Annotated in this window: 48 protein-coding genes, 1 tRNA gene and 1 pseudogene (2 of these 50 running past the window's edge); 32 read left to right on the top strand and 18 right to left on the bottom strand. The window is 72.9% G+C overall.

Annotated elements, in window-relative coordinates:
• The 7 genes in view from HD593_RS43475 to HD593_RS43445 are tightly spaced (at most 4 nt apart) and all read left to right on the top strand, a layout consistent with a single transcriptional unit that may run on beyond the window.
• Positions 1–851: the 3' portion of an ABC transporter permease gene (locus tag HD593_RS43475; RefSeq protein WP_185108505.1), read on the top strand. The gene continues 118 nt to the left of window position 1, outside the view; the window shows 851 of its 969 coding nt (coding positions 119–969); its start codon lies beyond the left edge, outside the window; it ends in the stop codon at positions 849–851.
• A complete protein-coding gene (locus tag HD593_RS43470; protein ID WP_185108503.1) occupies positions 848–1,666 on the top strand; it encodes an ABC transporter permease in 819 nt (272 codons plus the stop codon). The genes HD593_RS43475 and HD593_RS43470 overlap by 4 nt, the downstream gene beginning before the upstream one ends.
• Positions 1,663–2,619, top strand: coding sequence for an ABC transporter ATP-binding protein (locus HD593_RS43465; RefSeq protein WP_185108501.1), 957 nt, complete (start codon positions 1,663–1,665; stop codon positions 2,617–2,619). The genes HD593_RS43470 and HD593_RS43465 overlap by 4 nt, the downstream gene beginning before the upstream one ends.
• Positions 2,619–3,353: an ABC transporter ATP-binding protein gene (locus tag HD593_RS43460; protein ID WP_185108499.1), complete on the top strand. Its 735-nt coding sequence runs from the start codon at positions 2,619–2,621 to the stop codon at positions 3,351–3,353. The genes HD593_RS43465 and HD593_RS43460 overlap by 1 nt, the downstream gene beginning before the upstream one ends.
• Positions 3,350–4,330, top strand: coding sequence for a P1 family peptidase (locus HD593_RS43455; RefSeq protein WP_185108497.1), 981 nt, complete (start codon positions 3,350–3,352; stop codon positions 4,328–4,330). The genes HD593_RS43460 and HD593_RS43455 overlap by 4 nt, the downstream gene beginning before the upstream one ends.
• A 4-nt stretch (positions 4,331–4,334) precedes the next feature.
• A complete protein-coding gene (locus tag HD593_RS43450) occupies positions 4,335–4,919 on the top strand; it encodes an FMN-binding negative transcriptional regulator (RefSeq protein ID WP_185108495.1) in 585 nt (194 codons plus the stop codon).
• A complete protein-coding gene (locus HD593_RS43445) occupies positions 4,916–5,980 on the top strand; it encodes a C45 family autoproteolytic acyltransferase/hydrolase (RefSeq protein WP_185108493.1) in 1,065 nt (354 codons plus the stop codon). The genes HD593_RS43450 and HD593_RS43445 overlap by 4 nt, the downstream gene beginning before the upstream one ends.
• 3 nt (positions 5,981–5,983) lie before the next feature.
• Here HD593_RS43445 and HD593_RS43440 read toward each other — a convergent pair whose 3' ends face one another.
• Positions 5,984–7,147, bottom strand: a complete 1,164-nt coding sequence (locus tag HD593_RS43440; protein ID WP_185108491.1) for an acyl-CoA dehydrogenase family protein — start codon at positions 7,145–7,147, stop codon at positions 5,984–5,986.
• Between the two features lie 65 nt (positions 7,148–7,212).
• On the opposite strand from HD593_RS43440, the gene HD593_RS43435 reads away from it, so the two are divergent.
• Genes HD593_RS43435 through HD593_RS43420 form a run of 4 tightly spaced genes read left to right on the top strand, consistent with a single transcriptional unit; the run spans position 7,213 to position 11,075 of the window.
• Positions 7,213–8,646: an aldehyde dehydrogenase family protein gene (locus tag HD593_RS43435; protein ID WP_221525287.1), complete on the top strand. Its 1,434-nt coding sequence runs from the start codon at positions 7,213–7,215 to the stop codon at positions 8,644–8,646.
• Entirely contained in the window at positions 8,643–9,806 is a 1,164-nt protein-coding gene (locus HD593_RS43430; RefSeq protein WP_185108487.1) for a CaiB/BaiF CoA transferase family protein, read from the top strand. The genes HD593_RS43435 and HD593_RS43430 overlap by 4 nt, the downstream gene beginning before the upstream one ends.
• Positions 9,803–10,465: a GntR family transcriptional regulator gene (locus HD593_RS43425; RefSeq protein ID WP_185108486.1), complete on the top strand. Its 663-nt coding sequence runs from the start codon at positions 9,803–9,805 to the stop codon at positions 10,463–10,465. Before HD593_RS43430 ends, HD593_RS43425 begins: the two co-directional genes overlap by 4 nt.
• Positions 10,458–11,075 (top strand): TetR/AcrR family transcriptional regulator, encoded by a 618-nt coding sequence (locus HD593_RS43420; protein WP_185108484.1) that lies wholly within the window; start codon positions 10,458–10,460, stop codon positions 11,073–11,075. Before HD593_RS43425 ends, HD593_RS43420 begins: the two co-directional genes overlap by 8 nt.
• Here HD593_RS43420 and HD593_RS43415 read toward each other — a convergent pair.
• Together HD593_RS43415 and HD593_RS43410 are read right to left on the bottom strand one after the other, a co-directional pair.
• Positions 11,072–11,659: a hypothetical protein gene (locus tag HD593_RS43415; RefSeq protein WP_185108482.1), complete on the bottom strand. Its 588-nt coding sequence runs from the start codon at positions 11,657–11,659 to the stop codon at positions 11,072–11,074. The two genes, HD593_RS43420 and HD593_RS43415, sit on opposite strands and share 4 nt — an antisense overlap.
• Before the next feature lie 26 nt (positions 11,660–11,685).
• Positions 11,686–11,991, bottom strand: coding sequence for a hypothetical protein (locus tag HD593_RS43410; protein WP_185108480.1), 306 nt, complete (start codon positions 11,989–11,991; stop codon positions 11,686–11,688).
• Between HD593_RS43410 and HD593_RS43405 the strand changes: the two genes are divergently transcribed.
• Positions 11,990–12,703, top strand: a complete 714-nt coding sequence (locus HD593_RS43405) for an MFS transporter (protein WP_185108478.1) — start codon at positions 11,990–11,992, stop codon at positions 12,701–12,703. The genes HD593_RS43410 and HD593_RS43405 overlap by 2 nt on opposite strands.
• The gene (locus HD593_RS43400) at positions 12,700–13,422 is read left to right on the top strand and encodes a thioesterase II family protein (RefSeq protein WP_185108476.1); all 723 of its coding nucleotides are present in this window, start codon (positions 12,700–12,702) and stop codon (positions 13,420–13,422) included. Before HD593_RS43405 ends, HD593_RS43400 begins: the two co-directional genes overlap by 4 nt.
• On the opposite strand, the gene HD593_RS43395 is transcribed toward HD593_RS43400, so the two are convergent.
• Complete coding sequence (locus HD593_RS43395; RefSeq protein WP_312904138.1) at positions 13,419–14,291, bottom strand: MurR/RpiR family transcriptional regulator; 873 nt, start codon at positions 14,289–14,291, stop codon at positions 13,419–13,421. The two genes, HD593_RS43400 and HD593_RS43395, sit on opposite strands and share 4 nt — an antisense overlap.
• A 147-nt stretch (positions 14,292–14,438) precedes the next feature.
• Here HD593_RS43395 and HD593_RS43390 point away from each other — a divergent pair, with 147 nt between their 5' ends.
• The 4 genes from HD593_RS43390 to HD593_RS43375 all read left to right on the top strand — a co-directional run bounded on the left by HD593_RS43390 (position 14,439) and on the right by HD593_RS43375 (position 18,382).
• A complete protein-coding gene (locus HD593_RS43390) occupies positions 14,439–15,815 on the top strand; it encodes an MFS transporter (protein WP_185108472.1) in 1,377 nt (458 codons plus the stop codon).
• A complete protein-coding gene (locus tag HD593_RS43385; protein ID WP_185108470.1) occupies positions 15,812–16,234 on the top strand; it encodes a GAF domain-containing protein in 423 nt (140 codons plus the stop codon). Before HD593_RS43390 ends, HD593_RS43385 begins: the two co-directional genes overlap by 4 nt.
• Positions 16,231–17,436, top strand: a complete 1,206-nt coding sequence (locus HD593_RS43380) for a metal-dependent hydrolase family protein (RefSeq protein WP_185108468.1) — start codon at positions 16,231–16,233, stop codon at positions 17,434–17,436. Before HD593_RS43385 ends, HD593_RS43380 begins: the two co-directional genes overlap by 4 nt.
• Positions 17,437–17,584: 148 nt before the next feature.
• A complete protein-coding gene (locus HD593_RS43375) occupies positions 17,585–18,382 on the top strand; it encodes an alpha/beta hydrolase (protein WP_185108466.1) in 798 nt (265 codons plus the stop codon).
• A 15-nt stretch (positions 18,383–18,397) separates the two neighbouring features.
• Here HD593_RS43375 and HD593_RS43370 read toward each other — a convergent pair whose 3' ends face one another.
• Positions 18,398–18,886, bottom strand: a complete 489-nt coding sequence (locus HD593_RS43370) for a pyridoxamine 5'-phosphate oxidase family protein (protein WP_246547028.1) — start codon at positions 18,884–18,886, stop codon at positions 18,398–18,400.
• A 91-nt stretch (positions 18,887–18,977) separates the two neighbouring features.
• Positions 18,978–19,550: a hypothetical protein gene (locus tag HD593_RS43365; RefSeq protein ID WP_221525286.1), complete on the bottom strand. Its 573-nt coding sequence runs from the start codon at positions 19,548–19,550 to the stop codon at positions 18,978–18,980.
• Positions 19,551–19,633: 83 nt separating this feature from the next.
• Here HD593_RS43365 and HD593_RS43360 point away from each other — a divergent pair, with 83 nt between their 5' ends.
• The 9 genes from HD593_RS43360 to nrfD all read left to right on the top strand — a co-directional run bounded on the left by HD593_RS43360 (position 19,634) and on the right by nrfD (position 28,317).
• A complete protein-coding gene (locus HD593_RS43360) occupies positions 19,634–19,954 on the top strand; it encodes a hypothetical protein (protein WP_185108462.1) in 321 nt (106 codons plus the stop codon).
• Between the two features lie 57 nt (positions 19,955–20,011).
• A tRNA-Sec gene (locus HD593_RS43355) sits at positions 20,012–20,105 on the top strand.
• Positions 20,093–21,988, top strand: coding sequence for a selenocysteine-specific translation elongation factor (gene selB, locus HD593_RS43350; RefSeq protein ID WP_312904136.1), 1,896 nt, complete (start codon positions 20,093–20,095; stop codon positions 21,986–21,988). Before HD593_RS43355 ends, selB begins: the two co-directional genes overlap by 13 nt.
• The gene (locus HD593_RS43345) at positions 21,985–22,650 is read left to right on the top strand and encodes a hypothetical protein (protein ID WP_185108460.1); all 666 of its coding nucleotides are present in this window, start codon (positions 21,985–21,987) and stop codon (positions 22,648–22,650) included. Before selB ends, HD593_RS43345 begins: the two co-directional genes overlap by 4 nt.
• Positions 22,651–22,721: 71 nt before the next feature.
• The gene (locus HD593_RS43340; RefSeq protein ID WP_185108458.1) at positions 22,722–23,297 is read left to right on the top strand and encodes a hypothetical protein; all 576 of its coding nucleotides are present in this window, start codon (positions 22,722–22,724) and stop codon (positions 23,295–23,297) included.
• Positions 23,298–23,309: 12 nt separating this feature from the next.
• On the top strand, positions 23,310–25,733 hold the full coding sequence (fdnG, locus tag HD593_RS43335) for a formate dehydrogenase-N subunit alpha (protein WP_185108456.1): 2,424 nt from the start codon (positions 23,310–23,312) through the stop codon (positions 25,731–25,733).
• Positions 25,733–26,602 (top strand): formate dehydrogenase accessory protein FdhE domain-containing protein, encoded by an 870-nt coding sequence (locus HD593_RS43330; RefSeq protein ID WP_185108454.1) that lies wholly within the window; start codon positions 25,733–25,735, stop codon positions 26,600–26,602. The genes fdnG and HD593_RS43330 overlap by 1 nt, the downstream gene beginning before the upstream one ends.
• Before the next feature lies 1 nt (position 26,603).
• Positions 26,604–27,422, top strand: coding sequence for a 4Fe-4S dicluster domain-containing protein (locus tag HD593_RS43325; protein WP_185108452.1), 819 nt, complete (start codon positions 26,604–26,606; stop codon positions 27,420–27,422).
• Positions 27,415–28,317, top strand: a complete 903-nt coding sequence (gene nrfD, locus HD593_RS43320) for an NrfD/PsrC family molybdoenzyme membrane anchor subunit (RefSeq protein WP_185108450.1) — start codon at positions 27,415–27,417, stop codon at positions 28,315–28,317. Before HD593_RS43325 ends, nrfD begins: the two co-directional genes overlap by 8 nt.
• On the opposite strand, the gene HD593_RS43315 is transcribed toward nrfD, so the two are convergent.
• A complete protein-coding gene (locus tag HD593_RS43315) occupies positions 28,318–28,968 on the bottom strand; it encodes a response regulator (protein WP_185108448.1) in 651 nt (216 codons plus the stop codon).
• Entirely contained in the window at positions 28,965–30,011 is a 1,047-nt protein-coding gene (locus HD593_RS43310) for a sensor histidine kinase (RefSeq protein ID WP_185108446.1), read from the bottom strand. The genes HD593_RS43315 and HD593_RS43310 overlap by 4 nt, the downstream gene beginning before the upstream one ends.
• Before the next feature lie 165 nt (positions 30,012–30,176).
• Here HD593_RS43310 and HD593_RS43305 point away from each other — a divergent pair, with 165 nt between their 5' ends.
• The 3 genes from HD593_RS43305 (at position 30,177) to HD593_RS43295 (ending at position 32,909) form a co-directional block, all read left to right on the top strand.
• Complete coding sequence (locus HD593_RS43305) at positions 30,177–30,635, top strand: CBS domain-containing protein (protein ID WP_185108444.1); 459 nt, start codon at positions 30,177–30,179, stop codon at positions 30,633–30,635.
• A gap of 198 nt (positions 30,636–30,833) precedes the next feature.
• Entirely contained in the window at positions 30,834–32,120 is a 1,287-nt protein-coding gene (locus HD593_RS43300; protein WP_185108442.1) for an ArsB/NhaD family transporter, read from the top strand.
• A gap of 90 nt (positions 32,121–32,210) precedes the next feature.
• A complete protein-coding gene (locus tag HD593_RS43295; RefSeq protein WP_185108440.1) occupies positions 32,211–32,909 on the top strand; it encodes a hypothetical protein in 699 nt (232 codons plus the stop codon).
• Between the two features lie 29 nt (positions 32,910–32,938).
• On the opposite strand, the gene HD593_RS43290 is transcribed toward HD593_RS43295, so the two are convergent.
• The 5 genes from HD593_RS43290 to HD593_RS43270 are packed head-to-tail and all read right to left on the bottom strand — an operon-like array spanning position 32,939 to position 41,481.
• The gene (locus HD593_RS43290; RefSeq protein WP_185108438.1) at positions 32,939–34,393 is read right to left on the bottom strand and encodes a glycoside hydrolase family 28 protein; all 1,455 of its coding nucleotides are present in this window, start codon (positions 34,391–34,393) and stop codon (positions 32,939–32,941) included.
• A 29-nt stretch (positions 34,394–34,422) separates the two neighbouring features.
• Positions 34,423–35,415, bottom strand: a complete 993-nt coding sequence (locus HD593_RS43285; RefSeq protein ID WP_185108436.1) for a glycoside hydrolase family protein — start codon at positions 35,413–35,415, stop codon at positions 34,423–34,425.
• Positions 35,412–37,955 carry a family 78 glycoside hydrolase catalytic domain gene (locus tag HD593_RS43280; RefSeq protein WP_185108434.1) on the bottom strand — a complete coding sequence of 848 codons (2,544 nt, stop codon included), beginning with the start codon at positions 37,953–37,955 and terminating at the stop codon, positions 35,412–35,414. Before HD593_RS43280 ends, HD593_RS43285 begins: the two co-directional genes overlap by 4 nt.
• Entirely contained in the window at positions 37,949–39,454 is a 1,506-nt protein-coding gene (locus HD593_RS43275) for an alpha-L-fucosidase (protein WP_185108432.1), read from the bottom strand. Before HD593_RS43275 ends, HD593_RS43280 begins: the two co-directional genes overlap by 7 nt.
• Positions 39,451–41,481 (bottom strand): beta-galactosidase, encoded by a 2,031-nt coding sequence (locus tag HD593_RS43270; RefSeq protein ID WP_221525285.1) that lies wholly within the window; start codon positions 41,479–41,481, stop codon positions 39,451–39,453. Before HD593_RS43270 ends, HD593_RS43275 begins: the two co-directional genes overlap by 4 nt.
• 146 nt (positions 41,482–41,627) lie before the next feature.
• On the opposite strand from HD593_RS43270, the gene HD593_RS43265 reads away from it, so the two are divergent.
• Together HD593_RS43265 and HD593_RS65410 are read left to right on the top strand one after the other, a co-directional pair.
• The gene (locus HD593_RS43265; protein ID WP_185108430.1) at positions 41,628–44,684 is read left to right on the top strand and encodes a glycoside hydrolase family 2 TIM barrel-domain containing protein; all 3,057 of its coding nucleotides are present in this window, start codon (positions 41,628–41,630) and stop codon (positions 44,682–44,684) included.
• Positions 44,685–45,084: 400 nt separating this feature from the next.
• A pseudogene (locus HD593_RS65410) lies at positions 45,085–45,249 on the top strand (DapH/DapD/GlmU-related protein); the annotation flags it as partial.
• Between the two features lie 1,103 nt (positions 45,250–46,352).
• On the opposite strand, the gene HD593_RS43255 reads toward HD593_RS65410, so the two are convergent.
• The 3 genes from HD593_RS43255 to HD593_RS43245 are packed head-to-tail and all read right to left on the bottom strand — an operon-like array spanning position 46,353 to position 51,879.
• A complete protein-coding gene (locus HD593_RS43255) occupies positions 46,353–47,480 on the bottom strand; it encodes a GDSL-type esterase/lipase family protein (RefSeq protein ID WP_185108426.1) in 1,128 nt (375 codons plus the stop codon).
• Positions 47,481–47,500: 20 nt separating this feature from the next.
• Positions 47,501–50,191 (bottom strand): alpha-L-rhamnosidase, encoded by a 2,691-nt coding sequence (locus tag HD593_RS43250; RefSeq protein ID WP_221525284.1) that lies wholly within the window; start codon positions 50,189–50,191, stop codon positions 47,501–47,503.
• On the bottom strand, positions 50,185–51,879 hold the full coding sequence (locus HD593_RS43245; RefSeq protein ID WP_185108424.1) for a glycoside hydrolase family 127 protein: 1,695 nt from the start codon (positions 51,877–51,879) through the stop codon (positions 50,185–50,187). The genes HD593_RS43250 and HD593_RS43245 overlap by 7 nt, the downstream gene beginning before the upstream one ends.
• Before the next feature lie 133 nt (positions 51,880–52,012).
• Here HD593_RS43245 and HD593_RS43240 point away from each other — a divergent pair, with 133 nt between their 5' ends.
• Positions 52,013–54,019: a glycoside hydrolase family 127 protein gene (locus HD593_RS43240; protein ID WP_185108422.1), complete on the top strand. Its 2,007-nt coding sequence runs from the start codon at positions 52,013–52,015 to the stop codon at positions 54,017–54,019.
• Between the two features lie 25 nt (positions 54,020–54,044).
• Here HD593_RS43240 and HD593_RS43235 read toward each other — a convergent pair whose 3' ends face one another.
• Both HD593_RS43235 and HD593_RS64770 read right to left on the bottom strand, forming a co-directional pair.
• Positions 54,045–55,640 carry an ATP-binding protein gene (locus HD593_RS43235; RefSeq protein WP_221525283.1) on the bottom strand — a complete coding sequence of 532 codons (1,596 nt, stop codon included), beginning with the start codon at positions 55,638–55,640 and terminating at the stop codon, positions 54,045–54,047.
• A 43-nt stretch (positions 55,641–55,683) separates the two neighbouring features.
• Positions 55,684–56,504, bottom strand: the 3' portion of a protein-coding gene (locus HD593_RS64770) for a glycoside hydrolase family 28 protein (protein WP_185108420.1). 475 nt of this gene lie beyond the right edge of the window; 821 of the gene's 1,296 nt are visible here — the last part of the coding sequence; the start codon falls outside the window, past its right edge; it ends in the stop codon at positions 55,684–55,686.

Below are 56,504 nucleotides of genomic sequence, written 5' to 3'. Positions count from 1 at the left end.
TGCTCGGGCCGTTCGCCACCGCCGAGCAGAAGGCGGAGCTGGCCGCCCGCTACGGGCTCGACCAGCCGGTCTTCATGCAGTACGGGCACTGGCTGGGCGCCGTCGCCGGCGGCGACTTCGGCATCTCGATGATCAGCCGCCAGCCGGTCGGCGCGGAGCTGCTGGCCCGCCTGCCGGTGACGGCCGAGCTGACCGTGCTGGCGGTGGCCGCGAGCGTGCTGCTCGGGGTCCCGCTGGGCGTGCTGACCGCCGTCCGCGCCCGCCCGACCGGCGGCGGGGGCCTCGGCCGGCTGGTCAGCGGCCTGGGCGTCAGCGTGCCGGAGTTCGTGCTGGGCAGCCTGGTCGTGTTCGTCTTCTCCCGGTACACGCTCGGCCTGGAGGTCGGCTCCTGGATACCGCTCACCCAGGACCCCGCCGCGAACCTGGCCACGATGATCCTGCCCGCCGCCGTCCTGTCGGTCTTCTCCATCTCGGTGACCGCCAGGACCACCCGCGACGCCGTCATGGGCGTGCTGGTCGAGCCGTACGTCACGGCCGCCGTCGGGCGCGGCGAGTCGCCGTGGTTCATCGTCAGGCACCACGTGCTGCGCAACGCCGCCACCCCCGTGGTCACGCTCGTCGGCACGACCACCGCGTACCTGCTGGGCGGCGCGCTGATCGTGGAGCACGTGTTCAACCTGCCGGGCGTCGGCTCCTACCTCGTGCAGGCCGTCGGCCGCCGCGACTACGCGGTCGTGCAGGCCGGGGTGCTGCTGGCCGCCGGGGTGTTCATCGTCATGAACGTGCTGATCGACCTGCTCGTCGGAGCCATCGACCCCCGGCTGGGAGTCATGGCGGGGAGGCGCTCGTGAGGAAGCTGGACCGGCTGTCCATCGGCGGGCTCGCCTGCCTGGCGGTCCTGGTGCTGTTCGCGCTCGGGTCGCTCGCCGGCGCCGGGGGAGACCCGGACGCCATCGTCGGCCCGCGCCTGCAGCCGCCGGGGCCCGGCTGGTGGCTGGGCACCGACAACCTGGGGCGCTCGGTGCTGCCCCGCGTCATGGAGGGCGTCGGCACCACGCTGCTGCTCTCGTCGATCGCCGTGCTGGTCACGGCGGTGCTGAGCGCCGCGTTCGGCATCCTCGCCGGATACCGTGGCGGTTACCTGAACGAGCTGGTGATGCGCCTGGTGGAAGTGCTCTACTCCTTCCCGGCCATCGTGCTGGCCATCCTGGTCGCGGCCGTGCTCGGCCCCGGGCAGACGGCGGCGCTGGCGGGCATCGTGCTGGTGACGATCCCGCTGATGACCCGGCTGGTCCGGGCCGCCGCCGTGGCCGTCTCGCAGCGTGACTACGTCACCTCCGCCGTGATCAGCGGCGCCCGGCTGCCGCGCGTGCTGCTGCGCCACGTGCTGCCGAACGTGGCGGGCACGATCGCCGTGCAGGGCACGTACGCGCTGTCGGTCGGCATCGCGGTCGAGGGCGGGCTGAGCTTCCTCGGCTTCGGGGTGCAGCCGCCGCAGGCGTCGCTCGGGGTGCTCATCCAGCAGGGCGGCACGTACATGATCGCCGCGCCCTGGCTGATCCTCGGCCCCGGCGTGGTGCTGGTGGCCGCCATCCTGGCCATCAACGTGGTCGGCGACGGGCTGCGCGACCGGCTCGAACCCCGAGAGACGAGGTCACTGACATGAGCCTGCTCTCCGTACGGAACCTGGTGATCGACTACGACCGCACCCGCGCGCTCGACGGCGCCTCCCTGGAGGTGGCGCAGGGCGAGACGGTCGGGCTGGTCGGCGAGAGCGGGTCCGGCAAGTCCACGCTCGGCTCCGCCGCCGGCCGCCTGCTGCCGCGGGCCGCGCGGCGCACCGAGGGCGAGGTGCTGGTTGCGGGGGAGCCCGTGTTCGACCTGCCGGACGGCAGGCTGCGGCACCTGCGCAGGCGGCATCTCGGGTTCGTCTTCCAGGACCCGATCGGCTCGCTCGACCCGACCATGCGCGTCGGCGCCCAGCTCCGCCTGGTGCTCGGGCGGGGCGGTGACGTGCGCTTCCACCTGGGGCGGGTCAGGCTGGACGACCCGCGCGTGCTGCGCGCGTACCCGCACCAGCTCTCCGGCGGCATGGCGCAGCGGGTGGCGATCGCGATGGCCATGGCCACCTCGCCCGACCTGCTCGTCGCCGACGAGCCGACCGCCGCGCTGGACAGCCAGGTGCGCGAGGAGGTGTCGAACATGATCTTCTCGCTGGCCGCCGAGGCGGGCACGAGCATCCTGTGGCTCAGCCACGACCTGCCCGCCGTGGCCCGCCGCTGCGACCGGGTGGCCGTCATGTACGGGGGCCGCGTGGTCGAGTCGGGGCCGGCCCGCGAGGTGCTGGGCAACCCCGCCCACCCCTACACGGCGGCGCTGGCCGGGTCGGCGCCCGCCGCCGCGGCCCACGGGGTGCGCCTGGAGCCGGTGCCCGGCCGCCCGCCCGTTCTCACGGGGCCGTCCCCCGGCTGCGCCTTCGCGCCGCGCTGCGCGTTCGCCGAGGAACGGTGCGAGCACGAGCGACCGGCTCCGGTGCGCGTCCGCGACCAGGACGTGCTGTGCCACCGCGCCGCGGGCCTGCGGCTCGGGCCCTCCCAGCAGGAGGAGGTGAAGGCCTGATGCTCGAACTCGACGACGTCACCGTCACCTTTGCCGCCGGGCCCCCGTTCCGTCGCATCCGCCTCGACGCGATGCGGCACGTCTCGCTGTCGGTCGGCGAGGGCGAGACGCTCGGGCTGGTCGGCGAGTCGGGCTCCGGCAAGACGACCACCAGCCGGGTGGCGCTCGGCCTGCAACGTCCCACCGCGGGCACCGTCAGGTTCGACGGCCGGCCGTTCCCCAGGCGCAGGCGCGAGCTGGCCGGCCGCATGCAGGCGGTGCTCCAGCACCCGCACTGGTCTCTGAACCCGCGCATGCGGGTCGGCCAGAGCGTCGCCGAGCCGCTCGACGTGCTGGGCCGTACGGACGGGAACGCCGTCACCGAGATGCTGGAGCACGTCGGCCTGAGCGCGGACTTCGCCGGCCGGTACCCGCACGAGCTGTCCGGCGGCCAGCGCCAGCGCGTCTCCATCGCCCGCGCCCTGGTCACCAGGCCGGGGTTCCTCGTCTTCGACGAGGCCGTCAGCGCGCTGGACGTCTCCGTACAGGTGCAGATCCTCAACCTGATCAAGGACCTGCAGGCGGAGTACGGCTTCAGCGCCCTGTTCATCTCCCACGACCTCGGCGCCGTCCGCTACGTCGCCGACCGGATCGCCGTCATGCGCGCGGGCGAGGTCGTGGAGACCGCCGACACCCGCACCTTCTACACCGCACCCGCACACGAGTACTCGAAGCAACTGCTGGAGGCCCTATGACCACCGAGCACCGGCTCGCGACGCCGTCTGCGTTCGCGCCCGGCGTCCCGCGCAACGCGGACCTGCCGCTCACCCCGCAGCCCAGCCCGGGACGCGGCTCGGTCGCGTTCGACCTGCCCGGCGTGTACGTCGGCACCGCCGAGTACGGCGAGGGCCCCACCGGCTGCACCGTGATCCACCTCCCGCAGGGCGCCCGCACGGCCGTGGACGCGCGCGGCGGCGCGGTCGGCATGAGCGGCGGCTACGACTACAACCACGCCATCTGCCTGGCGGGCGGCTCGGTGTACGGGCTGGCCGCGGCGGCGGGGGTGAGCGACGAGCTGCTGTCCCGCAGGGACAACCTCACCAAGTGGGACGAGCTGCAACTGGTGTCCGGGGCGGTGATCTACGACTTCTCCTGCCGCGACACCGCCGTCTACCCGGACGCCGAGCTGGGCAGGGCCGCGGTGCGGTGGGCGAGGGAGGGCGAGTTCCCGGTGGGCCGGTGCGGCGCGGGGCGTACGGCCAGCGCGGGCAAGGTGGACTTCGGCCGGGCCGAGTTCGCCGGGCAGGGCGCCGCGTTCGGCACGTTCGGCGAGATCAAGGTGCTGGTCGCGACGGTGGTCAACTCGGTGGGCGCGGTGATCGACAGGCAGGGCCGGGTGGTGCGCGGCAACTACCACGCCGAGCTGGGCGAGCGCCGCCACCCGAGCGCCGACTACGCCGAGCTGACCGGGGCCCCCGCCGTCATGGGCAACACGACGCTGACCGTGATGATCACCAACGTGAAGCTGACGGACGTCGAGCTGCTGCAGGTGGGCCGCCAGGTGCACAGCTCGATGCACCGCGGCATCCAGCCGTTCCACACGCTGACCGACGGTGACACGATGTTCGCGATGACGACCGACGAGGTCGAGCTGTCCGGCGTCAAGCCCACGGGCCTGGGCACGCTGGCCTCCGAGGTCGCGTGGGACGCCATCCTGAGCGCGGCGGAGTAGCGGCATGTGGACGTCCCCGCGTTACGCGGCCAAGGACCCCGCCCACGAGGACGAGCTGATCAGGCGGAACCCGTTCGCCCTGGTCGTCAGCACGGTGGACGGGGTGCCCGTGGCCACGCACACGCCCGTCCTGCTGGGCGAGGCGGGCACGCTGGTCGGGCACCTGGCCAGGGCGAACCCGCAGTGGCGCGCGTTCGAGTCCGCGCCCGAGGTGCTGGTGGTGTTCTCCGGGCCGCACGGTTACGTCTCGCCCACCGTGTACGGCACCGATCCGGCCGTGCCGACCTGGGACTACGCGGCCGTGCACGTGACCGGCAGGGTGGAGCTGATCGACGACGCGCTGGAGGTGGTGGAGCGCACGGTGGCGGCGGCGGAGTCGCTGCGCTCGCCGTCCTGGGAGCCGACGCCCGCCTCCAGGGAGAGGTTCCGCGCGCTGCTGCCCGGGGTAGTGGCCTTTCGCGTGCATGTTCGTACGCGGCAGAGCGTGTTCAAGCTGAGCCAGGACATTGACGCCGACCGGTACGCTCGCGTGCGCGCCTCCGCCGGCGCCGACAACCCGAGGCTCGCCGAGTTGATGGACAGGTCATGACATTTCCCACGTTCACCTCCAGCCAGACCGACCCCCGCGCCCGTGGCAAGGAGTTCGGCACGCACCTGCGCAAGCGGATCGCCGCCAACCTCGCCGGCTACACCGACCTCTTCAGGGCCGCCGGGGCGGGTGACGCGCAGGTGCGCGCGTGGGGCGAGCGGGCGCTGGACGCCTGCGCCGCCTGGGCGCCGCCCCTGGCAGAGGAGATCGCCGGCATCGCGGCGGGCGCGGGGCTGGAGCCGTGGCAGGTCGGCGTGATCAACGCCCGCACCGAGATCCTGGCCGCCATCGACATGGTCGGGCACGGCGAGTGCTCGACCTCCGTGGTGCTGCCGCAGGACGGCCCGCCGCGCACGGTGCAGACGTGGGACTGGCACGACCACCTGCGCGACGCGCCGGTGTTGTGGGAGTACGAGCAGGACTCGGGCCGCGTCGTGCGCACGTTCACCGAGGCGGGCACGCTGGCCAAGATCGGCGTCACCACGGCGGGCCTCGGCGTGCACTTCAACATCCTGCGCCACGACTCCGACACCCCGGAGACGGGAGTGCCGGTGCATCTGATCGCCCGCCGCATCCTCGACGAGGCGTCCTCCGTGGAGGAGGCGGTGGACCTCGCCCGCTCGGCCCGGGTCTCGGCCTCCACGGTCATCACGGTGGTGACCGGGACCGGAGCCGCCTCGATCGAGATCTCCCCGGCGGGGGTGGCCGCCATCCCGCCGGGCCCCGACGGCGTCCTGCTGCACTGCAACCACTTCCTCGACGCCGGCCTGGCGGCGGGGGAGCGGCACGCCACCGAGCGGCCGGGCACCTACGACCGCATGCGGCACCTGGAGGACAACGTCGAAGGGCTGAGCGGCGCCGAGCTGAACGGCCGGGCGCTGACCATGCTCAGCCACGCCCCCGAGGGCGCGCCCGTCTGCGCCCACCCCGACCTCACCCAGCCGATCAACCAGCGCTGGGAGACCGTGGCGACGATCGGCCTCGACCTGCCGGCCGGGCGGCTCCGGGTGCACCGGGGCGGGCCCTGCCAGGTCACCGAGGCGACCTGGCAGACGTTCTGAGTGCTACTTGAAGGCGGCGATCCCGGTCAGCGCCTTGCCGATGACCAGCGAGTGGATTTCGGAGGTCCCCTCGTAGGTCAGCACCGACTCCAGGTTCACGGAGTGCCTGATCACCGGGTACTCGAGGGTGATGCCGCTCGCGCCGAGCAGCGTGCGGCACTTCCTGGCGATCTCCAGCGCCTCGCGCACGTTGTTCAGCTTGCCCGCGCTCACCTGCTCGGGGGTGAGCGTGCCGGCCTCCTTCAGCCGGCCCAGGTGCACGGCCAGCAGCAGGCCCTTGCCCAGCTCCAGCGCCATGTCCGCGAGCTTCTCCTGGGTGAGCTGGTACGACGACAGCGGCCTGGCGAACACCTCGCGGTCGGCCGCGTACGCGATGGCCGTCTCCAGGCAGTCGAGCGCGGCCCCCATCGCGCCGAACACGATCCCGAACCTGGCCTCGTTCAGGCAGCCGAGCGGCCCGGACAGGCCCCTGGCGCCGGGCAGCATGGCCTCGGCCGGCAGGCGCACGCCGTCGAGCACCAGCTCGCTGGTCACGCTCGCGCGCAGGGAGATCTTGTGCTTGACGTCGTTGACGGTGAAGCCCCTGGTGCCGGCCGGCACCAGGAAGCCCCTGATGCCCTCGTCCGTACGCGCCCAGACGACCGCGACGTCCGACACCGAGCCGTTGGTGATCCACAGCTTGGTGCCGTTCAGCACCCAGTCGCCGCCCTCGCGCTTGGCCGTGGTGCGCATGCCGCCCGGGTCGGAGCCGAAGTCGGGCTCGGTCAGGCCGAAGCAGCCGATGCGCTCGCCGGCCGCCATCGCGGGCAGCCACTCCTGCTTCTGCTCCTCGCTGCCGTACATCCAGATCGCGTACATGGCCAGGGAACCCTGCACCGAGACGAGGCTGCGCAGGCCGGAGTCGGCCGCCTCCAGCTCCAGGCAGACCAGGCCGTACGAGACGGCGCCCATCCCGGCGCAGCCGTACCCGTCGAGGTGCATGCCGAGCACGCCGATCGAGCCGAGCGTGCGGGCCAGCTCGCGGGCGGGCAGCTCGCCCGCCTCGAACCAGCCGGCGACGTGCGGCCGGATCTCCCGGTCGCACACGCGCCTGACCGTGCTCCTGATCTCGCGTTCCTCCTCGGTCAGCAGCGTGTCCAGGGCGAACAGGGCGGTGGGTGCGATCATCGACCTCTCCGTATTTTGGATCCAATATTGAAAATCCAATATGGCACAGTTAGGGTGCGTTGACCATGGACGTTCTGAATCTCATCGGTGGCCGCTGGGCCGAGGGGGAGGGCGAGGAGTTCGCCGACACCAACCCCGCGCGGCCCGCCGAGGTCGTGGCGCGCGGGCGGTTCGCCTCCGCGGGCGAGGTGGAGCGGGCGATCGGCGCGGCCCGCGAGGCCGCGCCCGGCTGGGCCGCGACCCCGCACCACGCCCGCGCCGCCGTGCTGACGGGAGCCGCCGACCTCGTGGACGCGAGCGCCGGGGAGTGGGGCGCGGAGCTGGCCCGCGAGGAGGGCAAGACGCTGGCCGAGGCCGTCGCCGAGGTCAGGGGCGCGGCCCGCATCCTGCGCTACTACGCGAGCGAGGCCGACCGGGAGAGCGGCGAGGTCTTCGCCTCCCCGCGCCCCGGCGAGAACGTGCTGGTCGTGCGCAAGCCGATCGGCGTCGCCGGGCTGATCACCCCGTTCAACTTCCCGATCGCCATCCCCGCCTGGAAGCTCGGCCCCGCGCTGACCTACGGCAACACCGTGGTGTGGAAGCCGTCCTCGCTGGTGCCGCTGCTGGCCTACCGCCTGGCGAAGGCGCTGGTGGAGGCCGGCCTGCCGGACGGGGTGCTCAACCTCGTGTACGGCGAGGCCGAGGCGGGCTCGGCCATCGTCGGCCACCCGGGCGTGGACGCCGTGTCGTTCACCGGGTCCACGGACGTCGGGCGGGCCGTCATCGCGCGCTGCGGCGAGCTGGGCAAGCCGGTGCAGACCGAGATGGGCGGCAAGAACGCCTCCGTCGTGCTCGCCGACGCCGACCTCGGCCACGCCGCCGAGCAGGTCTGCCTGGGGGCGTTCCGGTCCACCGGGCAGAAGTGCACGGCCACCTCGCGGCTCATCGTGGCCTCGCAGGTCGCCGACGAGCTGCTGGAGCGGGTGGCCGAGCGGGCCGCGCGGCTCGTCGTGGGCGACCCGCTGTCGCCGGAGGTGGAGATGGGCCCGCTGGTGAGCTCGGCCGCGCGGGAACGCGTGTCGGCCGGGGTGCGGCTGGCCGTGGGCGAGGGCGCCAAGCCGCTGGCCGGCGCCTCGCCGCTGGAGCGCGAGGGCTGGTTCGTGCCGCCGACCGTGCTGGACCTGCCGGGGACCGGGGTGGACTTCTGGCGTACCGAGCTGTTCGGGCCCGTGGTCGGCGCCGTGCGCGCGTCGAGCACGGAGGAGGCGTTCGGGCTGGCCAACCTCAGCGACCACGGCCTGTCGGCGGCCGTCTTCACCCGCGACCTCGGGGTGGCGCTGTCGGCGGTGGAGCGGCTGGAGGTGGGCGTGCTGCACGTCAACTCCGAATCGGCGGGGACGTTCCCGTACGTGCCGTTCGGCGGGGCCAAGCAGAGCGGGTTCGGGCCCAAGGAGCAGGGGCGGGCGGCCAGGGAGTTCTACACCCGGACGGTCACCGTCTACCTGGGGGCGCCGGCGTGAGCGGAGCGCTCTCCGGGCTGCTGGTGGCCGACTTCAGCCGGGTGCTGGCCGGGCCCTACTGCACGATGTTGCTCGCCGATCTCGGGGCCGAGGTGGTCAAGGTCGAGCGGCCGGGGAGCGGGGACGACACCCGCGCCTGGGGGCCGCCGTACGCCTCCTCCGGGGAGGCCACCTACTTCCTCGGCGTGAACCGCAACAAGCGCTCGATCGCCCTCGACCTGCGGGCCGACACCGAGGTGGCGCGGGCACTGGCGGCGCGGGCGGACGTGCTCGTCGAGAACTTCAAGCCCGGCACGATGGAGCGGCTCGGGCTCGGGTACGACGCGCTGCGCGAGCTCAACCCCGGGCTGGTGTACTGCTCGATCACCGGGTTCGGGTCGGGGGCCGGGGCCGGGCTGCCCGGGTACGACCTGATCGCGCAGGCGGTCGGCGGGCTCATGAGCGTCACCGGCGAGCCCGGCGGGCCCGGCACGAAGGCGGGCGTGGCGCTGGTGGACGTGATCACCGGCCTGCACGCCGCCCTCGGCATCATGGCCGCCCTGCGCCACCGCGACGGTACGGGCGAGGGCAGCCAGGTCGGCGGCGGCCCGCAGTCGTCCGGCGTCGGTCAGCGTGTGGAGGTGTCGCTGCTGTCGTCCCTGTTGTCCGCGCTCACCAACCACTCCTCCGCCTACGCCGCCGCCGGCGTCGTGCCCAGGGCCATGGGCAACCGGCATCCGAGCATCGTTCCCTACGAGGTGTTCCAGGCCGCCGACCGCCCGATCGTGATCGCGGCCGGGAACGACCGCCAGTTCCAGGCCCTGTGCGCGGCCCTCGACCGGCCGGACCTCGCCGGGGACCCCCGCTACGCCACCAACGCCGGGCGGGTGGCCGCCCGCGAGAGCCTGGTCCCCGAGCTGAACGCGGCCCTCGCCGGACGCACCGCGGACGAGTGGTTCGAACGGCTCACGGCTGCCGGGGTGCCGTGCGGGCCGATCAACGACCTGGCCGCCGCCTTCGCGCTCGCCCAGGACCTCGGCCTGGAACCGGCCGTCGAGCTCGGCGGCGCCGGCCAGGTCGCCAACCCCATCCGCCTCAGCGCCACCCCGCCCTCCTACCACCGCCCGCCGCCCGCGCTCGGGCAGGACGACTCGTGGCTCCGTGAGATATTGGACCCGTGAGTCCGGACGAGGCACGACGCAGGCCGCCCACGGCCCAGCAGTTCGTGCTGGGTGAGCTGCGCCGTGCCATCACCACCGGCCGGCTGCGCCCAGGCACCCCCATCAGGCAGGACGCGCTGGCCGAGGAGCTGCAGGTCAGCCGGGTCCCGCTGCGGGAGGCGCTGAAGACGCTCGAAGGCGAGGGGCTGGTCACGTACAAGCCGCACAAGGGCTACTGCGTCGCCATGCTCTCCCTCGACGACCTGCGCGAGGTCTACCGCATCCGCGAGCTGCTGGAGGAGGAGGCCGTGCGCGCGGCGGTGGCCAGGCTCACCGACGACGACCTCCGCCGGATCGAGGCGGCGCAGGAGGAGGTCGAGCGGGCCGCCGCGGCGGGTGACGTGGCCGCCATGGCGACGGCCAACCGGACCTTCCACATGACGCTGTTCGAGTGCGCCGCGATGCCACGCCTGGCCCGGCTGATCAGGACCTTGTGGGACACGACCGACGCCTACCGGTCGATGTACTACGGCGACGCGGGCAACAGGGAGCGGGTCGTCAAGGAGCACCGCGCCGCGCTCGACGCGCTGCGCCGCCGCTCCGCCGACGAGGCCGTGACCACGCTCAACGTCCACCGCGACCACGCCGTCGCCGAGCTGGAGCCGCTCCTGGATGCCTAAGATCGTCGATCATCAGGCACGGCGGCTGCTGATCGCCGACGCCGTGCACCGGATCATCGACGCCAAGGGCATGGACAGCGTCAGCCTGCGCGAGGTCGCGGCCGAGGCCGGGATGTCCATGGGGGCCGTGCAGTACTACTTCGCCACCAAGGACGAGATGCTCCTGGTGGCGCTGCAACACCTCAACGCGCGGATCAGCCTCCGCGTGGCCGCCGCCGACCAGAGCGACCCGCTGCACCTCCTGCGGGCCGGGATCCTGGAGATCCTGCCGCTGGACGAGACCCGGCGCTTCGAGGCCCGCGTCGGGCTGGCGTACCTGGCCAGGTCGGTCGTCTCCGCCGAGCTCGGAGAGGCGATGCGGGCGGGGCTGCCGCTGGTCCTGGAGTTCTACGCCGGCCAGATCCGGGCCGCGCAGGCCCGGGGACAACTGGCCGCCGGCCTCGACGCCGACCAGGAGGCGAGCGCGCTGCTCGCGCTCGCGCAGGGGCTGGGACAGCCGGCGCTGATCGGCCTCTACCCGCCCGAGGCGGTGGTGGCGCTCGTGGACCGGCACCTCGCCCGCCTCGCACCCGGCGACCAGGGCAGAGCTCCCCTCACGCCCGGCGACTAGGTGTACGTGGGCAGGGGCAGGGCTGAGAGGTGCTCGCCGCGGTGGCCGAGCAGGTCCACCTCGGCCCCCGTACGGCCGGCCTGCCACGCCAGCGCCTGCAGGCCGTGCTCGGGGACCATGATGTCCCGCTCCCCGAGCCGCACCGCCCCCACCTCGGCCGACAGCCGCACGATCCCGTAGCCGACCCACCGGTACGGCCGGCGCAGCCACGGCACCGGGCTGGCGTTGAAGCGGGCGCTCTCCCCGGCGTGGGCGTGCCCGTCGAGCACGGTGCACCCCGGGCGCGGCCGCAGGACGCTCTCGTCGGACGGGTCCGCCGCGGCGGTGCCGCCCGCACGCAGGCTCCACCGGCCGCCGCGCCTCGGGGACAGCAGCCACACGTCCAGCCAGAACAGCCCCACCCCGTCGAGCCGGGCGAAGGCCGCGGCCGCCAGGCGGTCGCCGACGTACAGGGAGAGCGGGGTGAAGCGGTGCCGGCCGCCGAGCGTCTCCGGCAGCTCCTTCGGCAGGCCGTGCGCGATGAGGCGGCGGCTCTCGGTGTCGGGTGTGTACCCCAGGTACTCGGCACGATCCACAGGTCTCATCGGGCCTCCTGGCTCACGACCGGATCCTACGTGGGTGCGAGCCCCGCCGCGATGCCGTCGAGGACGAGCTTCAGCTTACGGTCGAACCACGTCGCGGCCGGATCCGCGAGCGCCTGCCGCATGACCGGCGCCACCTCCGGCCCCACCGCCTCGGCCCACGCCTGCGCCGTGCTGTCGCGGACGTTGCTCCCGCCCACCGCGGCGTCCAGCTGCCTGCCCCTGCTGAACACGTCGATGGCCAGGTCGAAGACCGTGTCCACGGCCAGGAACGCGTTCTCGACGGAGAAGCCGTAGCCGATCAGGGCGCCCACGGTCGCGGTGCTGGACGTCATGCGGGCTCTGCAGGGCGTGGGCGGGGCGTTCGCGTTCGCGCCGTCCATGGCGATCATCGCGGCCTCGTACGGCGACGCGGCCAGGACCAGGGCCATCGCGATCTTCGGCGCCACCACGACCGGAGCCGGAGCGCTCGGCCCGCTGGCCGGCGGGGTGCTGGTGGAGTCGGTGAGCTGGCGCAGCATGTTCATCATCAACGTGCCACTCGGCCTGCTGCTCTGCTGGCCGGCCGCGCGGCGGCTGCCCGCCGACGCCGCCCGGCGCGGGCCCGCGCACGTGGACGTGGCCGGGGTGATCACGCTGGCCGCCTGGGTGTCGGCGGTCACGCTGGCGCTGCTGCGCGGCGAGGCGCAGGGCTGGACCAGCTTCGCCACGTTGGCCCAGGCCGGGGTGGGGGTGCTGGGGCTCGGCGCGTTCCTGGTGACGCAGGCACGGGGACGGCGGCCGCTGCTCGACCTGTCGCTGTTCCGGATCAGGTCCTTCACCGGGGCCGCGCTCGTGTCCGCCAGGGCGGCGGCCAAGGTGCCGCTCGGAGCGCTGGCCGCGGCCGGGTTCCTCGTCTCCGCGGCCGGGCTGGGCGCGCTGCTGCTGGCCGACGCCGGGGCCTCGTGGGTGCGGGTGCTGCCTGGGCTGGTGCTGCTCGGGCTGGGGCGTGGGCTGGTTCAGAATGGCGGGACGAGGAGCCGCCGGCCGCCCGAGGAGATCGTATGACCTGGTTCCACTCGCTCGACCCCCGCCCGCACGCCGCCATGCGGCTGTTCTGCTTCCCGCACGCCGGCGGCGCCGCCGCGGCCTACCGGGACTGGCACCGGGCGGTCCCGCCGAGCGTGGAGGTGCGGGCCGTGCAGTACCCGGGCCGCGCCGACCGCGCAAGCGAGGCGCCCCTCCACGACGCGCACGCGCTGGCCGACCTGATCGCCGAGGCCATGCGCCCGCTGCTGGACCGCCCGGCCGTGCTGTTCGGGCACAGCCTGGGCTCGTTGATCGCGTACGAGACGGCGCTGCGCGTGAGCCCCGCCCACCTGGTCGTCTCGGGCCGCCGGGCCGCGAACCTGCCCCGCCCCGGCACCGTGCACCTGGGCACCGAGGAGGAACTGACGGCCGAGCTGCGGCGGCTCGGCGGCACCGAGCCCGAGCTGCTGGACGACCCGGACGTGCGCGCGTACATCCTGCCGATCGTGCGCGCCGACTACCGCCTGGCCGAGACCTACCGCAGCCGCCACGCCGAGCCGCTGGACTGCCCCATCACGGCCATCATCGGCGACAGCGACCCCGAGGTGGACACCACGAACGCCGCCGGCTGGGCCGAGCTGACCCGTGCCGGCTTCAAGCTGCACGTCCTGCCCGGCGGCCACTTCTACCTGGCCCCGCGCCGTACCGAGGTGATCGACCTGATCCTCGACGCGGTGAGCCCGGGGAACGCGTACTAGGAGGCGGGGCGGCGGTGCAGGAGGCCGAACCTGGCCCACATCGCCTCCGCCGCCTCGATCGAGGCGCCCGTGCGCGCCGGGTCCATGGCGGCGAGCTGGGTGACCAGCGCCTGGGCGACGGCGATGCCGGCCGTCAGCGAGGGGAAGAACGCCTCGCCCTCCGCCGGCACCATCACGACCTCCTCCGCGGCGGCGGCCAGCGCCGGGCTGGCGGCGTCCGTGACGGCGAACACGCGGACCCCGCGCGAGCGGGCCTCGTTGGCGGCCAGCACGGTGCTCTCGTACAGCCGCCAGAAGCTGATCGCGATCAGCACGTCCCCCTCGCCGATCGCGGCCATCACGTTCGCCAGCTCCGCGTCGCCGCCCGTCACGGCCTGCACCGGGTAGCCGGCCAGCCGGGCGTTGTGGGCGAGCGCGATCCCGACGGCCGCGTAACTGCCGTCGGCGACGATCGCCGTACGCCGGGCCCGCGCGATGGCCTCGGCGATCGTGAGCAGCACGCCCTCGTCCAGGCGGCGGTTGAGCAGGGCCAGGCTGTCGAGGTCGCGGCGCAGCGAGCGTGAGGAGGGCGAGCCGGTGCCCCGGTGCTCGGCCGCGACCTGGCCGGCGCTGAGCGAGGACAGGTAGCGGGCGCGCAGCTCCTGTTGCAGGGCGGGCCAGCCGGAGAAGCCGAGTGCCTGTGCCGTACGGGTGACGGTGGCGACGTTGACGCCCGCGAGCTGGGCCAGCTCCCCGGCCGACCCGAACGCGGCCCGGCGCGGCTGTGAGAGCAGCAGCTCCAGCACCGCGGCGGCCTTGCCGCGCAGCCCGCGCTCCGGCAGCCGCTCGCGCAACCAGTCCTGGAAGCTGTCGGTGGCCCGCTCCGTCACGTGATCCCTTCCCGAGGTCGGACGTCGCCATGGTACGCGCTCGCCGCCCACCAAACTTGCAAAGACCATTGCAATTTTGCCAATTTGCACTATATGTTGCTGCGCAATCGACTTGCAGGGCCATGACCTGGTGAAAGGTGTGCTTCGATGACCTTGTTGGCCCGTCTGGACCGGCTCCCGCTGAGCCGTCCGCACTACGTCCTGCTCCTGATAGGCGGCCTCGGCTACACCTTCGACGGCATGGACTCGGCCGTCGTCGCCTTCCTGCTGCCGAGCGCGCAGGAGGCCTGGGGCCTGTCCAACGGCCAGCTCGGCTTCATCGGGTCCGCGACGCCGTTCGGGTTCCTGTTCGGCGCGACCGTGGCGGGCCTGCTCGGCGACCGCATCGGCCGCAAGAAGGTGATGATGTACGCGCTCGCCTTCTACGCCGTCTTCTCCGTGGTGGCCGCGTTCGCGCCGAACTACGAGGTGTTCCTCGGCGCCCGCGTGCTCGCCGGGGCCGGCGCGGGGGCGGAGAGCGCGATCATCGCGCCGTTCCTGTCGGAGTTCGTGCCCGCCAAGCGGCGCGGGTGGTTCATCGGGGCGCTGGCCGGGTTCTTCTCGTTCGGGTTCGTGATGGCGGCGCTGATCGGTCGGTTCGTCGTGCCGACGTTCGACGACGGCTGGCGGATCGCCCAGGTGATCACCGCGCTGCCGATCGTGATGTTGCTGTGGTGGCGCCGCTCGCTGCCGGAGTCGCCGCGCTTCCTGCTCCAGCAGGGCCGTACGGGCGAGGCCGAGGCGGTGGTCGCCGACCTGGAGCGGCGCGTCGAGCGGGCGACGGGACAACCGCTGCCGCCGGTGCCCGAGACCGCCGTCGCCCCCACTTCCGCCGGCGCGGCGAAGGTGAACCTGTTCAGCGCGCTGCGCTTCCTGTGGAGCCCGGCCATGGCCAGGCGCACGGCGGTGATCTGGCTGGTGTGGTTCGTGATCACGTTCTCGTACTACGGGTTCTTCTCCTGGATCCCCACGCTGCTCGTGCAGCGCGGCATCACGGTCACCAAGAGCTTCGAGTTCTCGATCATCATCTACCTGGCGCAGATCCCGGGGTACTTCTCCGCGGCCTGGCTGTCGGAGCGGATGGACCGCAAGAACACGATCGCGCTCTACCTCGCCGGCTCGGCGGTCAGCGCGTTCTGGCTGTCGCAGATGGACTCGCCCGTCACGATCACGCTCGCGGGCGCGGTGCTGTCGTTCTTCCTGAACGGCACGTACGCCGGCGTCTACTCCTACACCCCCGAGGTGTTCCCCACCTGGATCCGTGCCACCGGCACCGGGCTGTCGAGCGCGTTCGGCCGGGTCGGCAGCATCCTCGCACCGACGATCATCGGCCTGTCGGCCGCGAGCCTGGGCTTCGCCGGCGTGTTCGGCCTCACGACCGCGGTGCTGGTGGCCGGGGTGGTGTGCGTGGTCGTGTTCGGGCTGGCCACGGCAGGACGATCACTGGAAGAGCTGACGGAGACGACTGAGGAGGCAGCCCGATGAACGAGCTGGAGGAGAGGGTGCGCCGGGAGGTGGGCGTGCGGTTGTTCACCGTACTGGCCTGGGTGCCCGAGCGGCGGGCGCTGCGCCGCGTGCACAGCAGCCACCCCGAGCAGTACCCGGTGGGCGGCGAGAAGACCGTCGAGGTGGCCCAGGACTGGCTGGCCACCTGCATCGAGGGCCGGCAGCCGTACTTCGGCCGGGACAGGGCCGCCGTACGCGAGATCTTCGCCGACCACGAGCTGATCGAGAGCCTGGGCTGCGGCTCCATCATCAACGTGCCCGTGCTCGGGGACGACGGCGAGGTGCTCGGCGTGCTCAACATCCTCGACGCCGAGGGTGCCTACGACGACGCGTCCGTGGCCGCCGCCCAGGCCATCGCCGGGGACGCCGCCGCCTGGCTCAAGGGCGGTGCGGCATGAGCCTGCTCCTCAGGAACGCGCTGCTGCTCGACGTGCGGACCGGCGAGTACACCGAGGCCGACCTGCGGTGCGCCGACGGGCGCATCGCCGAGACCGGCACCGGGCTCACCGCCCCCGACGGCACCCGGGTGCTCGACCTGGCGGGCGCCCGCGTCGTGCCCGGCCTGATCGACGCGCACGTCCACGTCACCGCCTCCACCGCGAACCTCGGCACGCTCGGCTCCATGTCCCCCTCCTACGTGGCCGCCCACAGCGCCCGCATCATGAGCGACATGCTGAGCCGCGGCTTCACCACGGTCCGCGACGCGTCCGGCGCCGACTTCGGCCTCGCCGACGCGCAGGCGGAGGGTCTCGTACGCGGCCCGCGCCTGCTGTTCTGCGGCAAGGGCCTGAGCCAGACCGGCGGGCACGCCGACTTCCGCGGCCGGGGCGAGCACCTCAAGGACGACCACCCGTGCTGCGCCGGAGTCGGCCGGGTCGCCGACGGCGTGGACGCCGTCCGCACCGCCGCCCGCGACGAGCTGCGCAAGGGCGCCCACCACATCAAGCTGATGGCGTCCGGCGGCGTCGCCTCGCCGACCGACCGCATCGACTCCACCCAGTACTCGATGGACGAGCTGCGCGCCGCCGTCGAGGAGGCCGAGGCCGCCAACCGGTACGTCGCCGCCCACGCCTACACCGCCCGGGCCGTCAACCGGGCCCTGGAGGCGGGGGTGCGCTCCATCGAGCACGGCAACCTGATCGACGACACGAGCGTGGAGCTGTTCCTGCGGCACGAGGCGTACCTGGTGCCGACGCTCGTGACGTACTGGGCGCTGAAGGAGGAAGGCCGCGAGTTCGGCCTGCCCGAGCGGAGCTGGCGCAAGGTGGACGAAGTGCTCGATGCCGGGCTCGTCGCGCTGGAACGGGCCGCGCGGGGAGGGGTGCGGCTCGCGTACGGGACCGACCTGCTCGGCGGCATGCACCGGCACCAGAACCAGGAGTTCCGGCTCAGGGCCGAGGTGCAGCGGCCGATCGACGTGCTGCGGGCCGCCACCACGGGGGCGGCGGAGCTGGTCGGGCTGGCGGGCGAGATCGGCACGCTGGCCGTGGGCGCGCACGCCGACCTGCTCGTGCTCGACGGGGATCCGCTGGAGGACATCGGCGTGCTGGCCGACCCCGGGCACGTCCGGCACGTCGTCCAGGCGGGCGCACTCGTCTAGCCCTCCGCGCGGCCGGCTACGGACGTGCTCGCGTAGCCCTTCGTGCGGTCGGCCGTGGGCGTGCCGCTGGCGGCGGGTCGAGGCTCTGGCGGTGTGCGTGCCGTGGTGGCCGTGACGGCGGTCGGGCGGGGTGCGTACCGTGGGCGTCGTGACGACGCTCGCGCGCACCGCCCTGGTCGTCGCCGCGGTGCTCATCCTGCTGCTCGGGCTGCTGTGGGTGTTCCAGCGGCGGCTCATCTACCTGCCCGACAGCGACCCCGCGCCGCCGGCCGCCTCGGTGCTGCCGGGGGCGCGGGACCTCACGCTCACGACCCGCGACGGGCTGCGCCTGGCCGCCTGGTACGTGCCCGGCCACCACGACGTGACCGTGCTGGTCACCGGCGGCAACGCGGGCAACCGGCTGCACCGCGCGCCGCTGGCCAGGGCGCTGGCCGCGCACGGGCTGCCGGTGCTGCTCATGGACTACCGCGGCTACGGCGGCAACCCCGGCAACCCCACCGAGGAGGGCCTGCACCTCGACGCCCTGGCCGCCCGCGACGCCATCCGCAGCCCGCACGTCATCTACTTCGGCGAGAGCCTCGGCGCCGCGGTGGCGACCAGGCTCGCCCTGGAACGCCCGCCCGACGGGCTGGTGCTGCGCTCACCGTTCACCGACCTGGCCGCCGCCGGCCAGGTCAACTACCCGTTCCTGCCGGTACGCGCGCTGCTGCGCGACCGCTTCCCCGTCGCCGACGGCATCGCCTCGGTACGGGCCCCGGTCGTGGTCGTGTACGGCACCGGCGACACGATCGTCCCCCCTCACCTGAGCCGCGCGGTCGCCGGCGCCGCGCGGGCGACGACCGTGGAGGTGGCCGGGGCGGGGCACAACGACCTCGCCCTGCTGAACGGCCGGGAGCTCGTCGGCGCGGTCGTCGACCTGGCCGAACGCATCACCAGGCCGAGCTGACTACTCCGTCCGTGGTCAGGAGCCGGGGAAGCGGGTCTGGAAGTCCAGGACACCCACCCAGGCCGGCCGCAGGGCGATGCGGGCCATCCTCGTCTCGGGATGATCGGCCTGCGCGACGTACCCCGCGCCGCCCTCCTCGCCGAGGAACCGGCGCGCGGCCTGCGCCTGCTCGGGCACCATGCCGTCGACCTCGGTGATCGAGACCCGGCCGCGCAGCAGCAGCACCTCCGGCGGCTGGGCCTCGGTGTCGATGGTGACGGCGACGTCCGGCCGGGCCCGCAGGGCGTGCAGCCGCCGGGCGGGCCGGGTGATCCCCATCGGGGGGCAATGGACGTACGTCGCCATGACGAGTTCCTCGCCCGTCCAGACGTGCCAGGTCGACATCACGCGAGGTGTGCCGTCGGCGGCGACGTACGCGAGCCGGGCGGGGATCGTGGAGTGCAGCAGGCGCTGCGCGATCTCGGTCTCCAGCAACCGCACGTCACCCTGCGAGAGGTCCTTCATGACCATGTCCTTCCTCGTCCACAGGCACTGACAGCTCCGCGGGTACCGACTGCGGAGTCACCGGAAACTCATCGCCTCACCGCGGACCGGGCTACAACCAGCTCGCCCGCACGCTCGTGGCCGATTCGGCGCCGGCCGGTGCGCCGGGGCCGGTACTGCGTACGGTGTCGAGCAGGCGGGCGACCGTCTCGACGATCTCCGGAGCCCGGTCGCGCAGGCCGGTCACGTCGTCCGGGCCGACCTCGTCGCGCCCGACCCCGGACTCGTCCAGCACCCCCTCCAGGTCGGCCAGCCGCTCGCCGAGCCACTTCAGCGGCTCCTCCGACAGCCGCTCGTCGAACACCCGCCGCCCCGGCTCCCACCCCTTGACCCCGGGGTGGTGGTGGGTGCGGTCGAAGCTGCCCGGCGTGCCGGTGACCGACTCCAGCAGGTCGACGCGCCAGATCGGCCGGTCGATGGTGATGGGCCGGGAGGAGTAGATCGAGCCCTTGAGGTCGCCGCTCTCCAGCCGCCGCAGCTCCAGCCGGACGCCGCGCTCGGCGCCCTCCTGGCCTTCGAGGGGGTTGGGGTCGACGAAGTAGATGTCGCTCACGGCCACGCCGATCCGATCGAAACCGAAGAGGTAGAGCACGGTGACCACGTCCTTCGCGCAGGTGTCGGGCACGTCTCACTCTCAACGTAACACCGAGGCCCACCGGACGATCAAGGCCGCATCGCGGCCGGCTCGTCAGAGCTGCGTCGCTTTCGGTGATCACACCGTCGGGCGAAGCCTCCATCGGCCTCGCCCCGAACCACGAGGCGGACCCGCATTTCGTGGCGGGAGTGGCGCTGCTGCTGGTGAACACGCCGATACTCGTCGGGCTGATCACCGTCTCGGCGCTGCTGCCCGCGCTGATCCGGCTGAAGCTGCCCGGGTTCGAAGCGGACCTCCAGGCAGGAGGGATGTCGGTGCCACTGGGACCCACCGGAGAGAACACCTTCGGGCCGGGGCGCTTCACCGTCACCTCCGGCCCGGGGAAGCTCGTCATCGCCGGAGGGCCCACCGGACAGCTGCCCCGGCGTAAGTAGCCGGCTCGCCCGGAGTGCTCAACGGCCTTGCCCGTCATATCGTGAGATGACGGCCTTGGAGGCGCGTGTGTTCTGGTGGGCACCCCGGTCTTCAAAATCGGTGGGCGGCGCGCGGCGTCGCCGGCGGGTTCGATCCCCGTGCGCCTCCGCACCCTCAAGGAGACCCGCCGTGACATCCGCACCCCCAGGAGGCCCGCCGTGACAGGCGACCGGCCCCCGCGCGGTGCCGGCATGTACGTGATCGCCACGGCCGGGCACGTGGACCACGGCAAGTCCACCCTGGTCCGCGCCCTGACCGGGATCGAACCCGACCGGTGGGCCGAGGAACGCCGCCGCGGCATGACCATCGACCTCGGCTTCGCCTGGACCACGCTGCCCTCGGGGCGGCGGCTGGCGTTCGTGGACGTACCGGGGCACGAGCGCTTCGTCACCAACATGCTGGCCGGGCTCGGGCCCGTGCCGGCCGTGATGTTCGTGCTGGCGGCGGATCAGGGGTGGCAGGCGCAGTCGCAGGAGCACTGGGAGGCGATCGAGGCGCTCAGGGTCGAGCGGGGGCTGCTGGTGGTCACCCGGTGCGACCTGATGGACCCGGCGCCGGCGGTGGAGGAGGCCAGGGAGCGGGTGGCGTGGCCGGTCGTCACGGTGGCCGGGAGCACGGGGGAAGGGCTCGGCGAGCTGCGGGCCGCGCTCGACCGGATGGTGGCGGGGCTGCCCGTGGCCGACGCCCGGGCTCCGGTGCGGTTGTGGATCGACCGGGCCTTCACCATCAGGGGCGCGGGCACCGTGGTCACCGGGACGCTGGCCGCGGGGCGGCTGCGGGTCGGGGACGTGCTGGTGCTGGACGGGGAGCGGGTGCGGGTGAAGGGGCTGCAGGTGACCGGGGAGGCCGTGGAGTCGGTACGAGGGGCGGCTCGGGTGGCGGTCAACCTGCGGGGGGTGGAGCTGGAGCGGGTGTCGCGGGGGAAGGCGCTGCTCACGCCCGGGGGCTGGGTGGAGACGTCCGTGGCCGATGTGCGGCTGGAGATGGGGGCGGGCTCGGGGGAACCGCCGCGCGAGGCGGTGCTGCACATCGGGTCGGCCTCGGTCCCGGTCCGGGTACGCCCGTTCGGCCCGGTGCACGCCGCCGGCGGGGCCTGTGCGGTTCGGCTGGTGTTGGCGCGGGCGTTGCCGTTGCGGGTCGGGGATCGGGCGTTGCTGCGCTGCTCCGGGCGGCCCATCACCGGCGTGGTCGTGCTGGACGTTCTGCCGTCGCCGCTGCGCGGTCGCGGGGCGGGCACCAGACGGGCCGCGGAGCTGGCGCCGTTCGCCGCATCGGACCGTGCGACGGCTCGGATGCCGGATGCCGCGACCGTGCTGGGCTGGCGGGGGATGGTGCGGCGCTCCGAGCTGGTCGCGATGGGGCTCGACCCGCTGGACGTGCAGGTCGCGATGGGGCTCGACCCGCGTCCGCTGGACGTGCCCGGTGCGGGGGACTGGCTGGTGGACGCCGGGCGGTGGAAAGAGCTGGGGGAGCGGCTCGGGGCGATCGTGGCGGAGCAGCCCGGCATCCCGGTGGACGCCGCCCGCACCGCGCTCGGCCTGCCCGCGCGTGAGCTTGTCGAGGCGCTGGTCAGGGCGTGCCCGCCGCTGCGGGTCTCCGATGGCCGGATCGACGGGGACCGGGTGCCGGGCGCGGTGGCCGAGGCGGTCGGGCGGCTGCGGGAGGAGCTGGCACGGGCGCCGTACCTGGCGCCGGAAGCGGCGCGGCTCCCCGAGCTGGGACTCACCCGTCAGGCGGTGGCGCTGGCCGCGCGGGCCGGCCTGGTGTTGCGGCTGGCCGACGGGGTCGTACTGCTGCCGGGGGCCGATGTCGCGGCGGCCCGCGTCCTGGCGCGGTTGCCGCAGCCGTTCACGGCGGGGGACGCGCGGGCGGCGCTCGGCACCAACCGGCGCGTGGTGATCCCGCTGCTGGAGCACCTCGACCGGCTCCGCCTCACCCGCCGCCTCGACGAGAGGCTCCGGGTGGTCACCGACCTGGAGGAGGGACCGTTATGACGGACGAGATCGCGAGTGGGGAGGGCTTGCCCGGGCGGGCAGGGGAGCGGGTCAGGGTGGGGATCGTGCTGCCCAGGCCGCAGGACGATCCGGGGGAGTGGCTGACCGACGCGGTGGCGTTCGAGGCGGCGGGGGCCGACGCGCTGTGGGTGGAGCACGGTGCCGCGCCCCGGCTCGATCCCCTCACGCTGGCCGCCGCCCTGGCCGCGGTCACCTACCGGTCGCTGCTGGTCGTGGCCGTGCCGGAGGCCGGCCGATCGCACGCGCTCGCCACCGTGGAACGGCTGAGCCGGGGCCGGCTCGCCCTCATCGGCGACGCCGGCGAGGGGGCGGCGGTGCGAACCGTCGTGCGACGGGAGGACGGCAGCTACCACGAACGCCTGGAGACCGAAGGCAAGCAAGCAAGCGAAGGCAAGCACGCAAGCGAGGCCGAGGGCAAGGGCGCGCGCGAAGGCGAGGACGGGGGTGAAGGGCAGGGCGGCGGGCGGTGGGTGCCGGTGGCGGTGCCGGCCGGGAGGGCGGCGTGGCGGGAGTCGTTGCAGGCAGCGGCCGCGCGCGGCGACCGCGGCGTGCTCGTCCCCGCCGACCCCAGGCTGCTCGACCTGTTGCGCAACCCGGAAGATCCGGAAGGCCGTCACGACCTGCAACTCGCCCAGGGGTAGACGCGCCAAGGATCCGCTCATACGGTGAAAAAACGGTACCCAGCGGCCCGCAGCTGAGGGGAGGCCGCACCATGGAGGTCAGCCGACGGCGGTTCCTGAGCATCGGCCCGGTGGGCGTGCTCGGCGGATCGGCCCTGGGGTTCGACCTGACCGAGTCGATCAACGTCAAGCAGCGCCTGCGCATCGAGGGAGCCACGCTGGCCCACTCGCTCTGCCCGTACTGTGCGGTCGGCTGCTCGATCATCGCCTACACCAGGAAGGCCGCGAACGGCAGGACCGAGCTGCTGCAGATCGAGGGCGACCCGGACAGCCCCGTCAACGAGGGCACGCTGTGCCCCAAGGGCGCGACGTCGCTGCAACTGGCCGTCTCGCGCAGGCGGGTGCCGCAGCCGCTCTACCGCGCCCCCGGCGCGGCCGGGTGGACGAAGGTCTCCTGGGAGTTCATGCTCGACCGCCTGGCCAGGAACATCAAGGCCTCGCGCGACGCCACGTTCGTCACGCAGGACGCCGAAGGGAACGTCGTCAACCGCTGCGAGGGCATCGCCTTCGCCGGAGGGGCGGCGTTCAGCTCGGAAGAGGGATATCTCGCGACGAAGCTGATGAGGGGGTTGGGCCTGGTTCACCTCGAACAACAGGCCCGTGTTTGACACGGTCCCACGGTGGTCAGTTTGGCTGCCACGTTCGGCCGAGGGGCCATGACCAACCACTGGCGTGACATCAGGCACGCCGATCTCATCCTGGTCAACGGGGCCAACCCGGCCGAGGCCCATCCGGTGGGCTTCCGCTGGCTGATGCGCGCCAAGCTCGACAGAGGCGCGAAGATCATCCACGCGGATCCGCGGTTCACGAGGACGTCGGCGGTGGCCGACACGTACGTGCGCATCCGTACCGGGACGGACGTCGCCTACTTCGGCGGGCTCATCAACCACGTGCTGAGCAACCGGCTCTACCACGACGACTACGTCCGCTGGGCCACCAACGCCGGCTTCGTGGTCAAGGAGGGGTACGCCTTCCAGGACGGCATGTTCAACGGCTTCGACCGCGAGCAGGGCGTCTACAACACCAAGCTGTGGGCGTACGAGACGGACCAGGACGGCCACGCCAGGATCGACCCCGACCACCCGCGGTCGGTGCTCAACCTGATGGCGGCCCACTACCGCCGCTACGACGCCGACACGGTGTCCAGGATCACCGGCATCCCGCGCGAGCAGTTCATGCAGGTGGCCGGGCTGGTCGGCGAGATGGGACGGCCGGACAAGGTCATGACCATCGTGTACGCCGTCGGCCTGACCCACCACACCACCGGCGTGCAGCTCATCCGCTCGGGCGCCATCCTGCAACTGCTGCTCGGCAACATGGGCCGCCCCGGCGGCGGCATGAACGCCGAACGCGGCCACGCCAACATCCAGGGCAACACCGACCACGCCATCTCCTGGGACATCCTGCCCGGCTACCTGCGCATCCCCGCCCCGGGACAGAAGGACATCAAGGCGTACCTGGACGAGAGCGCCAGCATCAAGCAGCACCCGCGCGCGGTGAACTTCTTCGGCGAGAACTACCGCCGCTACCTGGTCAGCCTGCTCAAGTCCTGGTACGGCGACGCCGCCACGAAGGACAACGAGTTCGCCTTCGACTACCTGCCCAAACCGGCGGCGAACGCCTCCTGGATCTCGATCTTCGACCAGGCGCTGCGGGGCAAGATGCAGGGAGTGATGCTGTCCGGGATGACCGCGACCAGCATCGGCCCCGACTCCAACCAGGTCCTCCAGGCGCTGTCGAACCTCAAGTGGCTGTGCGTCATGGACCCGTTCAACACCACCAGCTCGGAGTTCTGGCGGGCGCCCGGCATGGACCCGGCGAAGGTGCAGACCGAGGTGTTCATGCTCCCGGCCACCCACTGGATCGAGAAGGACGGCTCGTTCACCAACAGCGGCCGGTGGGCGCAGTGGAAGGAGCAGGTGCTGCCGCCGGAGGGCGAGGCCAGGCACGACCACTGGATCCTCGCCGAGCTGTTCCTGCGGGTCCGCGAGCTGTACCAGACGCAGGGCGGCAGGTTCCCCGATCCGGTGCTGAAGCTGACGATGCCGTACCGGAACCCGCGCAAGCCCGAGCTGGACGAGATCGCCCAGGAGATCAACGGCCGGGACCTGCGGACCGGCAAGCGGCTCGCCACGTTCGTCGATCTCAACGACGACGGCACCACCGCCGCCGGGGACTGGATCTACACCGGCCACTACCCCGAGGAGGGCAACCTGACCAAGCGGCGCGACGGCGTCCAGGACCCCGGCAGGAACGACCCCAGCGGCATGGGCTTCTACCCGAACTGGGCCTGGAGCTGGCCCGCCAACCGCCGCATCCTCTACAACCGCGCCTCCGCCGACGAGAACGGCCGCCCCTGGGACCCCGAACGCCCCGGCATCGCCTGGGCGGGCGGCAAGTGGGTGGGCGACGTGCCCGACTACCCGCCGACGACCGGCCCGGGGCCGGACGCGCCGCTGCCGTTCATCATGACCGGCGAGGGCGTGGGCCGCCTGTTCAGCAACGCCGTCGCGGACGGGCCGTTCCCCGAGCACTACGAGCCCATCGAGTCGCCGATCGCGAACCCGCTGCACCCGCAGCAGTCGGCGACGCCGGTGGCGTTCATGTACGACGAGCGGGCCGGGCGCGCGTCCCGGTTCGGCACCCCGGCCGACTACCCGTACGTGGCCACCTCGTACCGGCTCACCGAGCACGAGCACTACGTCACCCAGAACGTCGAGCACCTCGTCCAGCTGCAGCCGGAGGCGTTCGTCGAGGTGCCGGCGGGGCTGGCGCGGGAGAAGGGCATCGAGACAGGGGACCTGGTGCGGGTCTCCTCGCGGCGCGGGAAGCTCGAGGTGCGGGCCGTGGTGACCAAGCGGCTGGGCCCGTTGCAGGTGGACGGGCGGCAGGTGTACCAGATCGGGATCCCGATCCACTGGGGGTTCGTCGGGATCAACACCGGGCAGCACTGGCTGGCCAACGCCCTGACGCCGTTCGTGGGCGACGCGAGTGCGCGGACGCCCGAGTACAAGGCGTTCCTGGTCGACATCGAGAAGATCTGATGTACGGGCAGGAGCGGGCACGGGCCCTGGAGCTGCGGGAACGGTATCCGCATGCGCGTGAGGTGCTGGGGCTGTACCTGGCGCTGGTGGACGTCTGGGAGTCGGCGGACCCCGGCGGCGTCCGCGCGGACGGCGGTTCCGTTCCGAGCAGCGGTGCGGGCGAGGGTCGCGGTGCGGCCCCGGGCGGGAACGCGTGGCTGGAGTGGGCCGCGGCGGTGGTGCTGCCGCGGGTGATGGCGGCCACGGCGGCCCATGGTCCGCGCCCGCTCGCCGAGGCCGTCGGCGGGGTCGGGGCCGGTGACGGTGCGGGGCTGCTGGCCGCCTGGGTCGCGGGCGAGGAGCTCACGCCGGTCGAACGTTTCCTGGCCCGCGCCACGATGCGCGTCGTCCCGGTCGAGCGGCGCCCGGAGAGTGCGGCGGGACGTTGTCCCGCCTGCGGCGGGCCGCCCCAGCTCAGCTACCGGCTCGCGAGCGAGGATCCGCTCGTCAGCGGGCGGCGCATGCTGGCCTGCGCCGCCTGCCCGCACGAGTGGAGCTTCTCCGCCACCACCTGCCCGAACTGCGGCGAGAGCGGCAAGCGCACGGTCCACGCCGAAGCGCACGCGAACCCGCCGGCGGCCTCTCCGGAGGCGGGCTCTGCAAGCAGGACGGGGCCGTACGTGGGGCGGCACGGGCCGGTGCCGGAGGCGATGTTCCCGCAGCTACGAGCCGAGTCGTGCGAGAGCTGTCACCGCTACCTCATCGACGTCGACCTGGGCCGCGACCCGGGGGCGGTGCCGCGGGTGGACGAGCTGGCGGCGGTGCCCGTCGATCTGTACATGGCCGAGCAGGGGCACACCAAGATCACGGCCAACCTGATGGGGTTCTGACATGCCGCACATCACACCGGGACAGGCGTACGGGTTCTTCACCGACACCAGCGTGTGCATCGGCTGCAAGGCCTGCGAGGTGGCCTGCAAGCAGTGGAACCAGCTGGAGGGCCACGCGCCGTCGTTCCTGGACGGCTTCGACAACACCGGCAGGCTGGACGCCGAGACCTGGCGGCACGTGCAGTTCCACGACAACGTCCCCGACGAGGCCGTGACCCCGGGCAACGGCGCGGCGTGGCTGATGATGTCGGACGTCTGCAAGCACTGCAAGCAGGCGAGCTGCATGGAGGTCTGCCCGACGAACGCGATCATCAGGACCGAGTTCGACAGCGTCTTCATCCAGCCGGACGTCTGCAACGGCTGCCGCAACTGCATCGCGGCCTGCCCGTACGACGTGATCGGCGCCAGCGAGACGACCGGCATCGCGCAGAAGTGCACGCTCTGCTACGACCGCCTCCAGAACGACATGACCCCGGCCTGCGCCAAGGCCTGCCCCACCGAGTCGATCCAGTTCGGCCCGGTCTCCGAGCTGCGGCAGACCGCGGCGAAGCGGCTGGAGATCCTGCGCGGGCAGGGCGTCACGCAGGCCAGGCTGTACGGGCACGACGAGCGGGTGTACGGCGGCCTGAACGCGTTCTTCCTGCTCATGGACGAGCCGGAGAGGTACGGGCTGCCCGACGAGCGCAACGCCGTGCTGCCCAGCCGCAACAACGCGGGCGGCTACCTGACCGCCGCCGTCACGGCCGTGCTGGGCGTGCTCGGCGGCCTGGTCGCGCTGCGCCGCCGCAAGGAGAAGGTGGAGGGGCCGGCCGATGGGTGACGTGCAGCACTTCGCCGGCCCGCCGGACTGGCTCTGGTACATCCTGTTCTACTTCTTCCTCGCGGGGCTGTCCGGCGGCTCGTACGTGCTGGCCACCCTGCTCAGGCTGCGCGACGCGCCCGGGGACGAGCCCATGGCCCGGATCGGCTACTACATCGCGTTCCCGCCCATGCTCATCGCGCCGCTGCTGCTCACGCTGGACCTCGGGCAGCCGATGCGGTTCTGGCACATGCTGGTCAACACCACGCCCGGCCATCTCGGGGTGAACTTCAAGTACTGGACGCCGATGTCGGTCGGGATCTGGGCCCTGACGGTGTTCGCGGCGATCACCACGGTGTCGTTCGCGGCGGCGCTCGTGCGGGACGGCAAGCTCCGGATCCCGCTCGTCGTGCGGCTGGACGGCCGGGTGCTCAACGTCGCCGGCTCCCTGTTCGGGCTGTTCGTCGCCGGGTACACGGGTGTGCTGCTGTCGGTGTCGAACCAGCCGGTGTGGAGTGACACGTTCGCGCTGGGCGGGCTCTTCCTGGCCTCCGGGCTGGCGGGGTCGGCGGCGCTGATGCTGCTGCTGGCCCGCTACCGGCCGGAGGCGCGGCCGAGCGCGCCCATGTTGTCGGTCTCGGAGCGGCTGTACTCGCTGCTGGAGCTGGCGCTGATCGTGGTGTTCGCGGTGACGCTGATCGTCGCGGGCACGCAGGAGATCGTGTTCGGCCTGCCGTGGTCGCTGCTGTGGGTCGTGGTGCTCGCCGGGCTGGTTCCCGGCCTGTACGGGCTGGCCACCGAGCGCCTGTCGGCCGGCCCGGCGGTGGCCGTGCGGTACTCGGTGGTGCTGCCGCTGCTGGTGCTGGCCGGGGTGCTGGCCCTGCGGGCGGCGATCATCTTCAGCGTCCAGGTGTGATCAGGGCTCGACGAGGCCGGCGCGGATGGCGTACCTGGTCAGCTCCAGGCGGTCGCGCATGCCCAGCTTCTGCAGGATGTTCGCGCGGTGCCGGTCAACGGTCTTCACGCTGATGACCAGCGTCTCGGCGATCTCCTTCGCCGAGTTGCCCTCGGCGATCAGCTTGACGATCTCCTCCTCCCGCGGCGTCAGGATGCTCTCAGGCATCCGCTCCCCCTCCCGGTCCCGCTGCAGGTAGTCGCGGATGAGGGCGGTCACGGCACCCGGGTAGAGGAACGGCTCGCCGCGCATGGTGGCCCGGCAGGCCTCCAGCAGGTCCTGGTCGGCGACCGATTTGAGCACGTAACCTGACGCGCCGACCTTGAGCGACTCGAAGAAGTACTGCTCGTTGTCGTACATCGACAGGATCAGGATGCGGATGCCCGGCGCCCGCCGGGAGATCTCCCTGGCCGCCTGGAGTCCGGTCATGCGGGGCATCGCGATGTCGAGGATGGCCAGGTCGACGTGCTCCTCCGAGGCCGCGGCGACGGCCTGGGCGCCGTCGGCGGCCTCGGCGACCACCTCCAGGTCGGGCTCGGCGTCGAGGATCAGCCGCAGGCCCCGGCGGACCAGCGCGTGGTCGTCGGCCAGCAGGATCCGGGTCTTGTTCACGGGTCCGTCCTTCGGTCCTGAGGGATGACGAGGCTGACGCGGGTGCCCTCGCCCGGCGGTGAGTCGACGGTCAGGCGGGCGCCGATGAGCAGGGCGCGCTCGCGCATGCCCCGGATGCCGGCGCCGTCCCGGAGGGCGCCGCCCCGGCCGTCGTCGGTGATGCGCAGGACCAGGCGGCCGTCCTCGGTCACGAGCGACAGCTCGGCGCGGGTGGCTCGGGCGTGCCTGGCGATGTTGGTCAGGCTCTCCTGCGCGATCCGGTACAGGACGAGCTCGACGTCCGGTCCCAGGGCCGGGTGGTCGGGTTGCAGGTGGCGGGTCACCGGGATGCCGCTCATCCGGGAGAGGTCCGCGGTCAGGGCGCTGAGCGCGCTGTGCAGCCCGAGGTCCTCCAGCACGCCGGGGCGCAGGCGGCGGGCGACCTGGCGTACCTCGTCGAGGCTGGCCCGTACGGTCTCCTGCACGCCGTGCAGGTCCTCCTTCAGGTCGGCGGGGGCGCGGTCCACCACCCGCTTGAGGCCCAGCAGCACCACGGTCAGGCTCTGGCCGATCTCGTCGTGCAGCTCGCGGGCGATGCGCTGCCGCTCGCCCTCCTGCGCGGCCAGCGCGTGGGCGCTGCTGGCACTGCGCTCGGCCTCCAGCCGGTCCAGCATCGCGTTGAACGTGGCGATCAGGTGGGTGAGGTCGCTGTTGCCGCTCTCGGACAGGCGGTCGCCGGTACGCAACAGGTCCACCCGCTGCATCAGCGTGGTCAGCGCGTCCAGCGGGGCCAGGCTGCGGCGCAGCAGCAGCGCGTTGGCGGCCAGCATCACCGCCAGCCCGATCACCAGGACCGGCACCTCGGCCCACACGACCGGGGCGGAGACGGTCGCGGGGGAGATCGCGAGCACCAGCGTGCCGGTCGCGAACACCAGGCCGTTGATGGCGACCAGCCGCAGGAACAGGCCCTGAGCCGCCGGCCGGGACGCGCCGCGCGGCGCGCCCGCGCGACGCGTCCCGGCCGGCGGCGCGTCCCCCGTGCCGCCCTTCGCGCGATCGTTCATCCCCTCTAGCCTCGTCGTCCGAGCGTGCGATTGTCCATGCGGTCTGACCCCCATCAAGAAGTACGTCCCTACATGTTCTATCCCTGCCCAGATGGGTGCCGGACCCGATAGCCCCCGCGCGCGCCCGCCTGGAGGATGGACCGGAGCCGGAGGGAGGACAGCGACATGGAAGCCGGCAACATCGCCGTGAACCTGCCGACCGTGACCGCGCACGACCCCGTCACCAAGGCCGTGCGGATCATGGCGCTGGGCCGGATGCCCGGCCTGATCGTCGTGGACGGCAGGGGCCGGCCGTCGGCCGTGCTCCCGGGGACGCAGGTGCTGCGGCTGGCGGTGCCGGGGGCGTACCAGGAGGATCCGGCGCTCTGCCGGACGATCGACGAGGCGCACGCCGACCTGTTCTGGGGCGAGCTGGGCGACCTGACGGTGGGCGACTGCCTGCCGGGCAGGCCCGCCACGCCGGCGACCGTGCCGCTCGACGCGACCCTGCTCGAAGTGGCCGCCCTGATGGCCAGGCTGCGCAGCCCGATCGTCGCGGTGGTCGGCCGCGACGGCGTGCTCGCCGGGGCGATCACCCTGGAACGGCTGCTGACCTGCCTCGCGCTCTCCGGCCAGGCCGACTGACACCTACTCCCTGATCACCCTCCCTGATCACCCTCCCTGATCACCCTCCCTGATCACTTTCCCTGATCACCGGACGGGCCCCGCGGGCCCGCCCGGGCCGAAGCATGCCCACCTGACGGAGGTCACCATGATCCGCTGTTGTCCCGCCCCGCACTCATCCCGCCCGGTGGACCGGTCCGGGCCGCCGGGGCAGACCGGATGAGCGCCTTCGCCGCACTGGCGATCTTCCTGGTGGCCTTCTACTTCATCGCGACGGAGAAGGCGAACAAGGTCAAGGTGGTGCTGATCGCCGCCGGGCTGATGGCCGTGCTCGGCCTGATCCCCGGCGCAGGGGTGTTCTTCTCCGAGCACGAGGGCATCGACTGGAACGTCATCTTCCTGCTGCTCGGCATGATGATCATCGTTGGCGTCATCAAGCAGACGGGCGTGTTCGACTATCTCGCCATCTGGGCCGCCAAGAGGTCGAAGGGACGCCCGTACCGGCTGATGGTGATGCTGATGGCGATCACCGCCATCGCCTCGCCGTTCCTCGACAACGTCACCACGATCATGCTGGTCGCGCCGGTCACCATCGTGGTCTGCAACCGGCTGCGGATCGCCGCGCAGCCGTACCTCATCGCGGAGGTCCTCGCCTCGAACATCGGCGGCGCGGCCACCCTCATCGGCGACCCGCCGAACATCATCATCGGCAGCCGCGCCGGGCTCACCTTCAACGACTTCCTGGTGCACATGGCGCCGATCGTGGTGGTCATCTTCGCCGTGTTCGTGCTGGCCTCCCGGTGGCTGTTCGCCGGCTCCTTCCAGTACAACGCCGACCGCGTGGCCGAGGTGATGGCGCTGCAGGAGCGGCGCGCCATCACCGACCCGCGGCTGCTCGTGCGCTGCCTGGTGGTGCTGGCCGCGGTCGTGGCCGGGTTCGGGCTGCACGCGGTGGTGCACGTCGAGCCGTCGATCGTGGCGCTGGTCGGCGCGGGCGTGATGCTGCTGGTCTCCCGCGCGAACGTCTCCGAGGTGCTGGACGAGGTCGAGTGGCCGACGCTGGTGTTCTTCACGGGGCTGTTCGTCATGGTCGCGGGACTGGTGCACACCGGCGTGATCGCCGCGATCGGCACGTGGGCGCTGGACACGCTGGGCGACGACTACTTCGTGGCCGCGACGGCGCTGCTGTTCGGCTCGGGCGTGCTGGGCGCCTTCTTCGACAACATCCCGTACGTCGCCACGACCGCCCCCATCGTCGAGGGCGTGGTCGCCGCGGCCCCCGACCCGCAGACCGGCCAGGCGCTGTGGTGGGCCTTCGCCCTCGGCGCCGACTTCGGCGGGAACGGCACCGCGGTCGCGGCCAGCGCCAACGTGGTGGCCCTCGGCATCGCCGCCCGCAACGGACACAAGATCAGCTTCTGGCAGTTCACCCGGTACGGGATCGTCGTCACCGCCTTCAGCATGGTGCTGGCCTGGCTGTACGTCTGGATGCGCTATTTCCTCTGAGACCCGAGCCGGTCCCTGATCCCGGCCCAGGGAGAAATCAGGGACAATCACCGATGAGCCGGTCGGGCGCCGCAAGGCATCGTGGCAGGTATGAACCCCGCGAACCGCCTGGCCCAGATCTCCTTCACCGCCGGACCGGCCGCCCTGCTGGCCGGCTGGTTCCTGATGCGCCCCATCCACGGCGGCCTCGAACCGGGCCCCTGGTGGACGGCCGCGCACCTGGCCTGGCTGGCGGCCTTCGCGATGTTCGGCCTGATGACCCTGGCCATGCGCGGCCTGGCCATGCGTGACCCGTCGCGTCCGGTGACGGGCGGCCGGCGGGTGGCCGTGGAGTCGGTGACGGTCCTGGCGCTGTTCGGGGTGGCGGCCAACCTCGCCCAGCTCGCCATCGACCTCTACACCGGGTTCGCCGCGGCGGACGGCGAGGCCCTGCGCGGCCTGCTGGACGACGTCAAGGGCTATCCCGGGGTCGAGCCGGTCGTCTACGGCCCGGGGGCGCAGCTCTTCTACGCCGCGGTGCTCGCGCACGCCGTCGTCCTGGCCGTGCTGCGCCGGGTCACGCCCGTCAGCGCCGCCGTCACCGCGGGGGGCGTGGTGCTGCTGGCGGTGGCCACGTTCGAGGCGGGCAGGAACTCGGCCCTGGTCGCGCTGGGCATGGCGGTGCTGTGGCTGGGCACGCTGCTGCTGGGCAGGGGCAGGCCCGCCGGCGTGGGCACGGACACGCCGGCACCCGGCTCCCGGGGGCAGGGCGCGACGACCTCGCGGACGTCCACGCAACTCCTGAGGTAACCGTGCCGCGGCCGTCCGGCTGGCGGGAGCTACACGCGCCGCCCGTTCACCCACACGTTGCGCAGCCCGAAGCCGCTCACGTCGGTCACCACGTCGGCCTCGGCCATCTCCTCGAACACGCTGTTGCGCACCGTCACGCCCTTGATCGGGTTGCCCGGGTTGCCGATCAGGTAGAACGCCCTGGGCGCCTTGCCCGCCCGCAGGCCCCGGATGTCGATCGTGCCGACGTCGGGGAAGTACGGGCCGGTGTGCTTGTTCTCGTAGTTGAGCGCCACCTCCACCACCGAGTCGGCGGCCTGTCCCACCGTGATGTCCCTGAAGTACAGGTCCCTGACGTAGCCGCCGCGCTCCGGGTTCGTCTTGACGCGGATCGCCCGTTCCAGGCGGGCGCTGCTCATCGTGCAGTTCCACGCGAACACCCAGCGCACCCCGCCGGTCGTCTCGCTGCCGACCGTCACGCCGCCGTTGCCGTCGCGCATCACGCACGAGTCGACCAGCACGTTCATGGACGGCTCGTTCACCCGGCGGCCGTCGGCGTTCTTGCCAGCTTTGATCGCCACGCAGTCGTCGCCGGTGTTGAACTCGCACCGCTCGATCAGCACGTCCTCGCACGACTCCGGGTCGCAGCCGTCGTTGTTGGGGCCGCGCGGGCTGTCCACGGTGACCTCGCGGATCGTGACGTTGGTGCACAGGACCGGGTGGATGTTCCACATGGGGGAGTCCCTGACCGTCACGCCCTCGATGAGCACGTTGCGGCAGCGGTAGAGCTGGATGAGGTTCGGCCGCAGGTAGTGGCCCTCGCCGAAGACCCGCTCCGCCACCGGCACGCCGGCCTCGGCCTGCTGCGCCAGCAGCTTCTTGTCGGGGCCCTCCGACGGCGCGGGGTCGCTCGACCAGTCCCACCAGTGGGTGGCGTCGGCCTGGCCGTCGATCACGCCGGCGCCGGTGATCGCCACGTTGGTGCGGCCGTGGGCGTAGATGAACGGGGAGTAGTTCATCAGCTCGATGCCCTCGTACCGGGTGAACACCACCGGCAGGTAGTCGGCCGGGTCGCGGCTGAAGCGGATCGTCGCGCCCGCCTCCAGGTGCAGCTCGACGTTGTCGGCCAGGTGGATCGCGCCGGTCAGCCAGGTGCCCGCGGGCACCAGCACGCGCCCGCCGCCCGCCGCCGCGCACGCCTCGACGGCCCGCCTGAACGCCTCGGTGCACGTGGCCGTCCCGTCGCCTGCGGCCCCGTGGTCGGTGATCGGGAAGGTGCGGGCGGGGAAGCGGGGCGGCCGGATGCGCCGCCGGATGGCGGGCACCCGCGCCCACGCCGCGGCGGCCCGATCCGCGGAGCTCACGTGTGCCCCGGCGGCCTGGACCGCCTGCGTTCCGGCCGACTGCGCCTGGGCGGCCGCCGGGGCGGTCACCAGGGCGCCGCCGACGCCGGCCGCCGCCAGGGCCAGGAAGCGCCTGCGCGAGTGCGGGGGTGATGGCTGCATCGATGTCCTCCGTTGCGTGGGTTGGGGGGTCATGACCGGGCCACGGAGATGCCGCGCCGCTCGGCCATCGGGTGCTCGCCGACCCGGTACGGCTCGGCCCGCCGCACCGCCGTGTAGAAGTGGTGCAGGTGGCCGTCGCGGGTGACGACGGCCGGTTTGTGCGCGTACGTGTCGTCGGCGGAGCCGGGCGGGCCCACGTCGACGAGGATCTCGTCGCTCTTCTCCCACGTCCGCAGGTCGCGCGAGACCGCGTAACCCTCGCGGGCGTGCCCGTCGAAGGAGAGCCCGAAGTAGAACATCACCCACCAGCCGCCGTCGCGCAGCACGCACGGGTCGGAGGCGAAGCGCTCGTCGAACGCGCCGAGCCCGCCGTTCGGCACGACCGGGGTGGCGCGCGGGCGCTCCCAGCGTTCGAGGTCGGGGGAGACGGCGTAGCCGATCTGCTCGCGCCAGCCGTCGTAGGTGCGGTTCTTGGCGTTGTAGAAGCAGTAGTAGAGGCCGTCGTGGCGCAGCAGCCACGACTTGTACAGGCCGCCGCGCTCCCACTCGCCGCCGTCCTGCGGGCGCAGCACCGAGCCGGTGTCCTTCCAGGTACGCAGGTCGCCGCTGGCGCAGAACCCGATGATCGCCGCGCCCGTCTCCATGCCGGGCTCGGGGTAGGCGTGGTACGTGCCGATCGCCTGCCCGTCCAGCCAGGTCACCTGGCCGTCCGAGTCCAGGCGGTTGTCGCGCACGATCGAGGTGAGTGCGGCGTTGTAGCGGCGGTACGGGTGATCAGGGTCGCGCGGGAAGATCAGCTCGCCGGGGCTCCAGGTCTCCAGGTCGGCCGATCGGCTCAGCGCGGTCTGGTACCCGGTGCCGTCGAAGCCGACGTACGTCATCAGGTACTCGCCGGCGTCGGAGCAGACGAACGGGCAGTCCACGAAGAGGCCGTCGAATCGGCCCGGCTCGCCGGACGGGCCGATCAGCAGGCGGCCCGCCTTGTGCGGCGTCCTGATCCGCACCGGATCGTAGCCGCTCACTTCGAGGCTCCGAACGTCCAGTGCCCCGCCCCCACCTGCCAGGCACGCTCCCCGGCCGCGACCGCTCCCTCCGGCGCCGCGTGCCGGGTCAGGCCCAGGTCCGGCAGCCGCACCTCGGCCGACGAGCCCGGCGGCACCTCCACCTCCAGCGCGAACTCCCCGCCCGACCGCTGCCACGCCACGCCGACCTGCCCGTACGGCGTCCGCGTGGCCGCCCGTACCGACTCCAGGTCGCCCGGAGCGGCGGGCGCGACGAGCAGCCGCCGGAAGCCCCGAGAGCCGGGGGCCTGGCCGATGCCGCCGAGACCCCGGTAGAACCAGGCGTCGATGGCGCCGAGCATGTAGTGGTTCTGCGACAGGCCGCGCGTCGGCCCGTCCCACGCCTCGGTGAGTGCGGTGGCGCCGTGCCGCACCTGGTAGCCGTAGCTCGGATGGCTGGTCGAGGTGGCGAACCCCCACAGCGCCTCGTGCCGGCCCGCCCTGGTCAGCACCTGGTAGAGGGCGGGCAGCGCGATCTCCCCGACCGTGATGGCGCCCTCCCGCACGTCCCTGCTCAGCCGGTCCAGCGCGGCCGGCACCAGCTCGTCCGGGACCACGCCCATGTCCAGCGCGAAGACCTGCGACGCCTGCCCGCCGAAGCCGCCGTCCGCCTGGCGGAACGCGCCGGTGAACGCGGCCGAGATCGACTCCGTCAGCGCCCGGTGGCGCTTGGCGTCGTCGTCGCGGCCGAGCACGCCGGCGACCTTCGCCATCGTGGCCGCCGCCCGCCAGTAGCCCCACGTGGACACCAGCGGCACCGGCGTCGAGTGGTCCAGGCCGAACCAGTCGCCGAGCCCGTGCCCGAGCAGGCCGTCCTCGGCCTTGCCCGTCAGGTAGTCCAGGTAGCGGCCCATCGCGTCGTAGTGCCGCTCCATGGCCGTGGTGTCGCCGTACCAGCGGTAGATCTGCCACGGCATGCGGATCAGCGCGCCGCCCCAGTTCGGGTCGTCCCTGAACGCGCCGTCGAACACCACGTACTCGGGCGCCGTGTCGGGGACGAGCCCGTCCCCGGTCTGCGCCTCCGCGATGCCGGTCAGCAGCTCGCGGCAGTAGGCGGCCACGTCGTAGTTGTAGGCGACGACGTCGAACAGCAGGTGGGCCTGCTCCAGCCAGCCCAGCTTCTCCCGGTGCGGGCAGTCGGTCAGGACGCTGTACATGTTGCCGCGCACCGCGCGGTCGATGATCCGGTGGATGTCGTTCAGCAGCGGGTCGGAGGTCTCGAACCGGCCGATGTGCTCGTTGTCCGCGCGCAGCACCAGCGCCGTCACGGCCTCGGCGCCGACGTGCTCCGGCAGGCCCTGCGCCTCGACGTAGCGGAAGCCGTCGTAGCGGAAGGCGGGGTGCCAGGTCTGCGGGCCGTCCTTGGTGACGTACGTGTTGAAGATCGGCGCGCCGGTCGTGGGCTTCGACTGCACCACGCGGCCGAACGCGTCGAGCTGGTCACCGGGCAGCAGCCGCAGGTAGTGCCCCGCCGGGAGGTCGAGCCGCAGCCCGGCCCAGCCGGCCGTGACCGCGCCGACGTCGAACACGGCCGTGCCGTCGGTGGCGACCAGCTTCCGCGCCGCGGGCAGCTCCTCGGTGACCCTGATCGGCGGGCAGGCCCGCGACCGCAACATCCCGGTCCCCTCCGGCCGTACGGTCACCGGCCGCCAGCCGGAGCGGTCCGTGCCGGGGACGTCCCAGCCGGGGATCTCCAGGCGGGCGTCGTGGTCCTCACCGCCGTACCAGTGCGAGCGTGTCGTCGGCCCCTCGGTGGCCAGCCAGTCGGCACCCGTGCGGAACCGGCCGGTCGTCCCGTCGGCGTACCGCACTTCGAGCTGCGCGATCGCCCGGGGGGCCGCCTTGGAGCCGAAGAACTTCATGTAGCGGTCCTGGTGCGGGAACACGTGCGCGATGCCGGGGCCGAGCGCCAGGCCGATCGCGTTGCGGCCCTCGCGCAGCAGCGCCGTCACGTCGTGCGTGGCGTACACCACCCGCTTGGTGAAGTCCGAGTACGGCGGCTCCAGCACGGCGTCCGTCACCGGGGAGCCGTTGACCGACGCCACGTAGACGCCCAGGCCGGAGACGTACAGCCGGGCGCTGCGTACGGGCGCGGCCAGGGTGAACTCGCCTGCCAGCAGCGGCAGCGGGCGCCCCTCGCCGACGCGGGGGTCGTCGTGCTCGTCGTACCAGTCCGGGTGGGTGATCCAGGCGGCGCTCCAGTCGCCGGCCGAGAGCAGCCCCAGCTCGAAGCGCGCCTCCTCGCTCCAGCCGGACCAGCGGCCGTCCGCGTCGCGCACCCGCACCCGCCAGCGCGCGGCGGTCCTGCTCGTCAGGGGCTCGCCGCCGTAGATCACCCGCTGGTCGGCCGACTCGACCTCGCCGCTGTCCCACAGCCCGTCCACGCGTACGTGGTAGGCGGTCTGCGCGGTGACGCCCGCGAGCTGCCAGCTCAGGGCGGGACGGGTGGTCTCGAGCCCGAGGGGATCGGTCAGGTCGCAGGTACGCAGGTTCTTCACCATGAGGCTCCCGTGATCTTGAGCATGTGAGCGGCCCTGGTCGGCGGCCGAGGCGGCAGGTCCGCGTGCAGCGCCAGGCCGGTCTGCCGCCACGCGACGGGGCCGTGGCCGAGCAGCTCGACGGCCGCCGGTGGGCGCTTGAGCAGCCCGGCGGTGGCGCCCAGGCTGGTGATCGTCGCCGTCCGGTCCTCCGGCCAGGCCAGGAGGGTGGCGTAGAGGGTGTCGCCGCGCCGGGTGAAGCGCACGTCGGCGGCGCGGTAGGCGCGGTCGGCCTCGTTGTACCCCTCGTACCCCTTGACGTCGCCGAGCCCGGTCGAGCCCTCCGCCGCGCGCAGCCACGGCGTGGTGCCGTACACGCCCTCGCCGCAGACCCGCAGCCAGGCGCCCACCTCGGCCAGCAGCTCGCGGGCGCGGGCGTCCACCGTGCCGTCGGCGTGCTGCGGGATGTTCAGCAGCAGGCAGCCGTTCTTGCTGACCACGTCGATCAGCGTGTGCACGACCTGCTGCGCGGTCTTGCGGGGGTGGAACATCGGGTCGTCGTCGGAGCAGTCGAACCACTCGCCGTCGCTCGTGTCGAACTGCCAGGGGTACGGCTGGGCCTCGTCGAGCTGGCGGCGCTCGCAGTCCAGCAGGACGGCCGTGCGGTCCGCGTCCGGCACGTCCTTGAGCGTGACCAGGCCGCCGCTCCGGCAGGTGTTGTAGTAGTGGGCGAGCAGGTCCAGGCCCGCCGTGCTGACCGGCTGCGACTCGACCACGCTGCCCGCGCCGAAGGGCAGGCGGCCGTCGTCGAGGTAGACCAGGTCGGGCCGGTAGCGGTCGAGCGCCTCGCGGACGCGGGCGTAGAACCGCTCCGCCTCGCGGGCCGGCGGCTTCGTGCCCGGCTCGTGGCGCTCCGGGTAGAGCTCGGCGGGGTCGAGGCCCTCCCACCACGTACCGGCTCCGTCGGCCCTGGTCAGGGCGCCGTCGTAGGGCTCGCCGGTCTCCGGGTCGCGGCCGTGGGCCACGTCCAGCCAGCGCCAGGTCCAGTTGTGGTGGAAGCTGAGCCCGAACGGCAGGCCGGCCGTGCGGGCCGCCCGCTCCCAGGCCGCCACGATGTCGCGGCCCGGGCCGACCCTGGCGGCGTTCCAGCCGTGCTGCTCGGAGTTCCACAGGTCGAAGTTGTCGCAGTGGGTGGCCAGGGCGACGAAGTAGCGGGCGCCGCTGCTCACGTACAGGTCCATGAGCTCGTCCGGGTCGAAGCGCTCGGCCCGCCACTGCCGGAACAGGTCCTTGGCGCCGCCCTGGAAGTGGGCGCGGTGGTGGGCGTGCTGGCGGCCGGCGCGCTTGCGCTCCCAGGGCTCGGACCAGGGCTGCATGCCGTAGAGGTGGCGGGCGTACCAGTCGCCTGAACGGGCCACGGACTGCGGGCCCCAGTGCGACCAGATGCCGAACTTCGCCTCGCCGAACCACTGGGGGATGCGGTGGGTACGCAGGGACTCCCAGGTGGGCTTGAACTGGGTCATTTCACCACTCGTACGTCGAAGGGAGCCAGGCGCAGCGGGCCCGGCGGTAACGGTTGGCGGCGGCCGGTGACCTCGGTCGCCCGGGCGGTCAGGGTCACCGTGCTCTCACGGTCGGACCAGTTGTGGGCGAACCACAGGCGCTCGCCGCGCGCGTTGACCGCCGAGTGCAGGGTGACCTGCGGTGACTCCGCCGTCACCAGGCCCGCGGGCCGCTGCCGGCGGAACAGCTCGGCCGTCAGCTCGCGGCCGGGAAGGGTGCCCACGTAGGTCACCGTGCCGGCGCCCACGCGGTGGCGGGTGATCGCGGGCCAGCGGCCGAAGTGGTGGTGGTCGTAGCGGGCCAGCGGCTCGGCTCCTTCGAGCTCCAGCCCGTCGGCCCAGTGCCGGGCGACGTCCCGCTTCCCGAGCCCGTGGAGGGGCACCGGCTCCAGCAGCGTCGAGTATTCGAGGTAACGCACCCCGGCCAGGGCGCGCAGCGGGCCGGGCGCGACCTCGGCCCGCGCCCTGGCCTCCTCGTCCGCGTAACCGGTGCGGAAGGTCATCACCAGGTGCCCGCCGCCGCGCACGTAGTCCTCCAGCTCCAGCGCCGGCTCGTCCGCCAGGCAGTAGAGCGCGGGCGCCACGAGCACGGGCAAACGTTTGACCTGTGACACGAACGCCACCTGCAGCCCGGCGTCCACCGCGCCCCGGTAGAACGTGGCCAGAACCCGCTCGTAGGAGTCCCGGTCGGGGTTGCGGCCGTCGAGGGTGAGCGGCGGCTGGAAGGTCAGCGCCCACTTGCTCTCGTGCGAGTACAGGAACCCGGCGTCGGCGTCCGGCGTGAGGCCCGTGACGTCCCCGGCCGCCCGTTCCAGCTCCGCGCCGAGCGCCGCCACCTCGTCGTAGACGCGGCCCGGCCGCATGGCGTGCCCGAGGATCCCGCCCCAGTACGTCTCCGCGCCGTAGGGCAGCGTGTGCCAGTGCCAGTACGAGATCATCTCCGCGCCCCGCGCCACCAGCGCCCACGCCGCCTGGCGGAGCTGCCCGTCGTAGGGCGGCAGGTTGAGCTGGGACCCGGCGATGGAGCCGGCGTTGGTCTCCGTCACCCAGAACCGCTGCCGCCTGGAGGCGTACATGCGGTCGGCCGTCTGGAGCAGCCCGGCCGGGTCGGTGGCGAACCAGGTGATCTCCACCGGCGAGTCGCGGGCCAGCGCGTCCTGCGGCAGGTAGTACGCGTTCCCGCTGGTGACCGTCAGGTGCTTCGACAGCTCGGCGTCGTGCAACGCCGGGCGCTGGTAGGCCAGGCACGTGGTCAGCTCGCGGTCCTCCGGGACCAGCTCGCGCACGAGGGCCGCCTGCCAGGCGATGAACTCGGTGGTCAGCTCGGCCTGGAAGCGCCGCCAGGCCAGGTCGTAGGAGGGCGTCGTGTTGCCGTCCGGGCGCCACAGCTCGTCCCAGCAGGTGAGGCGGTGCGACCAGTACGCCAGCCCCCACTCGTCGTTCAGCCTGCCGACGTCGCCGTACCGCTCCGCCAGCCAGGATTTGAACCGCTCGAACACCGGCTCGTTGTGGATGAGGTGCAGGCCGGGCTCGTTGTCGAGCTGGATCCCGAGCACGGCGGGGTGGCCGCCGTGGTGGCCGGCGACCTGGCGGATGACGCGTTCTGCGTACTGGAGGAAGGTGGGGGAGGTGAAGTCCACCTCCTGGCGCGCGCCCCAGGGGATCCGGTGGCCGCCGGCGCGTACGACGGCCAGCTCGGGGTGCTTGCGCTGCAACCACGGCGGGACGGCGTACGTCGGGGTGCCGAGCAGGACCTTCATGCCGCGCTCGTGGGCGCCGTCCAGGACGGGGGTCAGCCAGCCGAGGTCGAACTCGCCGTCGCGGGGCTCCCACGTGGACCAGACGGACTCGCCGACCCGGATGGTGTCGATCCTGGCCCGCGCCATGAGGTCGAGGTCGCGTTCGAGGTCGGGGGACTGCTGGTATTCCCAGTAGTAGGCGGTGCCGAAGCGGATGCCGGTGCTGCTCGTCGGGGGTGATGGCGTCATGAAGTCCCCAGCGAATCTTAAAACGATTTACCAGATGATATATTTATTCACGGCCGGATGTCAATGCCTGTGAGATCTGGTCTAGGGGCGATAACGCTTATAGGGTTAAAACGTTTTGTCGCACCTCGGCGGAGGGACGCTCTGTGATGGTGGAGTTCCATGAGGACCCCGGGCCGGGCTCAGGGCGGCGGGCGCCGCGCGCGGACTTCGTCTCCGACGCGCCCCGGCTGTCGCTCAACGGGCGGTGGCGCTTCCGGCTCTCCGGCACCGCCGCCGGCACCGGCCCCTCGATCTCCGACCCCGGCCTCGACGACACCGGCTGGGACCCGATCAGGGTGCCGTCGCACTGGGTGCTGGAAGGGCACGACCAGCCCCTCTACACCAACACCGCCTACCCGTTCCCCATCGACCCGCCGTACCTGCCGGACCTGAACCCGACCGGCGACTACCGGCTGCGCTTCGACCTCCCGCCCGGCTGGCCGGACGGCCGCGCGGTGCTGCGCTTCCAGGGCGTCGACTCCTGCGGCACCGTCTGGCTGAACGGCGAGCTGCTCGGGCACTCCAAGGGGAGCAGGCTGCCGTTCGAGTTCGACGTCACCGGGGTGGTCCGGCCGCGCGGCAACGTCCTCGCCGTACGCGTGCAGCGCTGGTCGTCGGGCAGCTACCTCGAAGACCAGGACATGTGGTGGCTGCCCGGCATCTTCCGCGACGTGGAGCTCCTGTCGCGGCCCGAGGGCGGCATCGACGACTTCACCGTACGCGCCTCCTACGCCTCCGGCTCGGGCACCCTCCTGGTCACCGCCGACGCCCCCGGCCTGGTGGAGGTGCCGGAGCTGGGCCTGGCCGTCGCCACCGGACAGGAGGTCACGATCGCCCGGGTGGAGCCGTGGAGCGCCGAACACCCCCGCCTCTACCACGGCACCCTCACCGCCGCCGGGGAGACGATCGAGCTGGCCATCGGCTTCAGAACCGTCGAGATCTCCGGCGGGCGGCTGCTGATCAACGGGGCGCCGGTGCTGTTCCGCGGCGTCAACCGGCACGAGCACGACCCCGACAGGGGCCGCTCGCTCGACCGCGAGACCATGATCCGCGACATCGAGCTGATGAAGCGGCACAACGTCAACGCCGTCCGCACCGCCCACTACCCGCCGCACCCCGAGTTCCTGCGGCTGTGCGACGAGTACGGGCTGTGGGTGGTGGACGAGTGCGACATCGAGACCCACGGCTTCATCTACTCCGGCTGGGAGGGCAACCCGCCCGCCGAGCCCATGTGGCGCGAGGCCCTGCTCGACCGTACCCGCCGCATGGTCGAGCGGGACAAGAACCATCCCAGCGTCGTCATCTGGTCCCTCGGCAACGAGAGCGGCAGCGGCCCCGCGTTCGCCGACCTCGAGACCTGGATCCGCGAGCGCGACCCCACCCGGCCGCTGCACTACGAGCGCGACCCGAGCTACCGGCACTCCGACTTCTACAGCCTCATGTATCCGTCGCTGGACGACCTCGAACGCATCGGGCGGCGCAAGGAGGAGACCCCCTCGGGGGTCGAGCCCGGGTCGGACGATGACGTCCGGCGGCGGGGGCTGCCGTTCCTGCTGTGCGAGTACGCGCACGCGATGGGGAACGGGCCCGGGTCGCTCGTGGAGTACCAGGCGATTCTGGAGTCGTACGAGCGGTTCTGCGGGGGGTTCGTGTGGGAGTGGATCGATCACGGGCTGGCGGGGGTGGACGCGTTCGGGCGCCGGTACTACCGGCACGGCGGTGACATCGACCACCAGCCGAACGGGGGGCGGTACTGCCTGGACGGGCTGCTGTTCCCCGACCGCACGCCGTCGCCCGGGCTGGGCGAGCTGCGCAAGGCCATCGAGCCGGTGTCGATCTCGGTGGAGGGCCGGGAGGTCGTGGTCGTCAACAAGCACGACGCGGTGTCGCTGGCGCACCTGGGCTTCCGGTGGCGGGTGAAGGTGGACGGCATCCGCCGGGCGGCTGGGACGCTGGAGGTGCCGGACTGTCCGGCGCGGTCGGAGGTACGCGTGCCCCTGCCCGACGCGGTCACCGCCATGCTGCCCGAGCCACACCCGGCGGCGCCGGCCGGTGGGGAGCGGCAGCCGGTCGAAGCGTCCGGGGAGGTGTGGCTGACCATCGAGGCGGTGCTCGCCGAGGACACGCGCTGGGCTCCGGCCGGTCACGTGATCGCCTGGGGTCAGGCCAGGCTCGACTCGGCCACCTCCCACAGCCCCGTCTCCCACAGCCCCGCCTCCCACAGCCCCGTCTCCCATGGCCCCGTCTCCCACAGCCCCGCCTCCCACCGGCCGCGGCCCGCCGATGAGGGTGGCCGGGCGGGGGAGGTGCGGGTGCGGGTCGGCGAGGCGGCGTTCGACGGCAGGACCGGACGCCTGACCAGCCTCGGCGGGCTCGAACTGGACGGCCCCGTGCTCGACGTCTGGCGCGCCCCCACCGAGAACGACCGGGGCCAGGGCCCGAGGAACGCCCTGGCGGCGGACTGGGAGGCCGTCGGCCTGGACCGCTTCCTGCACCGCTTCCTGCACCGCGCAGACGGCCTCGACCGCCCCGACGACCACACCCTCGTCGTACGCGGCCGCAGCGGCCCCGCCACCCGCACCCTCGGCTTCCGCACCACCTACACCTACCGCTGGCAGGACGGCACGCTCCACCTCCTCGTCGAGGCCGACCCCGTGGGCGACTGGGACGACACCGCCTACGGCCACCTCACCGTCACCCCGCCCCGCATGGGCACCCGATGGTCGCTCCCCGGCGGCTACACCGACGTCACCTGGTTCGGCCGGGGCCCGGGGGAGTCGTACGCCGACAGCCGCGCCGCCGCCCGCGTCGGCAGGTACGCCAGGTCCATCGACGCGCTCCAGACCCCGTACCCCGTTCCCCAGGAGAACGGCAACCACGTCGAGACCCGCTGGCTGGAGCTGTCGGGCCCCGGGCTGCCGACCCTGCGCGTGGACGGCGAGCCGCACCTGGACTTCACCGCCCGCCGCTGGACGAGCGAGGCCCTGCAGGCCGCCCGCCGCCCGCACGACCTGACCGACTCGGGGCGCGTGTGGCTGAACCTCGACCACGGCCAGCAGGGCCTCGGCAGCGCCTCCTGCGGCCCCGCGCTGCCCGGGCGGTACCGCCTGGAGGTCCGCCGCTACTCCTGGTCCATGACGCTGACCGTGGTGAGAGGAAGCTGATCGCATGACAGAACCGTCCAAGTTCGACTTCTGCCCCTGGCTGTTCTGGGACCACGCGACCGAGGAGGACCGCCGCGCCCAGGAACTTCACCAGGCCGGGCTCCGGGAACGGATCGGGCTCGACGCGTCGGGGAAGGTGTTCATCTCGCCGCTCGCGGCCGTGCACACCGACCGGCTGCGCATGGGGGACTTCTGCTACCTCGCCGCCCACGCGTACGTCACGGACGACGTCTCGATGGGGGAGGACTGCACCGTCAACCCGTACGCGGTGGTGCGGGGGCGGATCGAGCTGGGGGACGCGGTGCGGATCGGGGCGCACACGTCCCTGCTGGGCTTCAACCACGGCACCGCCCCCGACCGGCCCGTCTTCCGCCAGCCGATCACCTCGAAGGGCATCCGCGTCGGTGACGACGTGTGGATCGGCTCGAACGTCGTCGTGCTCGACGGCGTGACGATCGGCGACCACGCGATCATCGGGGCGGGCTCGGTCGTCACCAAGGACGTCCCCGCCTGGGCCATGGTGGCAGGCAACCCGGCCCGCCCCCTCCGCGACCGCCGCACCCCCCGCCCCACCCCGACCGAGGCCCTTCCTCCGGCGGGCGGGGATCTGGAGGGGAGGCTGGTGGCGTTCGCCGGGCGGGCGCGGGAGCAGGCCGAGGCGGTGCTGGCGCGCTGCTGGACCGGCGACCGGTACGTGGACCGGCCCGGCGCCCAGCCCACCGTGCGCGCCTGGTGCGACGCGGTGGAGATCGCCGACCTGCTGCTCGGCGGCCCTCCCCCCACCCCGGCCCGCGACGACATCGTCGCCTTCCTCCGCGACCGCCAGGACCCCGGCACCGGCCTGATCCCCGAGCTCGGCGCCCCCGGCTCACCCGAGGCGGGCGACGCGGCACGGCCGGAGCTGGAGGGCGTGACCGCCTACCACGTGCTCTGCGCCGGATACGCCCTCAACCTGCTCGGCACCACCTTCCACCACCCCGTCCACGCCGTCCACGACCTCCGCTCCCAGGACCTGACCACCCTGCTCGACGGCCTCGACTGGACCCGAGAGGCGTGGACGTCCGGCTCGGTGGTGGACGCCATCGGCACCGGCCTCTACCGCAACCTCGCCGACTTCGGCCTGCGCGGCGACGTCGAGACCCTGTACGGCTGGCTGCTGACCCGCGTGCGCCGGACCCACGGCATGTGGGGCGAGCCGGACTCCGACTCCGGTTGGCTGATGGTGGTCAACGGTTTCTACCGGCTCACGCGGGGCACGTTCGCGCAGTTCGGGCTGCCGTTGCCGTACCCGGAACGGGCCGTGGACACCGTGCTCACCCAGGCCCGCGACCCCCGCTACTTCGGCCCGGGCGCCGGGAACGCCTGCAACGTGCTCGACGTCATCCACCCCCTGTGGCTGCTCGGCCGGCAGACCCCGCACCGCAGGGCGGAGGGCGAGGCGTGGGCCAGGGAGCACCTCGCCCGCGCGCTGGGCGGCTGGCACGACGGCGCCGGGCTCAGCTTCGCGCTGACCGGAGGGAGCGGCGCGGCACGCACGCCCGGGCTGCAGGGTACGGAGATGTGGCTGGCCATCATCTGGCTGCTGTCCGACTACCTCGGCATCTCGGACACCCTGGGCTACCGGCCCCGGGGGATCCACCGCCCGGAGCCGGCGATCAGCCATCCGGCCTAGAGCCGTCCGGCGGGTGGATCGGGTCGCACGTCGAGCGCGGACGCCATCGCCTGGTGGCCGGCCGCGCTCGGGTGCAGGTGGTCGCCGCTGTCGTAGCGGGGCAGCAGGCGGGCGGGGGCGGCCGGGTCGCGGAGGGCGGCGTCGAAGTCGGCCACCGCGTCGAACGCGCCGCCTTCCCGGATGAACGCGTTGACCGCCTGCCGGGCCCGTTCGCCCTGCTCGGTGTGGTAGTCGGCGCCCGCGAACGGTGTGATCGTCCCGCCGATCACCCGGACCCCGGCCGCGTGCGCCGCGGCCGCCATGCGGCGGTACGCGGCGACGAGGTCGTCCGCCCGCGCGCCCGCGCCGAGATCGTTGACGCCCGCCTGGACGATCACGGTGCCGATGCCCGGCTTGGTCAGCACCTCGGCGGTCAGCCGCACCTCGGCGGGCCGCCCCGTGCCCGCCGCGAGCACCTTCCCGCCCGACACCCCCTCGTTGAGCACCGGCACCCCCGAGAGGTGGGCGAGCAGGTCGGCCCAGCCGTGACCGGTCTCCGAGCCGACGCCGACGGTGAACGAGTCGCCGACCGCAGCCACGACCCGCACCGGCTCGGGCGTCACCACGGTCAGCGCGTCGATCCAGTGCCACACCGCGACGGGCTCGACGAACGCGCCATCACCCTCGTCGCCGGCATGATCGCCGGGAAGCGACCGGTACGCGGGCGAAACGGCAGGCTCCCACGCGCCGGGCGGTGCGGCAAACGGCGGGTAGGGCGGGGCGGTGGCGCGGTTGCGGCCCGTCAGCGTGTCGCACTCTCCCGCCACGTACACGCTGACCGCCACCCGCCGCCACCCATCCACCCACCCCGCCACCGGATCACTGACCACCGTCTCCCCGGCCCCCACCGTCACCCCGGCACACCCCCCGAACGTCACCCCCCGATTCGACCCCGGCTCCAGCGCGGCCCCCGCCCGCGACAAGCCCACGCACACCCGGCCGAACGTCACCGCCCGCCCCCCGAAGGCGTTGGTCAGCCGCACCCGCAACCCGGCCCCGCCCACGGACGTACGCACCACGTTCCGCACCGTCACATCCCGCAACCGGCCCCCGAGCCCCTCAGCGGAGGCGGCCCACGTGGTCACGAGACGACCACCGGCAGCCGTCACCAGGCCGAGGTGAACGAGTACCGCCCGGACCCGACCTGGCACACCACCGCAGACCCGGTCCGCCCCACCACCCCGCTCACGGGCTCGCCGGACTCGCGCACCGACGAGGGATCCGTCGTCGGCACGTGCACGGTCGCCAGCGCCCCCGGCGGAATCTGCACCGACAGCCGCAACTCACCCCGACCGGCGAGCTCCCACCGGCTGGCCAGCCGCCCGAGCGGCGTCTCGTACGCGGCCGAGGCCCACCGCAGGGCACCCCCGACCAGCGGCCGGATCCGGGGACGCCGGAAGCCCACCGACCCCTCCTCCTGCCCGAGCCCGGCGACCCCGCCGTACAGCCACGCCCCGACGGAGCCGAGCGCGTAGTGGTTGAAGGAGTTCATGGCGACGGGGCCGAAGCCGGTCTCCTCCGTCCAGCCGTCCCACCGCTCCCAGATCGTGGTGGCCCCGCGCTTGATCGAGTACCCCCACGACGGGTAGCGGTCGTCGTGCAGCAGCGCGTACGCGAGGTCGGCGTGCCCGTGCGCCGACAGGACGGGGCCGAGCAGCGCCACCCCGGCGAACCCGGTGGTCAGCCGCCGCCCCCGCCGTTCCAGGTCGGCCACGAGGTGGGCGACGGCGGCGGGCACGAGGCCGGCGGGGACCAGGCGGTGCGCGAGCGCCAGCAGGTAGCCGGTCTGCGTGTCGCCGGTGATGCGCCCGTCCGGCGAGACGAACTCGCGCGCGAAGGCCTCCCCGATCCGCTTTCGCAGCCCCGCGTACCGGTCACGGGCCTCGGTGTCGCCCAGCACGGCGGCCGCCCTGGCCGTCAGGTCGGCGCTGAGGGCGAAGTAGGCGGTGGCGAGCACGTCGCGGTCGGTGCGCACGTCCGCCTGCAGCCAGTCGCCGTAGTGGCTGCCGACCTTGTCGCGCCAGACGAGGCCGGGGTTGTGGCGTTCGACGTGGTCGACCCAGCGGCGCATGCTGGGCAGGCTGTCGCGCAGCACCCGCTCGTCGCCGTACACCTCGTACAGGTGCCACGGCACGATCGTGGCGGCGTCGCCCCAGGCGGGGGTGCCGTGCCGTTCGGTGATGACGTGCGGCACGACGTCCGGCACCGCGCCGCCGGCGGCGTCCTGCGCGCAGCGCAGGTCGGCGAGCCAGTTGGTGAAGAACGCCGCCACGTCCGCGTTGTAGCAGGCCGTGGGCAGGAACACCTGCGCGTCGGCCGTCCAGCCGAGCCGCTCGTCCCGTTGCGGGCAGTCGGTCGGGACGGAGACGAAGTTGTCGCGCTGGCTCCACCGGATGTTGCTCATGAGCTGCCGCACCATGGCGTCCGAGCAGGAGAACTCGCCCGCCACCGGCGTGTCCGAGTGCATCGCCCGGCCCACCACGGCGACGTCGGCGTGCCCGGTGACCTCGACGTAGCGGAAGCCGTGCACGGTGAAGCGCGGCTCGTACGTCTCCTCCGCGACCCCCGCCGCCACGTAGTGGTCGGTGGCCTCGGCGGAGCGCAGGTTGGCGGTGTAGAGGCCGCCGTCGTCGGTAAGTGCCTCGCCGTGCCTGAGCGTGACGCGGGTGCCCGGCGCGGCGCCGCGCACGGTCAGGCGGACGCGGCCGGCGATGTTCTGGCCGAGGTCCACGATCGTCCTGCCGTCGTGGGAGCGGACCTCCACCGGTACGAGGTCCCGCGTCACCCGTACGGGCTCGGCCACGGACGGCACCAGCACCGAGAGATCGGTGTCCGCGACGCGGGCCGGCGCCCAGGAGGAGTCGTCGAAGCCCGGCAGGTCCCAGCCGCCGAGGTCGAGGCGGGCGTCGTACCGCTCGCCCATGAGCAGGTCGGCGTAGCGCAGCGGGCCGATCGTCTCCCGCCAGCGCCCGTCCGTGCCGATCACGGTGCGGGACCCGTCCGCGTGCTCGGCCACGATCTGGGCCAGGAGCTGCGGGTGCCGGCCGTAGCGCTGGGCCTGCTGCCGCCCGTCCCAGCCGAGGCTGCCCGACCACCAGCCGTCCGCCAGCACCGCGCCCACGCACAGCGGCCCGTCCCCGGCCAGGTCCGTGACGTCGTACACCTGGTACGGGACGCGCCGCCGGTAGTCGGTCCAGCCGGGCGTCAGCTCGCCGTCGCCGGCCCGGTGACCGTTGACGTGCAGCTCGTACAGGCCGCGGGCGGTGACGGCGATCCGTACGGCGGTGGCGGGCCGCAGGTCCACGACGCGCCGGAAGTAGCGGGGCGCGGGCAGGTGTGCGGTACGCGGGGTGCGGGGCTCGCGGTCGTCCGTGGGCGGCTCGAACGGCGGGTCCGTCTCGGGGTCGTGCCCGATCCAGGCGGCCCGCCACTCGTCGGCGTGCAGCACCCCGGTGTCGAACCACGACCGCGCCGACCCGCCGCCGCGCACCTCGACCCGCCAGTCGTAGCGGGCGAACGACACCAGCGGCGCCCCGCCGTAGTCGGCGCTCACGTCCTGGCCGTCGATCCAGCCGCTGTCCCAGGCCAGGGCGCCGCCGGGGCCGTGCACGGTGACGCGGTGGGCGGCAGGGGCGTCGCCGCGCCGGTCGGAGGCCAGCCGCCAGGCCAGCCTGGGCGTGGGGGTGCCGATGCCGAGCGGGGTGCGCAGGTGTTCGCAGCGCAGGTCGTACGGCTGGAGGGCGGCGGCGGCAGGGGGCTCGGGCAGCGACCAGTCGTCCGGCATGATGTTCACCACGTCCACTCCTTCGCGGGGCGGGCCAGCTCGTAGTTCCGCCTGGGGGCGGTGGGGTGCACCTTGCGGCCGCTGTACATCGGCCGGGCGGTCCCCTCGGGGCTGATGCCGATCACGTCGTCGCCGCGCCAGCGCACCTGGTACTCGCGGCCGGCCGCGACCTCGGTGCTGGTGGTCTCGGGGACGGGGAAGGTGACCGTGACGCGCTCGCCCGCTCGGGGGGCGGGGATGGACAGGTAACCGTCCGGAGCCCAGGCCCCCGGCTGGGTGCCGTCGAAGCTCCCGGTGCCGCGGGACACGCGGACCTTGGCGTACCCGGCCCAGTCGGGCACCCGCATCCGCAGCTCCGGCAGGTCCTCGTGCACGTCCAGGTCCACGCGGCCCTCGTGCGGGAGGTGGCTGAGCACGGTGACCTGCCTGGTGGCCCGGGTGAGGAGCAGGTTGATCCGGTTGCCGGTGACGATCGAGTTCCAGCCCCAGAACAGGCCGCGCACGCCGGAGCCGACGCAGCACGCCTGCACGTCGGCGGTGTGGCCACGGCCCAGCTCGACGTCGCAGACGAAGTCGTTGGGCGCGCCGTAGCCGGCGAACGCGCCGCGCACCCGCTCGCCCACCCGGACGTGCGTCGTCCAGCCCGGCTCGTCGCCGGAGGTGTCGAGCGCGGACTCGACCCAGCCCAGGTCGAGGAGCTGCGACTCCACGAGGTGGTTGCGCAGGAACCGCTCGACCACGCCCCAGTACGCGGTGTGCCCGGACGCGGCCAGTGTGGTGCCGGTGCCGATGAGGTCGACCAGGGAGCAGCTCTCGTGCTCGTACCGCTGGTCGGCCAGGTCACCCGGGGTCCAGCCGAACGCGGTGGCCTGGCCGAGCGCCCAGTCGTAGGCGCGGCGTACGAACGCGGTCAGCTCGTGGTCGCCGGTGTGGCGGGCGTAGCGGGCCAGCCCTTCGAGGGTGCCCAGCCGGGTGTGGAAGTGGCCGCTGCGGTAGGCGCGGGCGGCGTTGAAGCTGCCGTCCTCGTTGAACACGCCGCTCTTGTGCACGATCAGCCGCGCGAACCACCCGCACAGCTCCAGCGCGTCCTCGTTGCCGGTCGCCTGGTGGTAGCGGAGCAGCGGCATGATCAACCGGCCGCTGAACGAGGCCGGGTCCGGGGCCAGGTGCAGCGCGATCGCGTTGGGGGACGGCCAGCCGTCCGGGGTGTACTCGGAGGCGGGGTAGAACCACACGTCCCGCTCCTTGATCGCGATCCGCTTGAGCGCGGCCACGTGCCGGTCCACCAGCTTCCTGGCCTCGGGGTCGCCGTCGGAGACGAACCACGTGGTCAGCGACAGCAGCACGGCCCGCTGGTCGATGAGGTTGGCGTTGGCCGGCCAGCCGCGCTCGGGCCTGGCCTGCCGGTAGCTCAGCCCGTCCGCGCCGAAGAAGCCGACGAGCCTGGTACGGAAGCCGTCCTCGACCTCCCGCCAGGTGTCCTTGCCCGTCATCTGCCTGGCCAGCAGGCAGGCGTCGAGCAGCCGGCCGTGGCTGGAGCCCCAGTCCCAGTCGCCGTGCTGCAGCGTGGCCGGGCGGGCCAGCAGGTCGGCGCTGAAGTACGGGATGCCGCCCAGGTCCGCGTCGGGCAGCCCGGCCACCGCGTTCATCGCCAGCTCGGCCCGTTCCTCGAGCAACACCGTGTCGGGAATGTCCGGCATCTTCTACACCTCATAAATATTCAAGGGCGCATAAACCACTCATTCAGCCTCCTTCGCCTCTGAGGTCGCCGTCAAGATCTGTATAAATATTCATATCTTGTTGGATATGTAAACCGTGAGGCACGATGGCGGTATGAGCGATGATGCGGTGGTGCGGCCGCGCCCGGAAGCGGCAGTGACCCTGCGACCCGCCGCCGGTGCGCGGATCGAGGGCGGGTTCTGGGGCGATCGGCAGCGGGTCAACCGCGACGTCACGATCCCCCTGGGTGGGGAGCGGATCCGCGAGTCCGGCGCGTTCGCCAACCTGGAGGCGGCAGCCCGCGGTGCTGGAGGGGAGCACCGCGGCAAGGTCTTCGCCGACTCCGACGTCTACAAGTGGCTGGAGGCCGTGGCCTGGGAACGCGGCCGGGCCGGTGACGATGAACGCGGACGGACGGGCGGCGATGACCTCGGGCGGCCGTACGCCGGCGATGGCGAAGGCGGGCGGTCGCAGGCCGGTGGGGATGGGCTCGCGCGGGCGTACGAGGAGGCGGTGGCGCTGGTCGCGGCCGCCCAGCGCCCGGACGGCTACCTGCACACCCACACCCAGCTCACCGGCCGCGAACCCTACTCCGACCTGGCCTCCAGCCACGAGCTCTACTGCGCCGGCCACCTCATGCAGGCCGCCGTCGCCGGCAGCCGCGCCCTCGGCGACGACACGCTGCTGCGCGTCGCGACCCGCCTCGCCGACCACCTCGTCAAGGACCTGCCCGCCGGCGCGCTCGACGGGCACCCCCAGATCGAGACCGCCCTGGCCGAGCTCTACCGCGAGACCGGCGCCCGCCCCTACCTCGACCTCGCCATCCGCATGGTCACGGACCGGGGCGGGGAACGCCTGCCGCTCAAGGGCCACCACGGCCCCGGCATCCGCCAGGACCGGGTGCCACTCCGGGAGGCCACCACGGTGGAGGGCCACGCGGTCCGCGCCATGTACCTGGCCGCCGGCGCCACGGACGTCGCCGTCGAGACCGCCGACGCCGACCTGCTCGCCGCACTCACCCGCCAGTGGCGCGACATGGTGGCGACCAAGACGTACCTGACCGGAGGGCTGGGCTCCGTCTGGTACGGCGAGCAGTTCGGCGGCCCGCACGAGCTGACCCCGGAGACCGCCTACTGCGAGACCTGCGCCGCGGTCGGCAGCGTGCAGTGGTCCTGGCGCATGCTCCTGGCCACCGGCGAGGCCGCCTTCGCCGACCTGATGGAGCGCACCCTCCACAACGCCGTCCTGCCCGGCATCTCCCTCGGCGGCGACCGCTTCTTCTACGTCAACGCGCTACGGGTGCGCGCCGGCGCCAACCCCGACGACCGCCGCGCCGCCGCCAGGGGCCGCCAGGACTGGTACGGCACCGCCTGCTGCCCGCCCAACGTCATGCGCCTGCTCTCCTCGCTCGACCACTACCTGGCCACCGGCGACGACGAGGGGGTCCAGGTCCACCTGTACGCGCCCGGCACGATCCGGGCGGGGGGCGTGCTGCTGGAGGTGGAGACCGACTACCCGTGGGGCGGGCGCGTCGAGCTCGTGGTCCGGGAGACGCCCGACCACCCGTGGACGCTCGCACTGCGCATCCCGGCATGGGCCGACGGGGCGGGGGTGGAGGCGCGGTTCGGCGGGGGCGACCAGCGGGCCGACCCCGGCGTCGATGGGCGGACGGTCGCGCCCGGCGGGTATCACCGCGTCCGGCGCGTGTGGCGGCGGGGCGACCGCGTCACGCTGGACCTCGCCGTCCGCCCCCGCCTCACCGCTGCCGTGCCCAGGCTGGACGTGGCCCGCGGCCAGGTCGCGGTGGAGCGCGGCCCGCTCGTCTACTGCCTGGAGCAGGCCGACCACCCCGGCGTCATCGTGGACGACCTGTGCCTGGACACGAACCCCGGCCTGCGCGACGGGAGCCCGGTGACGGGCCTGCCCGCCGAGGTGGTGCCGGTCGTCGCACGGGGCAGGGCGCACGTGCACCGCGCGGACGACGCGGGCTTCCCGTACCGCACCGCGGGCGCGCCCCGGGAGCCGGAGCACGAGGGCCCGGTCGCCCTCACGTTCGTGCCCTACTACGCCTGGGCCAACCGCGGCACCGGCCCGATGACGATCTGGACGCCGATGCACTGACCTGGCCGCAAGCCGTCGACGGCCGTCACGCCCGCAGGAGGGTGACCTGGCGGCCGGACGGCGTGGTCGCCTGCCCGAAAGTGCCGCGTTCCTGCCACGGCGGGGCCTCGGGCCGCCGGTCGAAGATCACCAGCACGCCGGTGGGCAGGGTGAGGCGGTCCAGGTACCGGTCGAGCTGGACGAGGCCGTCGGGCAGCGGGTCGCTCTCGCCCGCCCGCCAGACCTTCAGCTCCATGGCCTCGCGCTGCATCAGCCGCTTGCCGTCGGGGCCGGGGTAGGGCCAGCGGATCAGCACGTCCAGGCGTTTGGTGCCGGCGGCGTACTCGCGGTCGAGGTAGCCGCCGCCGTTGACCAGGCGGTGCAGGAAAGCCATCAGGATGATCTGGCAGGCGGCCTCGTGGTAGCCCTCCTGCTGGATGAGAACCTCGCCGTGCTCCCGCCAGAACACCACGAACTCGTCCAGCAGGCGCGGCAGGTCGAAGCGGCCGTCGGGGAGCACGAAGCTGTGCGGGTCGGCGTGGACGTTCTGTTCCGTCAGGTCGCCCAGCACGCGCAGGATGACCTCGCGGTAGATCGGGTTGGCCACCTGTGGCGGAGGCTTCTGCGTGATCAGGCCCAGGTCGCGGGCGTAGGACAGGTCGTCGGAGTTGCGGCGGTCGGTGTAGTGGTCGCCGGCCACGATCGGCTCCATCACCCGCTTGACCCGGGGCTCGTGCAGCCGGGCCGCGAGGGAGTCCAGGTGGGTGGCGCGCGCCCGGATCAGCCGCTCCTTGGCCTCCTCCACCTGCCCGGCGGTGATGGTGCCGGTCACCCCCATCTTGAAGGTGATCTCATGGGCGAGGGCGTTGACCAGCCAGGGTTGTCCCTGGGTCAGCTCGAAGACCTGATCCACCGCGTCCTTGGTGAACTCCTGGCCGGTCGCCTGTGTGTGACGGTCGTACAGCTCGGCGATGTCGTCGGTGGTGAAGTCGCCCAGGCGTAGCGACTCGGCGACGATGTTGAACGGGCTGGATGGGTTCGACCGGCTGGCTTCCCCACCCGATGCGACCTTGTAGTCACGCAGGTCGCGCAACCCGCACAGCACCACGGATGCGGGAAACGGCTCTCCCTCCGGCCGGGCGTTGTGGCCGTCGCGTAGCTGGCTGAGGATGCTGACCAGGCTGTCGCCCTGCAGCGCATCGATCTCGTCGAGGAACAACACCACCCGGCGCGGGCAGCGACGGCACCACTCGCTCAGCGCCGCACTGAACCGGCCGCCCGCCGGGGCCTCCGGCCAGACATCCGGCGGCATCAGTTCCTCCGGCCATCCCGACCGTTCCGCGGCCTTGCGAAGGGAATCCAGGAGAATCTCCTCCGCGGCGGGGTAGTCGTCGCTGGCCACCTTGGCGCGCTCGCAGGAGAACATCAGGGCGGCGATGTCGTCCTCGGCGGTCAGCTCGGAGGCCAGGGTGCGCAGCGTGGTCGTCTTGCCGGTCTGCCGGGGCGCGTGCAGCACGAAGTAGCGGTCCATCTCGATCAGCACCCGCGCCTGCGGAAGCCGCGGCGTAGGGGGCAGCATGTAGTGGAGCCGCGGATCGCACGGGCCGGTGGTGTTGAAGTACTTCGCTCGGGGTGGCCGCATGGCCACAGTCTGTCACGGAAACGGGTACGGCGTCGGAAACTTGCTAGCCGACCGTGACCCTGGCGATCGACAGGCCTTCGACGTCGGCGGCCACGTCCGCACGCGACACCCGGGCGAACGAGCTGTCCCGGATCGAGATCTCCCGCAGCGGCTGCTCGGGATACCCCCTCAGCAGGTACGCGCTGCGCGTGCGATCGCTGCGCACCCCGGCCACGTGGATGTTGCGGATCGGCGGCGGATCGTCGCCGTTGTGCCCGTCCCCGTGGTACAGGTCGATCGACACGGCCTCCTTGGTCAGCTCGCTGATCTCCACGTCGCGCACGAAGACGTTCTCCACGTAGCCGCCGCGCACCGAGTTCGTCTTGATGTAGAGCCCGAAGTACAGCCCTTCGCCGCCCCAGCGGCAGCGTCGCACGAACACGTTGCGGATGCCGCCGGTCGTGTCCGTGCCGATGGCGACGGACCCGTACCGGTAACGCATCTCGCAGTCCTCGATCAGGACGTCCTCGCACGGCACCCCGACGCGCCGCCCGTCGGGGCCCCGGCCGGCCTTGATGGCGATGCAGTCGTCGCCGACGTCGAACACGCAGCCGGAGATGACCACGGACTTGCACGACTCGGGGTCGCAGCCGTCGTTGTTGGGGCCGCGCGAGTAGATGGAGACGTTCCTGACCAGGACGTTCTCACAGAGCACCGGATGGATCTCCCACATGGGGGAACGTACGATGCGCACGCCCTCCACCAGGACGTCGCGGCACAGGTACGGCTGGATCATGTTGGGCCGGAAGTAGTGTCCGGCCCCGAAGACGCGCTCCTCGACCGGTACGCCCTCCGCCGCCATGCGCTGCAGTTCGGCCCAGTCGC

The sequence above is a fragment of the Nonomuraea rubra genome, assembly GCF_014207985.1.
In the GTDB taxonomy this organism is placed as follows: Bacteria; Actinomycetota; Actinomycetes; order Streptosporangiales; family Streptosporangiaceae; genus Nonomuraea; species Nonomuraea rubra.
Note: the sequence above shows the minus strand (reverse complement) of the source record. Positions and strands in the feature narration are given on the sequence as shown.

Excerpts from the sequence above, each read along its gene's own strand:
- HD593_RS43455 (WP_185108497.1), top strand. The coding sequence starts at position 3,350 with ATGACCACCGAGCACCGGCTCGCGACGCCGTCTGCGTTCGCGCCCGGC.
- HD593_RS43310 (WP_185108446.1), bottom strand. The coding sequence starts at position 30,011 with ATGAACGATCGCGCGAAGGGCGGCACGGGGGACGCGCCGCCGGCCGGG.
- HD593_RS43280 (WP_185108434.1), bottom strand. The coding sequence starts at position 37,955 with ATGGTGAAGAACCTGCGTACCTGCGACCTGACCGATCCCCTCGGGCTC.
- HD593_RS43410 (WP_185108480.1), bottom strand. The coding sequence starts at position 11,991 with ATGACGTCCAGCACCGCGACCGTGGGCGCCCTGATCGGCTACGGCTTC.
- HD593_RS43420 (WP_185108484.1), top strand. The coding sequence starts at position 10,458 with ATGCCTAAGATCGTCGATCATCAGGCACGGCGGCTGCTGATCGCCGAC.
- HD593_RS43465 (WP_185108501.1), top strand. The coding sequence starts at position 1,663 with ATGAGCCTGCTCTCCGTACGGAACCTGGTGATCGACTACGACCGCACC.
- HD593_RS43290 (WP_185108438.1), bottom strand. The coding sequence starts at position 34,393 with ATGCAGCCATCACCCCCGCACTCGCGCAGGCGCTTCCTGGCCCTGGCG.
- HD593_RS43450 (WP_185108495.1), top strand. The coding sequence starts at position 4,335 with ATGTGGACGTCCCCGCGTTACGCGGCCAAGGACCCCGCCCACGAGGAC.
- HD593_RS43245 (WP_185108424.1), bottom strand. The coding sequence starts at position 51,879 with ATGCCGGACATTCCCGACACGGTGTTGCTCGAGGAACGGGCCGAGCTG.
- HD593_RS43415 (WP_185108482.1), bottom strand. The coding sequence starts at position 11,659 with ATGAGACCTGTGGATCGTGCCGAGTACCTGGGGTACACACCCGACACC.
- HD593_RS43445 (WP_185108493.1), top strand. The coding sequence starts at position 4,916 with ATGACATTTCCCACGTTCACCTCCAGCCAGACCGACCCCCGCGCCCGT.
- HD593_RS43325 (WP_185108452.1), top strand. The coding sequence starts at position 26,604 with ATGCCGCACATCACACCGGGACAGGCGTACGGGTTCTTCACCGACACC.
- HD593_RS43400 (WP_185108476.1), top strand. The coding sequence starts at position 12,700 with ATGACCTGGTTCCACTCGCTCGACCCCCGCCCGCACGCCGCCATGCGG.
- HD593_RS43300 (WP_185108442.1), top strand. The coding sequence starts at position 30,834 with ATGAGCGCCTTCGCCGCACTGGCGATCTTCCTGGTGGCCTTCTACTTC.
- nrfD (WP_185108450.1), top strand. The coding sequence starts at position 27,415 with ATGGGTGACGTGCAGCACTTCGCCGGCCCGCCGGACTGGCTCTGGTAC.
- HD593_RS43405 (WP_185108478.1), top strand. The coding sequence starts at position 11,990 with ATGCGGGCTCTGCAGGGCGTGGGCGGGGCGTTCGCGTTCGCGCCGTCC.
- HD593_RS43265 (WP_185108430.1), top strand. The coding sequence starts at position 41,628 with ATGGTGGAGTTCCATGAGGACCCCGGGCCGGGCTCAGGGCGGCGGGCG.
- HD593_RS43345 (WP_185108460.1), top strand. The coding sequence starts at position 21,985 with ATGACGGACGAGATCGCGAGTGGGGAGGGCTTGCCCGGGCGGGCAGGG.
- HD593_RS43240 (WP_185108422.1), top strand. The coding sequence starts at position 52,013 with ATGAGCGATGATGCGGTGGTGCGGCCGCGCCCGGAAGCGGCAGTGACC.
- HD593_RS43435 (WP_221525287.1), top strand. The coding sequence starts at position 7,213 with ATGGACGTTCTGAATCTCATCGGTGGCCGCTGGGCCGAGGGGGAGGGC.
- HD593_RS43270 (WP_221525285.1), bottom strand. The coding sequence starts at position 41,481 with ATGACGCCATCACCCCCGACGAGCAGCACCGGCATCCGCTTCGGCACC.
- HD593_RS43235 (WP_221525283.1), bottom strand. The coding sequence starts at position 55,640 with ATGCGGCCACCCCGAGCGAAGTACTTCAACACCACCGGCCCGTGCGAT.
- HD593_RS43385 (WP_185108470.1), top strand. The coding sequence starts at position 15,812 with ATGAACGAGCTGGAGGAGAGGGTGCGCCGGGAGGTGGGCGTGCGGTTG.
- HD593_RS43330 (WP_185108454.1), top strand. The coding sequence starts at position 25,733 with ATGTACGGGCAGGAGCGGGCACGGGCCCTGGAGCTGCGGGAACGGTAT.
- HD593_RS43275 (WP_185108432.1), bottom strand. The coding sequence starts at position 39,454 with ATGACCCAGTTCAAGCCCACCTGGGAGTCCCTGCGTACCCACCGCATC.
- HD593_RS43390 (WP_185108472.1), top strand. The coding sequence starts at position 14,439 with ATGACCTTGTTGGCCCGTCTGGACCGGCTCCCGCTGAGCCGTCCGCAC.
- HD593_RS43440 (WP_185108491.1), bottom strand. The coding sequence starts at position 7,147 with ATGATCGCACCCACCGCCCTGTTCGCCCTGGACACGCTGCTGACCGAG.
- HD593_RS43340 (WP_185108458.1), top strand. The coding sequence starts at position 22,722 with ATGGAGGTCAGCCGACGGCGGTTCCTGAGCATCGGCCCGGTGGGCGTG.
- HD593_RS43305 (WP_185108444.1), top strand. The coding sequence starts at position 30,177 with ATGGAAGCCGGCAACATCGCCGTGAACCTGCCGACCGTGACCGCGCAC.
- HD593_RS43370 (WP_246547028.1), bottom strand. The coding sequence starts at position 18,886 with ATGAAGGACCTCTCGCAGGGTGACGTGCGGTTGCTGGAGACCGAGATC.
- HD593_RS43460 (WP_185108499.1), top strand. The coding sequence starts at position 2,619 with ATGCTCGAACTCGACGACGTCACCGTCACCTTTGCCGCCGGGCCCCCG.
- HD593_RS43380 (WP_185108468.1), top strand. The coding sequence starts at position 16,231 with ATGAGCCTGCTCCTCAGGAACGCGCTGCTGCTCGACGTGCGGACCGGC.
- HD593_RS43295 (WP_185108440.1), top strand. The coding sequence starts at position 32,211 with ATGAACCCCGCGAACCGCCTGGCCCAGATCTCCTTCACCGCCGGACCG.